Raw genomic sequence first — 56321 nt, forward strand, 5'->3', positions numbered from 1 at the left:
CGACCTTGCGCCACGTTCACGCCTTCCTGATCGCCACAAAATTCAACTAGGGCATGCCCGGAGGGAAGGCCCAATTACTACGCAGCGTAGACCAAAGCCGGGCGCTATCCATCCTCGGGTCCTCGCCCGTGTCGCGGCGGACGTCACACAGCTCTCTCAGGTGCTGCTCAGGAACGGCTCAGGTCGTTTCGGCGACGCACATCACGTCGATTGGTTCCGCCGCGATCGGCAGGGACGTCGATCTGCGGCATACTTTCGTCAAGAGTTCGTTGACCTCTCCCCGACACTCGTGTCCGGGAGCCTTCTGTACAAAAATTCTGAATCGAGGAACCGGACGCTGTGTGTGGACTGCTCGGGCTACTGACATCTGGCGGAACCAGCGAGGACGCCGTCTCGCGGGTCGACCAGGCGATGCATTGCCTTCGTCACCGCGGGCCGGACGAACACGGGACGTGGAACGACGATCACCTCGTCTTCGGGTTCAACCGCCTGGCGATCATCGACATCGCTCATTCCCACCAGCCGCTGCGTTGGGGCCCACCGGAGAACCCGGAGCGTTATGCGCTCACGTTCAACGGCGAGATCTACAACTACTTGGAGATCCGCGCCGAACTGGTCAAGGACCACGACGCCAAGTTCTTCACCGAGGGCGACTCCGAGGCCATCGTCGCTGCATTCCACTACTGGGGTGAGGACGCGGTCCGGCGCCTGCGCGGAATGTTCGCGTTCGCGATCTGGGACACCGACACACGCGAGCTGTTCATCGCGCGCGATCCATTCGGGATCAAGCCGCTGTTCATCGCGACCGGCGCCGGCGGCACCGCGTTCGGCAGCGAGAAGAAGAGCCTGCTCGAACTCACCGATCTGATCGGCATCGGTACCGAGCTGGATCCGCGTGCCATCGAGCACTACACCGTTCTGCAGTACGTACCGGAGCCGGAAACACTGCACAAGCAGATCCGACGCCTGGAGTCGGGCAGCTTCGCTCGGGTGCGTCCGGGCGAGGAGCCCACGTTCACGCGGTATTTCACGCCGAAGTTCCCGGCCAAGCCTTTTGCACCTGGCACCGAGAAGGCGCGCTACCAGGAAATCGCCAAGGCACTCGAGGATTCGGTCGCCAAGCACATGCGCGCCGACGTCACCGTCGGTTCGTTCTTGTCCGGTGGTATCGACTCCACGGCGATCGCGGCGCTGGCGATGCGCCACAACCCCAACCTGATCACGTTCACGACCGGTTTCGAACGTGAGGGCTATTCCGAGGTCGACGTCGCTGCAGAATCTGCCGCAGCGATCGGCGCGAAGCACGTCGTCAAGGTGGTCTCCCCCGCCGAGTTCGCCGCTGCCATTCCCGAGATCGTCTGGTACCTCGACGACCCGGTAGCCGATCCGGCATTGATTCCGCTGTGGTTCATCGCGAAGGAAGCGCGCAAGCACGTCAAGGTCGTGCTGTCCGGCGAGGGTGCTGACGAGCTGTTCGGCGGCTACACGATCTACCGTGAGCCGTTGTCGCTCAAGCCTTTCGAGTACCTCCCCAAGGGACTGCGTCGGGCTGCCGGCAAGTTGTCCGAACGCATCCCGGACGGCACTCGCGGCAAGAGTCTGCTCAACCGCGGTTCCTTGACGCTCGAGGAGCGCTACTACGGAAATGCTCGTAGCTTCAACGACGCTCAGCTCCGCGCCGTCCTGCGCGATTTCCGCCCCGAGTGGACTCACCAGGACGTCACTGCGCCGATCTACGCGCAGTCACGGGACTGGGATCCGGTTGCGCGGATGCAGCATCTCGACCTGTTCACCTGGCTGCGCGGCGACATCCTCGTCAAGGCAGACAAGATGACGATGGCCAACTCGCTGGAACTGCGTGTGCCGTTCCTCGATCCCGAGGTCTTCGACGTCGCGTCACGCGTACCGCTCGATCAGAAGATCACGAAGGACACAACCAAGTACGCACTGCGCCAGGCCCTGGAAGGCATTGTGCCGCACCATGTTCTGCACCGTGCGAAGCTCGGATTCCCGGTTCCCCTACGCCACTGGCTGCGCGGCACCGAACTCTTCGACTGGGCACATCTGCAGATCGAGGAGTCGGGTACCGACCACATCTTCGACAAGCAGGCCGTCGTGAAGATGCTCAACGATCACCGCGAGGGCGTGTCCGACCACAGCCGACGCCTGTGGACCGTCCTGACCTTCATGGTCTGGCACGGAATCTTCGTGGAGAAGCGCATCGTGCCGCAGATCCAGGAACCGGTGTACCCGGTCAATATCTAGGCCTTCGGCCCCGTGAGCGGTTAGGGAGTCTCCGGACTCCTCAACCACTCACGGGGCGGAGCCCTACTTCGGCAGGATCGTCGCGATCTCGTCCGCTGCCGCGCTGCCGTATGCGTCGGTAAGGCGCTTGAGTGCCTCGTCGCGATTGAACACCCACTCCTGCGTTCCCACGGTCTCGAGAATCAACACAGCGACCAAAGATCCCAACTGTGCAGCACGCTCGAAGCTCAGACCGGCGCCGTGTGCGAGCAGGAACCCGGCGCGGAAGCCGTCACCAACGCCCGTCGGATCCACCTTGCCGGTCTCGGGCACTACGTCGACGCGCACCCAATTACCTTCGGCGTCAACAATTTCCACACCCTTGGAGCCGAGGGTGGTGACACGGATGCCGACCTGCGCGCGGATCTCTTCCTCGCTCAGACCAGTCTTCTGCTGAAGCAGACCCCACTCGTACTCGTTGGTGAACAAGTACTTCGCGCCGTGAATGAGCGCCTTGGCCTTGTCACCGGACAGGCGGGCAAGCTGCTGCGACGGATCCGCTGCGAACGGAATCCCGAGCAGACGGCATTCGTCGGTATGGCGAACCATGGCCTCGGGGTCGTTGGCGCCGATCAGCACCAACTCGACTGCGCCTGCAGTCTTGGCCACTGCCGCGAGTTCGATCTCGCGAGCCTCGCTCATCGCACCGGGGTAGAACGACGCGATCTGCGCCATGTCCTCGTCGGTGGTGCACACGAAACGCGCCGTATGTGCCTTGTCCGAGATACGGACCGCGCTGCAGTCGACGCCGTTGTCCTCGAGCCACGTGCGGTACTCGGCGAAGTCGGCACCGACTGCGCCGACGAGTAGCGGGGACCCACCGAGCACGCCCATGGCGTAAGCGATGTTGCCGCCGACACCACCGCGGCGAATCACGAGATCGTCGACCAGGAAACTCAGCGAAACGTGGGCGAGCTGATCGGCGAGGAGCTGATCGGCGAAGCGGCCGGGGAAGCGCATCAAGTGGTCGGTGGCGATGGAACCGGTTACCGCAATAGTCACGGATCGTGGCCTTTCAGCGAAGTGAGTATATGAATGAAAGAGGAGCAAAAGTTCACGTTACCGCCCGTAGCGCCGTCATCGGCGCCCGAGCTGTCGGATCGGAACGGTCTACGTACGAGTCACCACAAACAACTGACGCGAAACCGAATGTCGGTTCCGCGTCAGTTGTTCGTGAATTGAGTTGTGATCGACAGACTCAGTTGAACGAGTCACCGCAGGCGCAGGAGCCTGTTGCATTGGGGTTGTCGATCGAGAAGCCCTGCTGCTCGATGGTGTCGAGGAAGTCGATGGACGCACCTTCGACGTACGGCGCGCTCATCCGGTCGACAACCAGGTTGACGCCGTTGAAGTCGACAGTGAGGTCACCGTCGAGCGTGCGGTCGTCGAAGAACAGCTGGTACTTCAGTCCGGCACAGCCGCCGGGCTGCACTGCAATACGCAGCGCGAGGTCGTCGCGACCCTCCTGATCGAAGAGTGCCTTCGCCTTGGCGGACGCGGCCTCGGTCATCTTGACGCCGTGGGTGGCGGTCTCGTTCTGCACAGTCATGGGCTCTCCCTAATGTTCGTACCAACCCGTGAACGCCTCAACGGTACGCCGCTGCCGACTTATTCCCGCCAGTCCTTTACCGGGTGCGATTCGTCTTCATCCTATCCGGTCTTCCAGACACGGCAACGGCGCGTCGGCGCTTGTGGATCCTCACCTCCGGACGCCGCGCCAGAAGTTCCACTCGCGCGCCGTGTGTTCGGCGAGTCCCTCGAGACACGCCGACGCCTCCTCCATCGCACGTTCCACCGACCCGGCGAAATCCGTCACCGACTTCGCCGCGACTATCGAGGTCGACGCATAGTCCGCCTCGTCGAGCGTCACCTGGCCGGCAAAGACGAGCGTCGGAACGCCGTGCGCTGCCCCCGCCGAAGCGAGCGTTGTGACGAGTTTGCCGCGCAGAGATTGGTGGTCGAACTTGCCTTCGCCTGTAATCACCAGGTCAGCGGAAGCCAGTAGCGCGGCCTGTCCGGTGCGATCCGCGACGACGTCGGCCCCGGATCGCCGCTGTGCACCGAGCGCAAAGAGCGCGGCACCGATACCACCCGCGGCGCCGGCACCCGGAAAATTCGACACTCGTTTTCCGGTGACGGACTCCAACTGTTCGGCCCATCTCGCGTTGCTCGCTTCGAGGACTGCGACGGCTTCGGCGTCGGCGCCCTTTTGCGGGCCGAACACCGCTGCCGCACCGTGCTCGCCGAGAAGTACGTGTTCGACGTCGGTGGCGGCGACCAACTGAATGCCAGCCGTAGCCGCCGTTGCAGCCTCCAGGCCGCCCAGCGCCTCCACCAGTCCACGTCCCCCGTCGGTGCAGCAACTCCCACCGAGTCCGACGACAACCGTCTTCACGCCTGCCTCGAGCGCGACAGCGATCAGCTCTCCCACACCGAGACTGTGCGCGGCGAGTGCAGTGTCCCGCGTCGGCGGACCTCCGAGCAGGCCGAGCCCGACGGCCTCGGCGGACTCGATGTATGCCGTGTCCGAATCGAACAGCCACGTGGCGTCGACGGCGGCGGTCAAAGGCCCGGACACCCGTGCAGTCCGGATGTCGCCCCCGGCCGTGGCCAAGACGTCGACGAATCCCGGACCACCGTCGGATTGTGGCGCGGTGACGACGTCGTCTTCGGGTCGGCCACGTCGCCAACCGGCAGAAATGGATTCGGCCACTTCGACGGCCGTCAACGTCTCACCGAACGAATCTGGAGCAACTATTACCCGCATAGCCGAAGTCTAAGAGTCCCGAATGACCCCGATGTTTCACGATCTCGCGCGTTTCAGTGCCTCGGGCGATCGGGTTTTTCAGAAAGACCGAGGTCGGTTTCCCAGACCGTGCACTTATCCAATAGCCTGGAGGTGTGAAATTGCTACGCCGCGGTGACTCAGACAACTCCGACAAACGTGACGTCGAGGGCACTGAGGCATCCTCGGCCTCCGAAGAGGCGCCCATCGAGCAGGTGGGCAAGGGCCGCCCCACACCCAAGCGTCGTGACGCCGAGGCGAAGAGGCGTGGCCCCGTTGCCCCTGCCCCGCTGACCGCGAAGGAAGCCCGCGCCCGCCGTAAGGCGACCCGCGGCTCCAAGGAGGACCGCAAGGCCGAAGCCGCCGAGCGTCGCGCATCGTCGGCAGACCGCCGCGCCCGCATGCTCGCCGGCGAGGACAAGTACCTGCTCCCCCGCGACAAGGGACCGGTTCGCGCCTACGTCCGTGATTTCATCGACGCTCGCCGCAACCTCGTCGGGCTGTTCATGCCGCTCGCATTGATCCTCATCATGACGATGTTCGTCACGCCCGCGCTCCAGCAGATCGTCACGCTGGCAATGCTCGTGATGATGCTCTTCATGGTCGGTGAAGGCATCTGGCTCGGTCGCATGATCAACAACCGCGTCGCCGAGCGCTTCCCCGACAGCACCGACGGCGGATTCAAGCTCGGCTGGTACGCGTTCGTTCGCGCGTCGCAGATCCGTAAGCTGCGCGCACCGAAGCCTCGTGTGGGGCCGGGCGACGCAATCTGAGCGTGACGAACACGTATAGAACTTTAGTCCTCGGCGGCGCGCGGTCTGGTAAGTCCGCGCACGCCGAGGATTTGGTTTGTGCAGGCCACCTACCCGAAAGTTCGGCACCGATCCGGTACCTGGCGACAGCCAGACGTGATGTCTCCGACGCAGACTGGGAAAGCCGGATCGACCAGCACCGCAACAGACGGCCTTCTCATTGGTCGACTGTCGAAACCGCAGCTGCCGGTGACCTCGCGGCGCAGCTCGAAAGCGATTCACACACAGCGACGTTGGTCGACGATCTGGGAACGTGGCTGACCGCGGAACTCGATCGGCAAGGCGCCTGGGACGCACCGCGCGGCACCGTCACGCCCGCGGCGGACAGCCTGGTCGCCAGTGTCGAGAACTACCGCGGACACCTGGTGCTGGTCAGCCCCGAAGTGGGTTTGGCCGTCATCCCCGAGACGCGGTCCGGACGATTGTTCCGCGACGAGATCGGCACTCTCAACGCTCGTATCGCCGCGGTGTGCGATCGTGTCGTACTAGTGGTTGCAGGGTTACCGCTCATCTTGAAAGATACTGCTGCACAACCGGAAGGCACGATGTGAGTACCGAGGCCAATCCAGGGGCCATTTCAGGGGCGAATCCAGATGCCAACCCTGACGTCGCGCCAGTCAGTAGCGCCGACTTCGAACCCGTCACCCCGCCCGACCGCGAGGTGCGAGCGCAGGCCGATGCGCGTCAGCGTGATCTGACCAAGCCGGCCGGTTCGCTGGGCCGACTGGAGGCTCTCGCCGGCTGGGCATCAGGCTGCCAAGGAGTTTGTCCCCCACACGCTTTCGCTCGGCCTCGCGTCGTCGTGTTCGCGGGTGATCACGGAATCGCCCGCAACGGCGTCTCCGCCTATCCGCCGGAAGTGACCGCACAGATGGTCGCCAACTTCCTCGGGGGCGGCGCGGCGGTCAACGTCCTCGCCGAGGTTGCCGGCGCCACGGTACGCGTCGTCGACATCGCAGTGGACGGCGATACCGATCCGTCCGTCTCGAACCACAAGGTACGCAGGTCTTCCGGGTCCATCGACCGCGAAGACGCCATGTCGAACGAGGAAACCCTTCAGGCCATCGCCGCCGGCCGAGCGATCGCGGACGAGGAAATCGACGGGGGCGCAGATCTTCTCATCGCCGGCGACATGGGCATCGGCAATACGACGCCCGCAACCGTACTCATCGCCGCACTCACGGACAGTGAACCCGTCGCGGTCGTGGGTCGAGGTACCGGTATCGACGACGCCGGATGGATCCGCAAGACCGCAGCGATTCGCGACGCTCTCCGGCGTGCCCGTCCGCACGTTCGCGACACAGTCGCGCTGCTGCGCACGTCTTCGGGTGCCGACCTCGCCGCGATGGCCGGCTTTCTGGCCCAGGCAGCTTCGCGTCGCACGCCGGTGATCCTCGACGGCGTAGTGGTCACCGCAGCCGCCATGGTTGCCGACGAACTGGCTTTCGGCGCACGTGAATGGTGGGTCGCCGGACACCGCTCCACCGAACCCGCCCACACCATCGCATTGACCCGCATGGGTCTCGACCCGATCGTCGAGTTCGACATGCGTCTCGGTGAAGGTTCAGGCGCAGTCACAGCGCTCCCGATTCTTCAGGGCGCAGTGGCAATCCTGGGCAAGATGGCGACATTCTCCGAAGCCGGTGTCAGCACTCAGGGCAGCGCACCTGTCGACGAACCCGAGTCGATCGACCTGACCAAGACCGATACGGCGGAGTGAGCGTGGCGGGCCCGCTGTCCGGAGTGCCACTGGCCTTCTCGTGGCTGACGGTCCTTCCGGTTCGTGGTCCCTCCGACATCGACCGAACTGCCGGCCGTCGCGCCATCGCGGCAGCTCCGCTCACCGGGATCGCTCTCGGCATTGCCGCGACGTTTCTGCTCTGGGGCACAACCAGTATCGGCCTGAATCCCTATCTCGCAGGCTTGCTGACGGTAGGTGCGCTCGCTCTCGGGACACGCGGGATGCACGTGGACGGACTGGCAGACTCCGTCGACGGACTGGGTTGTTACGGTCCACCGGAGCGCGCCCGCGAGGTCATGCACAGCGGCGGTGCCGGACCGTTCGGGGTCGCGGCGCTGTTCATCTTCCTTGGGCTGCAATCGGTCTCCTTCGGCGTCCTCGCTGTTGCCGACTCCCCCACGCAGTGGATCGCCGTTCTCGTATCTGTCGCTGCGGGTCGTGTGGCCGTCGTTTTTGCCTGCCGCCGAGGTATTCTCGCTTCTGGCCCGAGCGGATTCGGTGCGCTCGTCGCCGATTCACAACCGTTGTGGGCCGCAATCGTGTGGTCGGTTCCGCTGATCGCCGCTTCCGGCTTTGCCACCGGCCGGTGGTGGCTCGGCCCTCTCGTGACCGCGTCGGCGCTGGTGATCAGTGTGCTGTGCGTGCGTCACTGCGTCCGTAGATTCGGCGGACTCAACGGAGACGTTCTCGGATTCGCACTCGAACTCACTGTGACGCTTACGGCCGTCGGCCTCACTCTCGGACTGTGATCCGACGTCGTGCGAGTAGGTGTCCTTGCGTACGAAGGTTGCCTCGCGGCCGAGATCTTCGTTTTCACCGACCTTCTCCTGATCGCCAATCGCGTCGCTGATGGAGCGCCCGCCGACCCCTTCGAGGTATCGGTCATCGCAGCGTCCGGCACGCCCGTCGTTGCGGCAGGTGGATTTTCGCTCGGCGTGCAGGAGGGGCATCACGACATCGATCACCTGGTTGTGCCGGGGTTCGAACTCGTGCCGTCCGAAGACCCTGCGACGCGTTTGTCGCTGTGGGACAGAGAAATCGAGTTCATCCGTGCGTGCGAGGCGCGCGGCGTTCGGGTATCGTCGGTCTGCGTCGGCGCGTATCTGCTGGGCGAGGCGGGACTGCTCGACGGACGCCGATGTACGACGTCGTGGCTGTACGGTGCGGACCTCGCGAGTCGTTACCCCGGTGCGACGGTTCGAACCGACTCGTTGATCGTCCAGGACGACGGCGTCACCACCACTGCTGCGTTCACCGCCGCGCTCGACCTCGCAACAGCACTCGTGCGCGAGCATCTCGGCGACAAGATTGCGCGTACGACCGCAAGAATTACGCTGGCGCCCGAAAACCGAACCAGTCAAGCTCCGTACATCCTCGACTCGATGCTGCCCGCCAAACACACACAGTTTGCCGACGACGTCGGAAGGTGGCTGGTCGAACGGATGGCGGAACCTTACGACTTGGATCTGCTGTCGAGTGCTTTTCACCTCAGCACCCGAACCATGCTTCGGAAGTTCAAGGACGAGACCGGGGAATCGCCGCGCAGTTATCTGCAGCGTGCACGGATCCGAAAAGCGAAACGGTTGTTGGAATCGACCGACTGGCCTCTCGGAAAGATCCTGGGGCACATCGGCTATCAGGATCCTGGAACCTTTCGTGGCCTGTTCACCGACCGCGTCGGCATCAGCCCGGCCGACTACCGAAAGCGATTCCGCAACGGCGGCGCCGGATAGGTGCGAGGCGAGCCCGCCCGAAAACATGGCGAACCGCCCTCTTCTGTAGTCGATCCCGCGCCGAAAGACTGTGCAGAGGAATTGTTTCGACTACTGAGAGGGCTCACCGTGCCGAACCGGAGCATGACCGAAGACGATCCGCTCGAAGACTTCGACCGTCGAACGATCACCATCGACGCAGTGGCGAAGTCCGTGTACGTGGCCGGCACCGGTCCCGCAGTAATCGTCATGCCGGAGATGCCGGGCATCAGCCCGCATGTAGCGCGATTCGCCCGCTGGGTGCGCGACGCCGGTTTCACTGTCTTCGTTCCGTCACTGTTCGGGCACGACGGCGCGGTCCCCACAGTGAACGAGGGGCTGACGGTGTTCAAGAGAGCCTGCGTCAGTGCAGAATTCCGCGCCCTCGCTGCCAACGAACCGAGTCCGGCGGTCCGTTGGCTGCGTTCACTCGCCGCTTCCGCCCATGAGGAGAGCGGCGGACCTGGCGTCGGCGTGATCGGAATGTGCTTCACCGGTAACTTCGCGTTGTCGATGATGCTCGAACCCTCGGTCATCGCGCCGGTTCTCGCCCAACCGTCGTTACCGCTCGATCGACCGGACGAAACCGACAGCGGGCCCGAAGAACTCGAAGCCGTGCGCTCGAGACTCGAGGCCGAAGACCTCACGGTGCTTGCATACCGCTTTCGAGGTGACTCGTTCTGCCGCGCACAACGATTCGCCGCCTACTCGAAAGCATTGGGCGAGCGCTTCGTCGGGAAGGTACTACCCGACGAAGCGGCCAACGCGACAACGTCGCCGTTCTTCGAACACGTCATTGCCAATCCACACAGCGTGGTGACGGCTCATCTCGTCGACGAGGCGGGATCGCCCACCACCGTCGCACGAGACGAGATTCTGCAGTTCTTCCGGGAGCGATTGCTCGCGGAACGAACCAGCGATCAGTGAAGTTTCGTCATCCAGCCGTGGGTGTCGGCGAAGGTTCCGCGCTGGATACCCGTGAGGGTGTCGCGCAGTGCCATCGTCACCTCACCCGGCTCGCCGTCGGCGATGGTGAACTCGCCCTCGGCGGACTTGACGCGTCCGACGGGGGTGATGACTGCTGCTGTGCCGCAAGCGAAGACCTCGGTGATTTCACCGCTCTTGCACTTGGTGCGCCATTCGTCGGTGCTGATCTTGCGCTCCTCGACGGCGAAACCGGAATCGGCGGCAAGGGCGAGCAACGAGTTGCGCGTGATGCCTGGCAACAACGAACCGGACAGCGACGGCGTCACGAGGCGAGCGTCGGGGCCCGAGCCGAAGACGAAGAACAGGTTCATTCCACCCATTTCCTCGACGTACGTGCGCTCGATGGCGTCGAGCCAGACCACCTGGTCGCAACCCTCGTCGGCGGCTTGCGCCTGGGCGAGGAGTGAAGCGGCGTAGTTGCCGGCGAACTTGGCCGCGCCGGTACCACCGGGGGCCGCGCGAACGTATTCGGTGGACAGCCACACACTGACCGGCTTGACGCCGCGCGGGAAGTACGCACCGGCAGGCGAGGCGATCAGCAGGTAGCGGTACTCGTCGGCGGGACGGACACCGAGTCCGGCTTCGGTGGAGAACATGAACGGACGGAGGTAGAGCGCGTCCTCGCCACCGGCTGCGGGAACCCAGTCGAGATCGACGTCGATCAGTTCGGTGATGGAATCGATGAACATCTGCGACGGGAGCTCCGGCATGGCCAGACGGCGCGCAGATGCCGCGAAACGCTCGGCGTTGGCCTCGACGCGGAACGAGCTGATCTCGCCACCCGGCTGACGGTATGCCTTGAGGCCCTCGAAGATGGCCTGTCCGTAGTGCAAAACCATTGCGGCCGGATCGAGCTCGATGTTTCCGTACGGCAACACCTGGGCGTCGTGCCAGCCCTTGCCCGCGGTGTAGTCGATCGAGACCATGTGGTCGGTGAAGTGCCGCCCGAAGCCGGGCGCCGCCAAAATGTCACGGCGCTCGGCGTCGGACTTCGGGGACGAGCTCTGAACACGAACGAAATCGGCGGCACCTGTCATGGGCGCAATCCTATCGAACGTGAAAAAGCTCTCTACTTGGTGTTGGTCTCCACGAACGGAGGAGACACCACGACGCACCGAAGAGCACGACCACGGACGTCGACTTCGATCTCGTCGCCGGCCGAGACATTGGCACCGGAATCGAGGAGCGCCAACGCAATTCCCACTTTGAGCGAGGGCGAAAACGTCCCCGAGGTGGTCTCGCCGATTGCCTCGCCGTCACGCAGAACACCGAGGCCGGCACGAAGCACGCCGCGATCGAGAGCCTTGATCCCCCAGAGTTTGCGAGCCGGGCCGGCAGCCTTCTCGTCGGTCAAGGTCTCTTTGCCCCAGAATGTCGGCTTCTTCCAACCGATCGCCCATCCGCAGCGCGCTTCGAGCGGAGAAATCTCGAGCGAAAGCTCATGCCCGTGCAGCGGATACCCCATCTCGGTACGAAGAGTGTCACGGGCGCCGAGTCCGGCGGCCTGCCCACCCTCGGCGCGCACTGCCTCGAGAAGCGCGCGGAACAACGGCTCGCTGTCGTCCCACCGCGGCAGGAGTTCGTAGCCGACCTCACCGGTGTAACCGCTGCGGCACACACGAACAGGCACGCCGTTCCATTCCGCATCTTCGTACGCCATGTACTCGATCTCGGTGGGAAGTCCCAGAGCGGTCAGAACCGCCACCGATTTCGGACCCTGCACAGCCAGCACACCGTAGGCACGATGCTGATCCTCGACGGTGATTCCGTCCGGTGCCACAGCGACCAGAGCCGCAACGACGTCCGCGGTATTGGCTGCGTTCGGGACGAGGAAGATCTCGTCGTCGCTGACGTAGTACGCAATGAGGTCGTCGATGACACCACCGGACTCGTTGCAGCACAACGTGTACTGAGCCTTACCCGGCCCGATCTTGTTCAGGTCGTTGGTCAGTGCGGAGTTCACGAATTCCGCGGCGCCCGCGCCACGCACGACGGCCTTGCCGAGGTGACTGACGTCGAAGAGTCCGACATTCTCACGCACAGAGGTGTGTTCGGCCACGACGCCGGCGTACGAAACCGGCATCTGCCACCCCCCGAACGGCGCGAACGTCGCGCCGAGTTCGACGTGGACGGGGTGGATCGGGCCCTGCAACAGTTGTTCGTCGGTCATGGCCCACAACCTATCGGACTTCGCCGATCGAAACATGTCCGCAGCGAGAGCTCACCCGGCCGTGACGATCGCCCGTCCGCAAACTGCAAAGGGCCTAACATCGACTCAGGCATCCGCCAGAACCGGACGCATCGCACACTCACCTCACAGGAGACACCTTGAGCACTCGCACAGCCCGATCGTTGGGACCGGACCTCGTTCTCGCCGGCACAGTCGCCAAGCGCGCAGAGATACTGGTCGTCGGTCTGACGTCGGGCCCGGACGGCCCCGAAATCGCACTCAGCGAAGGCATCGTCGCCGAAGACGTACTCGCCGAGATCCTCGACAGCCTCATCGCCGTCGGCGCCACGGGCAAGCCCGAGCAGCTCACTCGTGTCCCGGCACCGAGCGAACTGTCGGTCACCAGCGTTCTCGCCGTCGGACTCGGCTCTGCCGACAAGCTCGGCAGCGAGCAGATCCGTAAGTCCGCCGGCGCCGCAGCTCGCTCGTTGTCCGGCATCGACACCGTCGCAACCACGCTCTCGATCCTCGACCTCGGTGCAGCCGCCGAGGGATTTGCGTTGGGCGCGTACAGCTTCACCGAATTCAAGTCGTCCATGACGGCTCCCGGTCCCGATTCGCAGCCACTGGCCCGCGTCGAACTTCTGGTGCCGTCGCCGCGCACGAAGGAGACCAAAGCGACGCTGGCACGGTCGGCTGCCATCGCCGAGGCCGTCGCCACCGCACGCGAGTTCGTCAACACTCCCCCGAGCCACCTCTACCCCGCCGAGTTCGCCGCGCGCGCGAAAGCACTGGGCGTCGAGGCCGGGCTCACCGTCCAGGTTCTCGACGAGAAGGCACTCGAGAAGGGTGGCTACGGCGGAATCATCGGCGTCGGCAAGGGCTCGTCACGCCAGCCGCGTCTCGTCCGCCTCGAATACGCGTCGAAGAAGCGTGGTGCCCGCAAGGTCGCACTGGTGGGTAAGGGCATCACCTTCGACACCGGCGGAATCTCCATCAAGCCCGCCGCCGGTATGGAGAACATGACCTCGGACATGGGCGGCGCCGCAGCCGTCATCTCCACCGTCGTGCTTGCCGCCAAGCTCGGCCTGCCCGTCAACGTCGTCGCATACGTACCGATGGCCGAGAACATGCCGTCCGCGACCGCCCAGCGTCCCGGCGACGTGCTGACCCAGTACGGCGGAATCACCATCGAGGTCGTCAACACCGACGCCGAGGGCCGTTTGATTCTTGCCGACGCGATGGTTCGCGCGGGTGAGGACAATCCCGACTACATGATCGACACCGCCACCCTGACCGGTGCGCAGATGGTCGCGCTCGGCAACCGCACCCCCGGAGTCATGGGCACCGACGAGTTCCGTGACCGCGTCGCCTCCATCTCGCAGAGCGTCGGCGAGAACGGCTGGGCCATGCCGCTGCCGGAGGAATTGCGCGGAGATCTCGACTCCAAGGTCGCCGACATGGCCAATGTCACCCCACACCGCTGGGGCGGCATGCTGGTCGCAGCCCACTACCTCAAGGAATTCGTTCCCGAGGGTGTCCAGTGGGCGCACATCGACGTCGCGGGGCCGGCCTACAACACGTCAGGGCCGTGGGGTTACACCGGCAAGGGCGGTACCGGCGTTCCCGTTCGCACGATGATCTCGGTCCTGGAGGACATCGCGGTCAACGGCTGACCCCTTGCTGTGCGCCTTTGTTAACCCCCCGCGGTTAATAAAGGCGCACAGCAGTTCAGGCGCCGTCGCGCAATTCCTGCTCTCGGGCCCGCTTGCGTTCGATTCGCTTACGTTCGTCGTGATCGCGCATACGCTGCGGATATCCCGTCTTGCGGACGTCGTAGACCGGGATCTTCAAGTCCTGTCCCAATTTGCGGGCACCACGTTCGCCGCCGACACGACGACGAGTCCACTCCCCGTCCTTCGCAACCAGGACGACGGTCACCTCGGTCACCGTCGTCTGCGGTTCCACATAGGCCTCGACGCCTTCGTGCGAGTGCGCCCAATTCGCCAGATGATCCGCATCACTTTGCGCTGCGGCCTGAGCCGCACTTGGCGGACGCTTGAAACGATCGAACAGTCCCACGGTCGTACCCTCCTCGGTACCGACGCCGCGGATGCACCCCGGCGATATGTCAAGTTTGCCAGGCGATGTCCGTTGTGCCTGCGCACGACATACCGTTTGGTCCGCTTACGACGTTACAGCCGGACCCCCGACGCATACCTACTCGCCAGTAGCCGACACACCCGAAACGGACGGCATCCCCCTCATCGGACACGCCCGGCGTATCAATGGAAAGATGAACGACGGTGACGCCGCGCCCGCGCGTCGACATCGGCAAAATAGCTACAAGTAGCCGCACGTCGCGCGCCACTCGAGCACAATGCATTACGACCACAAGTCGACAAAATTCAACAACCCGAACACAACTGTCGAGGAGTCAAAAGACATGGCCTTCTCCGTCCAGATGCCAGCCCTAGGTGAGAGCGTCACCGAGGGAACTGTCACACGGTGGCTCAAGCAGGAAGGAGACACGGTCGAAGTCGACGAACCCTTGCTCGAAGTCTCCACGGACAAGGTCGACACCGAGATTCCGTCTCCCGTCGCCGGCGTCCTGACCAAGATCGTCGCGCAGGAAGACGACACCGTGGAAATCGGTGGCGAGCTCGCCCAGATCGGTGAAGCCGGCGAAGCCGCAGCACCCGCGGCAGAGGCACCCGCCCCCGCCGCAGAGGAAGCTCCCGCCGAGGAAGCGCCGGCTGCCGAAGCTCCCGCTGAAGAAGCTCCCGCTGCCGAGGCACCCGCCGCTTCGAGCGGTTCCGCTGAAGGTACCGCCGTGACGATGCCCGCCCTCGGCGAGTCCGTCACCGAAGGCACCGTCACCCGTTGGCTCAAGGCTGTCGGCGACGAGGTTGCCGTCGACGAGGCGCTGCTCGAAGTCTCGACCGACAAGGTCGACACAGAGATCCCGTCCCCCGTCGCCGGAATCCTGCTCGAGATCAATGCGCAGGAAGACGACACCGTCGAGATCGGTGGCCAGCTGGCCGTCGTCGGATCCGGCGCACCCGCCGCGGCTCCGGCACCCAAGGCCGCTCCCGCAGCACCGGCCGCACCCCCTGCCCCCAAGGCTGAAGCACCGAAGGCTGAGGCACCCAAGGCCGAGGCACCCAAGCCTGCTGCCGCACCGGCCGCCCCCGCTCCGAAGCCTGCTGCGGCTCCCGCACCGGCGGCTGCCCCCGCAGCTTCCGGCGACAGCAGCCCGTACGTCACCCCGCTCGTGCGCAAGCTCGCAACGGACAACGGCGTCGACCTCGCGACCGTCACCGGCACCGGCGTCGGCGGCCGCATCCGCAAACAGGATGTGCTCGCCGCTGCGGAGGCCAAGAAGGCTCCCGCCGCCGCTCCCGCTGCTGCAGCACCCGCGGCCGCACCGGCCGCCACCGCAGCCGCAGGCGTCCGACCCGAACTGGCACACCTGCGTGGAACCACGCAGAAGGCCAACCGTATTCGGCAGATCACGGCCACCAAGACGCGCGAGTCGCTGCAGAACACCGCTCAGCTCACGCAGACCTTCGAGGTGGACGTCACCAAGATCGTCGCCCTGCGGGCCCGTGCCAAGGCCGGCTTCATCGAGCGCGAAGGCGTCAACCTGACGTTCCTTCCGTTCTTCGCCAAGGCAGTCGTCGAGGCGCTGAAGTCGCACCCGAACATCAACGCCAGCTACGACGAGGCTGCCAAGCAGATCACCTACTACGACGCTGAGCACCTCGGCATCGCAGTGGACACCGATCAGGGCTTGCTCTCCCCCGTCATCCACAACGCCGGCGATCTCGGCCTGGCCGGCTTGGCCCGCGCCATCGCCGACATCGCCAAGCGTGCACGCTCGGGTGGCCTGAAGCCGGACGAGCTCTCGGGTGGCACCTTCACCATCACCAACATCGGCAGCCAGGGCGCGCTGTTCGACACCCCGATCCTGGTACCGCCGCAGGCGGCCATGCTCGGAACCGGCGCGATCGTCAAGCGCCCGATGGTGGTCACCGACGAGAACGGCAACGAGTCCATCGGCGTTCGCTCGATGATCTACTTGCCGCTGACCTACGATCACCGGCTGGTCGACGGCGCCGACGCCGGCCGATTCCTCACCACTGTGAAGCAGCGGTTGGAAGAAGCCTCGTTCGAAGCTGATCTGGGCCTGTAAGCAACTGCTCGGCCGGCCGGGGCGTCATCTCCATCAGGAGGTGGCGCCCCGGCTTTTTCAGTACGGTCGGAGATATACGTTCGGATATCGAAGCACGCTGAATCGAAGGAGGCTTTCCGAATGCGAGTAGTCATCGCCGGCTCGTCCGGTTTGATCGGAACGGCCTTGGTGTCATCGTTGCGCTCCGACAACCACGACGTGGTGCGTCTGGTGCGACGCTCGACTGCCGGCCCCGACGAATCGCGTTGGGACCCGGACCACGACCGTCTGGACCTCTCCGTCCTGCAGGGCGCCGACGCCGTCGTGAACCTCTGCGGCGTCGGCATCGGCGACAAACGGTGGTCGGGTTCCTACAAGCAAGCGATCCGTGACAGCCGCATCGTCGCGACCGACGTCTTGGCCGAAGCGGTCGCGAGTGAGAAGGTTCCCGTCCTCGCCAACGCGAGCGCCGTCGGCTATTACGGCGACACCGGCGACAAGATCGTCGACGAGGATTCGCCGGCAGGCACAGACTTTCTCGCCACGACGTGTCGCGATTGGGAACTTGCCACCGAACCGGCGCGTGCGGCGGGTGCCCGCGTCGTCAATCTGCGGTCCGGCGTCGTGATTTCACCTCATGGGGGCATGCTCGGTCGGCTTCGGCGCCTTTATTCGTTCGGCCTCGGCGGGCGACTGGGCAACGGTCGCCAGTACTTTCCGTGGATCTCACTCGAGGACGAGTGCGACGCGATCAAGTTCGCGCTCACGAATTCCGAACTCTCCGGTCCCGTCAACCTGACCGGTCCGGCCCCTGTCACCAATGCCCAGTTCAATGACGCCATGTCCCGTGCGGTCCACCGCCCGGCTCCCTGGATCGTTCCCGGGTTCGCACTCGAAGCGTTGATCGGAGAATTCGCCAAGAGCGGCATCCTCGGTGGCCAGCGCGCCATTCCCGCAGCTTTGGAAAAGGCGGGATTCTCTTTCCGCCACAACACGATCGGCGAAGCGCTGGCGGCCGCACTCGGTTGATTCCGAAGTCGGGCGTAATCTCTACGTCCATGAGCAGCGCTGCCGTTTCCGCCCGGTTCTCGAAACTGCCGATCGCCGTCGAGCAACTCGGTTCGATCGACTACAACGCCGCGTGGGACCGCCAGCGTGAGCTCGCGGCAGCGCGGGCGGACGACATCGGACCGGACACGCTACTGCTCCTCGAACACCCGCCGGTGTACACGGCAGGACGACGCACGGAACCCGAAGATCGTCCCGTCGACGGCACGCCTGTCATCGACGTCGACCGCGGCGGGAAGATCACCTGGCACGGCCCCGGCCAGCTGGTGGGATATCCGATCGTGAAACTGGCCGAGCCCATCGACGTGGTGCGGTATGTCCGACGCATCGAGGAAGCACTGATCACGGTGTGCACGGACCTCGGCCTGAACTGCGGGCGCATCGACGGCCGCTCCGGCGTCTGGCTGCCTGCCGAACTCGCAAACGGGCAATGGAAGCCCGAGCGCAAGGTTTCTGCCATCGGCGTGCGCGTCCAACGGGGCGTGGCACTGCACGGCTTCTCCCTGAACTGCAATTCGGTCCTGACCGGATTCGACAACATCATTCCCTGCGGCATCCGTGACGCCGGGGTCACGACGCTGTCGCATGAACTCGGTCGCGACGTCACCGTGGACGAAGTCACTCCCGCTGTGACCGAGGCAGTGATCGCTGCTCTCGACGGAACCATGCCCGTCACCGAACGGAACGTCGAGCGCGTCACCTTCGAAAGCGCCTCGCCTATTCCGACTTTTACTACCGTTCAGTACAGCTGACGGGCTCGCCCGAACCCCGTTGCAGTAATCACCGGGCGTAGGATCACTGTCGTGACTATCGCCCCAGAAGGACGTAAGCTGCTCCGTCTCGAGATCCGAAACGCGGAGACGCCCATCGAACGCAAACCCAACTGGATCAAGACCCGAGCAAAGATGGGCCCCGAGTACACGGAGCTCAAGGGCCTGGTCAAGCGTGAAGGTTTGCACACCGTCTGCGAGGAAGCGGGCTGCCCCAACATCTACGAGTGCTGGGAAGACCGCGAAGCCACGTTCCTGATCGGCGGTGAGCAGTGCACACGCCGCTGCGACTTCTGCCAGATCGACACCGGCAAGCCCGAAGCCCTCGACCGCGACGAGCCCCGTCGCGTCGCGGAAAGCGTTCAGGCCATGGGCCTTCGATACTCCACGATCACCGGCGTCGCCCGCGACGACCTCCCCGACGGCGGCGCCTGGCTCTACGCCGAGACCGTCCGCAAGATCCACGAACTCAACCCGGGCACCGGCGTCGAGAACCTGGTTCCGGACTTCAACGGCAAGCCCGAACTGCTCGACGAGGTCTTCGCCTCACGCCCCGAGGTACTCGCACACAACCTCGAGACCGTCCCCCGCATCTTCAAGCGGATCCGTCCGGCATTCCGGTACCAGCGCAGCCTCGACGTCATCACCGCAGCACGCGACTACGGACTGGTCACCAAGTCCAACCTGATCCTCGGCATGGGCGAAACCCCTGAAGAGGTCACCGAGGCGATGGCAGATCTCCACGCCGCCGGTTGCGACATCCTCACCATCACCCAGTACCTGCGACCCTCGCCCCGGCACCACCCCGTCGAGCGGTGGGTCAAGCCCGAGGAGTTCGTCGCACACTCGAAGGCTGCAGAAGAGATGGGCTTCGCCGGCGTCATGGCCGGTCCGTTGGTTCGCTCGTCGTACCGCGCCGGCCGCCTGTATGCGCAGGCCATGGCACATCACGGCCGCGAACTTCCCGAGGCGCAGCGTCATCTGACCGAGGGCGGCGACGCTTCCCAGGAAGCCAGCTCACTCATGGCGCGCCTGAATCGCTGATCCACTTTTTGCTGTGCGCCTTTATTAACCGCGGGCGGTTAGTAAAGGCGCACAGCAATGGACGTATCCTGGGTACATGGCGAACGGCAGCAAATCCGGTAAGGGCAAACCCACCAAAGAGGCAAAGGCTGCAGCGAAGGCTGCCCGCAAGCAGGCTTCCAAGGAACGTAGAACTCAGCTCTGGCAGGCATTCCAGATGCAGCGCAAGGACGACAAGCTCCTCCTGCCGCTGATGATCGGCACCCTCGTCGGTGCGGCTCTGGTCTTCTTCCTGGTCGGCCTCATCTGGGGCCTTCAGTGGTTCCTACTGCCGATCGGCATCGTTCTCGGTCTCCTCGGCGCCTTCATCATCTTCGGTCGTCGCGTCCAGAAATCGGTGTACAAGAAGGCTGAAGGTCAGGCCGGTGCCGCTGCGTGGGCGCTCGACAACATGCAGGGTGCGTGGCGCGTTACGAATGCCGTCGCCGGCACTACCCAACTCGATGCCGTTCACCGCGTCGTCGGACGGCCGGGTGTCATCCTCGTCGCCGAAGGTTCGCCGCAACGCGTCAAGGGCCTCCTCGCGCAGGAGAAGAAGAAGACCGCCCGCCTCATCGGCGACACCCCGATCTACGACATCATCATCGGCAACGACGAGGGCCAGGTTCCGCTCTCGCAGCTCCAGCGCTACTTGAACAAGTTGCCCCGCAACATCGACACCAAGCGCATGGACAACATCGAAGGTCGCCTCGCTGCACTGAGCGCACGCGGCGGCGGAGCAGCGCTTCCCAAGGGCCCGATGCCCGGAGGCGCGAAGATGAAGGGAATGCAGCGAACCATTCGTCGTCGCTGACACTCCCCCACAGCAAAACGAAAGACCCGGGCCCACACGGACCCGGGTCTTTCTTTACTTCGAGAAATTTGTGTCAGCGCGATTTCACGAGCAAAGTGCCGGTCGCGCGGTCCTGCATACCGCGACCGTCGATGTCGGTGATGGTCGCGGGAATCACGAACACAAGCAGTGCCTGACGTCCGAGCGCGCGCACGAAGCCCACTCGAATCGGGCCTTCGATTCGTGCAACCTGAAGTCCGAGGACGAACTGCCCCGGTGTGAAGTTGAACAGCGCCACCGTGACGACGCCGACTGCGAACCACACCATCAGCGTGACAGTCGAGGTCATACCGTCGAAGAAGTCGCCGGTGATGAGCGAGGCCACTCCCACAGCCATCACCCAATCCACCAACAGTGCCGCGATACGACGGCCCGAACCGACCAGCGAACCCGGACCCTCCTGAGGGAAACCGAGGAGCTCGCCACGGTACGACTGCTCACGGCCGTCCGCGCTCTTCGGCAAAGCTGCTTGCGGCCCAGAGAGCCAAGTTCCGGTGATACGTGCCATGCTGTCCAGGATAGGCGTCGCAGCACCGTAGTCCAGATTTGCCGGGTTTTAACTGTGTGGCCGGTCACATGGACTTCGGAAATCCCCAGGATGCTGCGACGCGTAACACTGCCGAAACAAAGGGTTGACGAGCGGGCAACACCAGCTCCCTACCGTCTGCCTCGACGGATTCAACCGACATCACTTGGCTGAAGCGACTTAAGGAGCACAAGCGTGGCGTTCACCACGGCCGAAGAGGTCATCAAGTACATCGCGGACGAGAACATCGAGTACGTCGACATTCGGTTCAGCGACCTGCCCGGCGTCCAGCAGCACTTCTCGATCCCGGCGTCTGCTTTCAACCAGGACGTGTTCGAGGACGGCCTCGCATTCGACGGATCTTCGGTCCGCGGATTCCAGTCGATCCACGAGTCCGACATGATGTTGCTTCCCGACGTCACCACGGCGCAGATCGACCCCTTCCGCAAGGCGAAGACCCTCAACATCAACTTCTTCGTGCACGACCCGTTCACCCGTGAGTCCTACAGCCGCGACCCGCGCAACGTTGCCCGCAAGGCCGAGGAGTACTTGGTCAGCACCGGCATCGCGGACACCGCATTCTTCGGCGCCGAGGCCGAGTTCTACATCTTCGACTCGGTTCGCTACGACTCCGGCATGAACTCCGCGTTCTACGAGCTGGATTCCATCTCCGGTTCCTGGAACACCGGCGCAGAGACCAACGCCGACGGCTCCCCGAACCTCGGCTACAAGGTTCGCGCCAAGGGCGGCTACTTCCCCGTCGCTCCGTACGACCACTACGTGGACCTGCGCGACGAAATCTCCACCAACCTGACCAACGCGGGCTTCGAGCTCGAGCGCGGCCACCACGAGGTCGGTACCGGCGGACAGCAGGAGATCAACTACAAGTTCAACACGCTGCTCGCAGCTGCTGACGACCTGCAGCTGTTCAAGTACATCGTCAAGAACACCTGCTGGCAGCACGGCAAGTCCGCGACCTTCATGCCGAAGCCGCTCTTCGGTGACAACGGCTCGGGCATGCACGTCCACCAGTCCCTGTGGAAGGACGGCAAGCCCCTCTTCCACGACGAGTCCGGCTACGCGGGCCTCTCGGACATGGCTCGCCACTACATCGGCGGCATCCTGCACCACGCTCCGTCGCTGTTGGCCTTCACCAACCCGACGATCAACTCGTACCACCGTCTGGTGCCGGGCTACGAAGCCCCCATCAACCTCGTGTACAGCCAGCGCAACCGCTCGGCAGCTGTCCGTATCCCGATCACGGGCAACAACCCGAAGGCAAAGCGTCTCGAGTTCCGCGCACCCGACTCCTCGGGTAACCCGTACCTCAACTTCGCTGCACAGATGATGGCCGGCCTGGACGGCATCAAGAACAAGATCGAGCCGATGGCTCCGGTCGACAAGGACCTCTACGAGCTTCCCCCGGAGGAGGCTCGCAACATCCCGCAGGCTCCGACCAGCCTCGAGACGGTCATCAACCGCCTCGAAGCCGATCACGAGTACCTGACCGAGGGTGGCGTCTTCACCACCGACCTGATCGAGACCTGGATCTCGCTCAAGCGCGAGCAGGAAATCGCTCCGGTCAACCTGCGTCCGCACCCGTACGAGTTCGAGCTCTACTACGACGTGTGATCCGCATCCTGACGTAAGTCAGACCTGCGAGTACCGAGTCCGCCCGTCCCGCTTCTGCGGGGCGGGTGGACTTGTTTCGTCCGAGGGAAACCCCTCGGACAGATGATGACCGGCCTTCATACCGGACGCGGTCGAATCGCGGATCAGCCGCGGGCACGTTGACCGATGGCCGCATTGTTGACGATATGGGCGATTCGACCTGCCCGTGTTGCGTCTCGAGCGGCACTGACGATCCACCACAGCATCTGTTTGCGGGCGCTGGGCGGAAAACTGTCCCAGTTGCTTCGCGCTTGCGTGTCCAGGTCCAGCGCCGCCTGCAAGTCAGATGGTTCCTCGAGGTCTTCGACTTGGTCGAGAATCGTCCACCAACCAGTGGATTTCGCGGCAGCAATGGCACCACGACCAGCAGCGGTCATGAGGCCACGCGCCTCCATATCAGCTGCGCGTTCGCGGTTGAGTCGGGTCCAGGAACTCTTGCGTCTCCGCGGTGTGAACAGTTGCAAATTGCGCTCTTCGTCGAAGACGGTGTTGGTGGAATCGATCCACCCAAAGCAGATCGCTTCCTCAACGGCCTGAGGGTAGGGGCAGCGTGGTCGGCTGGTGGTGGTGCGCCAGGAGCACAACCACACTCCGCGGCCTGACGTGTGATTGTCCGTCAACCAAGTTCGCCACTGTTCGCGAGTCTCGGCGTGGATGATCGGGTAGTCGAACTTCCACGTCTGAGGGTGGACGGAAGCCGGCGGCGATGATTTCGAATCGGTCACTTACTCTCCAGCCTAGAGGGAATCGGATACGTGTCTCGATAGACGAGGGGCCTGCGCAGGGAACACGTCCCCGCGGCAACTTGGACGTGAATGGTCTTGTCGCGCAATCCTCTTCTGACTGTCATGGTGGCGAGACCCTGAGGTGAAGGGCGAGCCGACTGACGGTGTCGGCAAGCTCGGTTGGTTCGATGACGACCACTGGGGCGGTGAGCGCAATGCGCGCAACCGTCATGGCGAGCCTGCCGAGATCTTCGCTGCGGATCTCGACAAGGCAGCGGTCCGCTGCCACCTCGATCGGTGTGTGGTCAATCCATCTGAGTACGCCCTCGAGGTCGGCGAACGTAGCTTCGATGGCGAGTTTTGCATCGTGGTGACGGGGTGGCGAGCCAACTGATCTCGCGACGAAGCCTGCCGCGTCACCGCCCGGGATCTCGCGTGGCGTGAAATGACTGCCTGCCAGCCAGGGCTCCGAGAGCCGGTCCAGTCGAAATGTTCGCCAATCCGAACGATGGTGGTCCCATGCTACGAGATACCAACGACGCCCCGCCGTGACAAGGCGGTGCGACTCGACGAGTCGTCTGCTGCTCTCGCCATCACCTCGCCGATAGTCGAAACGAACGTGCTCGTGGTCGCGACATGCCGCAGCGAGCACACTGAGTGCTTCGGGATCGACGATGTCGTCATTTGCCCGCCGCATGGAACTGACGCTCGAATGCAGTGCCGACACACGTCGGCGTAGTCGATGGGGCAGGAGTGTTTCGATCTTCGTCAGCGCGCGCAGCGCCGTTTCTTCGATGCCTCCGATGGCGGCCTCGGCGGCGTAGCGCAGTCCGACGGCTACCGCCACGGACTCGTCATCGTCGAGGATCAGGGGCGGCACGTGCGCCCCCGTTGCAAGTCGGTAGCCCCCGTATTTTCCGGACGTGGAATCGACCGGATAGCCGAGGTCGCGTAGGCGATCGATGTCGCGGCGCACCGTCCGCTGCGTGACATCGAGTCGTGCGGCAAGTTCGGCACAGTGCCAGAAGCGATGAGTCTGAAGGAGCGAGAGCAGTTGCAGTGCTCGGCCTGTGGGATCGTTCCGCATTTCTTCAGATTGCCAGCGATCTAGGACTTTATGTGTCCACGATGCTCCCTATCGTCGGAGCAACCGGTCGATCCAGACACGAGATCGGTACTCGACTCAAAGGAGCATCCGTGAATCCATCCGACTTCCCCAGGCCCGTCCTCATCCCAGTGAACGGCGTGGAACTCGAAGTCTTCGAGGCAGGGCGACACAATGCCGGGAAACCCATCGTGTTGTGTCACGGATGGCCAGAGCACGCCTATTCCTGGCGATACCAGGTGCCCGCCCTTGTCGAGGCGGGCTACCACGTCATCGTCCCGAACCAACGCGGCTACGGCAATTCGTCACGTCCGACCGAAGTGACGGACTATGACATCGAACATTTGGCGGGTGATCTCATCGCACTTCTCGATCACTACGGCTACGACGATGCCACCTTTGTCGGTCACGATTGGGGTGCCTTTGTCGTGTGGGGCCTTACCCTGTTGCACCCGGACCGGGTAAACAAAGTGATCAACCTGAGCCTGCCCTACCAGGATCGCGGAGAGCAGCCGTGGATTGAGTTCATGGAAGCCGTGCTTGGCGGTGATTTCTACTTCGTCCATTTCAATCGACAGCCGGGCGTCGCGGACGCGGTGTTCGAAGACAACACCTTCCGGTTCCTCCGCAACCTGTACCGGAAGAACGAACCCCTCAGGGAACCTCAGCCGGGTATGGCGCTGATCGATCTCGCCAAAGCAGAGACACCACTCGGTGAGCCCCTGATGAGCGATAGAGAATTGGCCGTTTTCGTCTCCGCCTTCGAATCGACAGGATTCACGGGCAGTGTGAACTGGTACAGGAACCTTGACCGCAACTGGCATCTGCTGGCGGAGGTGGACCCGATCATCCAACAGCCCACACTCATGATCTACGGCGACCGTGACGCGATCGCGAGAGCTGAGAACCTGACAGAGTTCGTGCCCAATGTGGAAGTAGTCAATCTCGATTGCGGTCACTGGATCCAACAAGAAAGACCCGAAGAGACCAACCAAGCGATCTTGAACTGGCTGGAACGGCAGGATGCCACATAGTTTCAAGGCTAGGTGCGGTCTCAGTGAAAATGTCAGTCTCATTCAAGTCCAGTAGGGGGCTTGATCCGGACCGACCGTCTTCGAGATTTGGCGAGAGCGGCGGTAAACAAACCATGCACTCAACCCGACGATGGGCACAAGCCAAATCCCGACAGAGAAGGCGACAGCGCGCCACACACCGACTCGCCCGGACACAGAAACCACATCGGCCGTTCCGACAAGACACAGGGAAAGCCAAATCAAGGCGAGAATGAATCCGCCGCCGTACAGAAGAAAGAATGCTTCGAATCCGTCCATGCAGTCCATTCCACTGTCGGCGCAGTCCTGAAGCCCAGCCGCACCGAGTAGGGAAATGTTCACGGTGGCGATGCTACGGGCCAGGGCGTCCCGAACTGCCGAACAAGCGGGCGGATTCGGCGATGCGAACGCCGCTCAGCCCGAACAGAGTAGAAGCCCCACCCCGTGGGGAGGGTGGGGCTTCCTTCGGTCCGGCGCTCACGCACAGTGGGAGGGTGGTGGACATGCCGGACCGACGACACGGCAGGGAGTCAAGCTGCCGCGCCCAAGCGCTGACCTGAAGGAATGCGCCTGAGATCGTGGTTACGAGAACCATCAAACCAGACAAACTGGACGCATGTTCAGTAATCAAGAGATTCGACCCCCGCACGTCAGAAAGATCTCACTGCACCCGATAGGTTTCACTGCGGACAGGATCCACCAACCGCCGCATGACCTCGTACGCGCGGTCCGGATCCGTGTACGGCGGAATCATCATCAAAACGAGTTGACGACCATAGATGTCGTCGAGATACATCAAATCGTGGGGCTGGCCAGGGTACGGACCCCGCACTTCCAGTCCGTCGACCTCGTCGATACGACGCTGCGCGCTGCTGATCGTGTTCCAGTCGAACGCAACCCGCGCGATCGGCCCCAACCTCAGCGAAAGTGCGGATATCAGATCGTGAAGCTCCGCCGTGACGTTCGTGGCCCACGGGAACCACGCGCCGTCAACCGATGCCTGACGGCACCTTGCCCACGAAGCAGGAATCGCGGAGTCCGCGTCGGCGACGGGAAAGGTTGCCCGACATGGCGCTGCGGCGCTTCCATTGCATAGTCGAGAGTGCTGATGTGCGCCATGACGAGACTCCTTGACGGAGGATTCGTGGAACCGTCAGGCAAAGGTGCCCGGTCGTGGGTTCCATACCTTCAGACTACTCCGCTACGCAATCCCGACTACGCATCGACGGAAATGATCACGCCGGTGTCGCCGTACGGGAACGGACCATTACCGATGTGACCGAGGGTGTTGAAGAATTTCGAAATAGGCACCATCACACCGTATTTCGCTTTGACTTTGCTGCGGATCTCGTCGAATTCAGCTCCACCGCTCACCAACTGAGCGGTCCCGGTGACCGGCGACGCACCGTCGGCAACCTTTCCGCGGTTGTTGCACGGCACCACGGTGACGCGTGGGTTGTTGCGCAGCCGCTTGGCCTTACCCGATTTCGAGGAAGTCCAGAAGCCGATACGTCCGTCAGGCAGAGGCACGACCCACGTCGGCGTGGCTACGCCGTCACCACTCTTACGAAATGTGGTGACCGAGATCGTCTTCTCTTCGCCCAGGGACATGAGACGAGCGTATGCCTCCACGAACTCCACGACCATGCACGCGAATGAATTTTCTCTACCCCAGGAGTTTCAAAACGGACAATTATCCGGACGAAGGTGAACAACAGGTGCCGAGTGGTGGAAATGTCGCGGAACGACCACGTCTGAGGTCGATTTGAGGCCCGGAGGTGTTGGAACATGACTTCTCGTGAATGCGGAACTCATCGTTCTCCTCGTCGTCGTCGTAACCGCTCTGGGGTTCGACTTCACCAACGGTTTTCATGACACTGGCAACGCTATGGCCACGTCGATTGCAACCGGCGCCCTCAAGCCCAAGGTGGCAGTCGCTCTGTCTGCTTCCTTGAACCTGGTCGGAGCTTTCCTCTCGGTAGAGGTTGCTGCCACTGTGGCCAAGGGTGTGGTGAACCTCGGAAATGTGGGTGGCCAAGCGCTGCTCACCATCGTCTTCGCCGGCCTTGTCGGCGGCATCATCTGGAACCTGGCAACGTGGTTGCTCGGCATCCCCTCGAGTTCCTCACACGCGCTGTTCGGCGGACTGATCGGCGCCGCAATCGCGTCCCTCGGAATGAGCGGTGTCGCCTGGAGCGGCGTCCTCAGCAAGGTTGTCATCCCCGCAGTTCTCGCGCCCGTCGTGGCCGGCTTGGTTGCCGCGGCCGGCACCTGGCTCATCTACCGCATCACCTCCAACGTCGGAGAAGAAACCAAGGACAAAGGTTTCCGACTCGGCCAGATCGGTTCGGCTTCACTCGTTTCCCTCGCACACGGCACCAACGACGCTCAGAAGACCATGGGCGTCATCTTCCTCGCCCTGGTCGCCCACGGAACCATTTCCGCCGACGCGGACATGCCGTTCTGGGTCAAGCTCACCTGTGCGCTCGCGATCGCTGCCGGAACCTACCTCGGCGGTTGGCGAGTCATCCGCACTCTCGGCAAGGGACTTGTCGAGATTGCCGCACCACAAGGCATGGCAGCCGAAGCATCCTCTGCTGCAATCATTCTCACCTCCAGCCACCTCGGCCTTCCGCTCTCCACCACCCATGTGGCGACGGGTTCCATCATGGGAACCGGTCTGGGACGCAAGGGCGCCGAAGTTCGTTGGGGCGTAGCCGGACGTATGGCGGTCGCCTGGTTGATCACTCTTCCGTCCGCTGCAATCGTCGGCGCTCTGTGCTGGGGACTGGCCGACATCGTCGGCGGCCTGCCCGGTGTCCTGGTCGTCTTCGCCGTGCTCATCGCGTTGGCCGGCTGGATGTACCTGCGCTCCCGCAAGGAGCCCATCGATCCGAGCAACGTCAACGCCGAGTGGGACGGCGGCCTGGTGCCTGCAGAGGTCCCCGGTCCGGACGCCCGCGTCACCACCGACGCCAAAGCCTGAAAGAGGGAATCGACATGGATATCTTGAAAAACACCGTCGACTCGCTCTGGCAGGTCGTACTGGTCGGCCTCCTGCTGGGCGCCGGACTACCGGCGATCTTCGCAATCGGCCTGAAGTCGCTCGACGCCGGACAACGTGGCAGTGGCGGCGGGAGCACTGCCGTCGCGGCTCGCAGTCCGTTGGCCGTGGCAGGCGCAGTGGTGTGCTTCGCGGTCGTGCTCATCGCGATCGTCACCGGAATCCTCTTCATCATGCAGGGCTTCCTCAGCCACACATTCGGCATCGAGATCTTCTGATCCCGTGCGCCCTCACGAGCGGAAAGACATCACCGTGACTGCACCGACTCCATCCCTTCCTCAATCCATTCTTGACTGGCTTCGCGCCGGCTACCCCGAAGGCATACCGCCCAAGGACCGCATTCCGCTGGTCGCATTGCTACGACGCAAACTCTCGGACGCGCAAATTCGAGACATTGCCATCGGCGCTGCACTCGCAGAACTGAGCGACGTCAACAGCGACCAGGTGATCTCGAGCGACGAGATCAGCGCTCAGATCGCCGATCTGACGAGCCAGACTCCCTCGGACGAGGACATCGCGCGCGTTGCCTCCGTCCTTGCTGCCGCCGGGTGGCCCCTCGCTGATCTCGACAACCACTGAAGCTCGATTCGTTGAGTCTTCCACCACTTCTGGCTTCGATACTCGGCTGGCTGCGTGCCGGGTATCCGAACGGTGTGCCGGAGCAGGACTACGTCCCTTTGATGGCCCTGCTCCGGCGACAACTGTCCGACGACGAGATCGCCGTTCTTGCTGACGATCTCGTCGCCGGCTTTCCGCTTCCGGTCGATCCGATCGACTTTCCCGGTTCGGTCGATCCGATCGACATCGGCGTCCTCATCACCAAGGTCACCGACGATATTCCGCACGAATCGGACGTCGCTCGGGTACGTGAACACCTGATTCGTGGAGGTTGGCAAATCGTGGCACAACCTCCGGTCGACGACGCCTGACGGCATTACGGTAAATCGGACCAGTTTGATAACGAACCGGTAACGGTGCCGTCGAGGTCAATACAGACCACTTAGTGTCATAAGGAATTCCGCGCCTCGGGGGGCTCGGTCGGATTTCGGTGTGCAAGCACCTTTGGGGCGGGAGTGATACATGCACGAGGCTCACACAGATTTGGCGAAGAACCCAGATATTTCGAACCCGGATCTTTCGAGAAACCGTATTTCGAAACGAATCAAGCGTCGGATCCTGGGCCTCGCAGCGACAGCACTCGCACTCCCCCTGACCGCAGGCCTGATCAGCGGATCGGTAGCGACCGCAGCGCCCGCGCGTACCGCCCCGGCCGGTGGCTACGAGGAAGTGTTCGTAGACTCGTCGATGGGACCGATCAAGGTTCAGATCCAGTGGGCTTCGCGCGGCGGCAACGCGGCGCTCTATCTTCTCGATGGCCTACGAGCACGCGACGACCGAAACGCATGGAGTTTCGAGACCAACGCTCTCGAGCAGTATCGCGGCGACAACGTCACGCTGGTCATGCCGGTCGGCGGGCAGTCCAGCTTTTACTCCGACTGGTATGCGAACAGCAATTTGAATCGCCAGCCGGTCACGTACAAATGGGAAACCTTCCTCACCCAGGAACTTCCCGCCTATCTGGAATCGCGCGGCGTCTCCCGAACCAACAACGGCGTGCTCGGACTGTCCATGGGTGGCAGCGCGGCACTGACGCTAGCCGCCTACCACCGCGATCAGTTCAAGTTCGCCGGTTCGCTCTCGGGATACCTCAACATCTCAGCTCCAGGCATGCGTGAGGCGATCCGGGTGGCCATGGTCAGCGCCGGGTCCTTCAATGTCGATGCAATGTGGGGACCGCCGTGGAACCCCGCTTGGCTCCGCAACGATCCCTTCGTGTTTGCACCCGAACTGGCTGGGCTCTCGCTGTACATATCCGCTGCGAGCGGCCTACCCGGGCAGTTCGATCAACCGCGTCGTCCCGTCGACTTCGTAAACACCGGTAGTGCAATCGGCCTCGAAGCACTGGCCTTGATGAACTCACGCGCATTCCAGTTGCGCATGAACTCGCTGGGAATTCCGGCAACGTACAGCTTCCCGGCCAACGGCACGCATTCGTGGCCGTACTGGGGTGCGGAATTGTGGAAGGCCCGAGGCCAGATCCTCGACACCCTCGACGCTTGGTGAACTGACAACTGGATCAACGACAATCGCAGGCCCCGACCGATGTTCGTTCGGGGCCTGCGCCGTTCGAAAATCAGAGCGTGGCAAAGAGATCCACGGTGTTGCCGTCCGGATCGAGAAGAACGGCGTAACGCTGGCCCCACACGGCGTCGAAGGGCGCCTTGTGCCCGGGGAACTCTGCTGTTATGCGCTGATACGCCTCGTCGACTGCGGCGGGAGTCCCGAAATCGAAGGCCAAGGCGACGGGGTGTCGACCTTCCCCGACGGCGAAGTCAGGATCGAAGCTCGCGATGGTGGACAGCGCGTCCCAGGCCAGCCGAAGCCCACCGTCGAAAGTGAACTCCACATGCGGAGCGTCAGCGGGTGTTTCCGGAATGCCGAGCCCGAGGGTTCGGTAGAACGCGAGGGAACGAGCGAGATCGTTGGTGACGATTCCGACGAGATCGAGTCTCGGAGAGACGGACACGGTATTTCTCCTGTTTCAGGTCGAGAAGTGATCGGCGAGTGTGTGACGATGATCTGATGACCGGCGCTGACACCCTCGCTCTCGACGGTAGTCGGACGGTAGCGTCGAGTCTTGAACAAAACGGCCACACCTATATCGAGACTCAGATCACCGATTCGGCCGGCGTCTTCAGTTGCACGTGGAAAAGCACCAGCGAAGCCCATACGCCCACGGAAGCAAAGCGGATTCTTCCCGATCTCTGCGCCGACTTCATCGTCGACAGCACCGGAAAGTCGTGGCTCGTCGGACCTGCCACCGGTGCCGATCTGGTTTCGGTCGCCGCCGGTACAACCATGTGGGGCATCCGGATCAATCCACCGGCTCTGCGGAGCCTGCTCGGCACAGCTGCCGACGCGGTGCAGGATTCGAAGATCGCCTTCGACGACATCCTCACTTCCAGACAAGCGCGGGTACTTGCCGACGCCCTTAGCCACGAGGCAGTCGACGCTCACCTACTGGGCCAGTTGTGGCGCGGACTGGAACCCGACCACGGAATCGAGCGTGGTTACTCCGCGCTCATCTCCTCCCCTTCGACGCCGATACGAGAGATTGCTGCAGACCTCGGTGTTTCCGAACGTCATTTCAGACGATCGATCACGTCGGCAGTCGGGCTGTCCCCCAAACTGATTCAGAAGGTGCAACGAATGCAGGACGTGTTGACTCTCAGCCGCGGCGCAAAACTCACGCTGTCGTCGCTGGCCGGTCGCGCCGGCTACGCCGACCAAGCCCACCTCGCGCGCGATACGCGAGCGCTGTCAGGCCTGACACCGACTCAGCTACTGCGCGAGCACCGGTAACGATGAGCGAAGACCTGTTCGCCGCCCTCGATCACCTGGCTGCCACGTCAGCTGTCGTGATCGATCGCCCCCGAGGGTCGGCACACCCGCGGTACCCCGATGCGATCTATCCGCTCGACTACGGCTATCTCGACGGCACGGTCAGCGCGGACGGCGACGGGATCGATCTGTTCCGAGGCTCGGCTGTCGGCAACGGTGTTGTCGCCGCGGCCGTTATTGCCGACATCGTCAAGAAGGACGTGGAAGTCAAGATCCTTCTCGAATGTACTGCGCCTGAAATCGACACTGCCACACTATTTCTCCGCGACGTTCTAGGTCTCGGTGCCACTGTCTTGCGGCGCGCCGTCAGCTGAGTTCGTCGAATCGCGGAACAAGATGCTCCGCAACCCACTTCGCTTCCTCGATCAGAGGCCAACCTGCCAGGATCAGTGCAGTCAAACCGGTTCGGCTGCGAAGCGTGCGTACCGAGCCCGTGATCGAATCCGGATCACCGACGTAGTACACCGCCGATGACCCGGTGCCGAAGATATCGAGGGGTGACCACGCCGTGATACCCGCGTACAGCCCGTCACCGACGTACAACTCCTCCGGTTCCGGAAGTCGGCCGGAAGCAATCTTGTCCGCCCAACCCTGCCGCTGAGCGTCGCGAGCGGTGAAAGTCTTGAGGTCTTGCTTCCCCAGAGTGCGACGACGTACTGCGTTGTCCAAGACATGAGCGATCTGCTCGACGCCCGTCTTCTCGAACAACGAACGGAACCGGTCGTGCGCCTGCGCCTTGGTGGGGCGAACGATCACACCGGTGAGCGCACCGAAGTCGGTGAACTCGCGCCCGGCTGCCTCCGCCGCCGCCCGTGCGGCAGAGAATTTGTCTTCGATGAACGAAGTCTCGCGCAGCATCGCCAAGTAGGTGTCGAGCACCTTGCCTGAATTCGCCAGGCCTGCAGGCGAATCACCGGTACCCCACAGCGGAACCTGATGCCCAGCGGGCGCATCGATACGCAGTGGTGTGTTGGGAAAGTTCGACTCCGTGCCTTCGGCGTAGATGCGGCGGAAGTCCGCCCAGTACTGCTCCCCCAACTCGTAACGCTCGTCGTGGGGCACGTTCATGTCGTACTTGGTCAGGATGTTCTCGCGTCCGTTGACCGAGTTGATCAACAGTCGGCCGCCGCTGAAGGCGTCGAAAGTCAATGCCTTCTCCGCCAGCAGTCGCGCCGGCGTCATGTTCGCGTAGACGGCGACGAGGAACTTCATGCGCGTGGTGTGCGCTGCCGCCCACGTCGCCGAGATGAACGGATCGTTCGGCCAGGTGGCAACAAGCGCACCTTCGAATCCGCCGTCGTCGATGGTCTTCGCGAGCTCGATCTGCCTGGCCCCGTCCACGGGGAACAACCCACCGGGGCTCCACGGGTAGTCCCCGTCGGCCTGGGTGAGATACCAGAATGTCTTGATGCCCATCAGTTCTGCACTCCAGCCGGCAGGTCGAACGATTCGATTCGGGCACGTGAGCGGATGGTGTCCGCATTCACGTTGTAGAGCGCGTCGAGGTACGCGACCGCGAAAGAACCGGGGCCCGAGGCATTTTCCTCGGCGATCTCCGATGCCACGGCAACATGCGTGTGCGCGGCAACCAATCCGTCCAGCGCGGTCGACGTGACGGCGAGGTAGGCGGCGACAAGACCGCCCAGAGAGCAACCGGTACTGGTCACGCGCGGCAACAGTGCGCTGCCACCGGAGACTCGGATGCCCCGAACGTCACCGCCCGCATCGCGGCCGACGATGTAGTCGACCGGTCCGGATGCCGACACGGCATCTGCATGCTTCAAGAGTGACAGAGCGGCGGGCACTGCGTCGGCGGAATCGGAGGCACTGTCGACGCCGCGGGTGTCACCGCCGAGTCCGGCCAGAGCGATGATCTCCGACGCGTTCCCCCGGATTGCGCTGGGGTGAAAGCGCAACAAGTCCACAGCGATACCGCTCCGCCAGGGTAGTCCGCCGACACCGACGGGATCCAAAACCCATGGCGTACCGGCAGTTCGGGCCGCTTCTGCTGCTATCAGGAAAGCTTCGGCTGTCCCGTCGTCCGGCGTTCCGAGGTTGACGAGCACTCCCCCGGCGATGGCAGCGAACCCACCCGCTTCGTGGACGTTGTCGATGTGAGCGTTGCTTGCGCCGGCGGCGAGCAGAACATTGGTCAAGAAGTTCGCAGAAACGATGTTGGTCAGCGACTGGACGAGCGGTACCTGATCGCGGAGTGCGTCGATCGCCGACGCGACGGTTTCGACAGAGACAGTGTCAGACATGAGAATTCCTTCAGGACGGGAGGTAATTGAGGACTGCGGCGATTCAGGACCGCGGACATCGAACATCCGCAAGTGCGCCGCCGGGCTCACCGCCGACAACCATCGGCAAAACCGGATCTGCAGTCCATTCCTCCAACGAGCCGTCGTAGACCTTGACGTCCTCATAACCGCCGCGGATCAGCGCAAGTGCTGTCAGGCACGCCGAAACTCCACCGCCGCAATAGATCACGACAGGGTCGGCGGCGGTTGGTAGAACGTCGGCCGATTTCGACAACACTTCCTCGACTGGAAGCATCCGGGCATCGGCGTCGAGGAGACTCTTCGCGGACAGATTCACGCTTGACGGAATATGTCCGCGTCGCGAATATCGCGTCTTCTCCGTTCCCTCGTACTGCTCAGGCGCCAGCGCGCACACCAGCGTTCCGGCTTCTCCTCCTGAGGACAGTGAGGCAACGCGAGGTAGATCGACCCACAGGCCAAGGTCCGTCACACCCCAACGCTTCGACGCCGACGCGTGGGTGACGTCGTCGCCGCTCGCGAGGGCGAAGCCGCATCGAGTCCATTCGGCGAGGCCACCGTCGAGGACCCTTGCTTCGATGCCGGCGTTGCGAAACACCCACCAGAGCCGTGATGCCCAAGTGGTCGAACCCTGGTCGTAGATCACGATTGTCGCACCCGGTTCGATACCACTGGATTGGAGATCGGAAATCAACTGCTCCGTTGACGGGCGTGTGAAATGCAGCGCCGCTTCCCTTTCGGAAAAGACGTCCATGAGGTCGACGTGTCGGGAACCCGGGATGTGCGAGGAAACCCAGCCGTCGTACCCGGACTCCGGGCGATAGTCGCCGTCAAATCGCGCGGGAGGAAAATGAACTGTCGCGTCGAGCACAGCGACGCCTCCCTCGCGCAGCATCGCGTCGAGTTCAGCAGCACTCACCAGCGGCGACGCGGTCTCTCCAGCCACTTCAGACCCTCTCCCTCGGAAACGAACAAGCACGAACCTAAATGAGTACTAGCGTATACGCAAGTACTCACTCGTCGCCGATGGCATAATCGAACGCGCTCTACTTGCATGCACAGGAATGAGGACACATGGATCTCGACGCCGATACGAGCACCACCGATCTGCTGGTGCCGGAGGCTGCGCTGGGCCGGTCCGATCAGACCTCGCGGCAGTACCTGCGCCTGCGAGCCGACATCCTGGCCGGCAAGTTCCCCCAGGGCTCTCCGCTGCACGAGACTCAATTGTGCGAATCGTACGGCGCATCGCGTACCCCGATCCGCGAGGCACTCAACTGGCTCGCGCACGACGGTCTACTCGAACGAGCCGCCCGCGGTTTTCGTGTCCGTTCCGGCACACCCGAGGACGTCATCGAAATCTACGCAGCGCGGGTTGCCCTCGAATCGGAAGCCGCCGGCGCCGCCGCACTCCGCCACAGCGATCTCGACCTTGCCCGCCTGGACGGATTGCACGAGTTCTGCTGCACTGCAACAGAAGGTACCGAGGTTCGTGCCGGAAACTTCAAGTTTCACGAGGCCCTCTGGCAGGCCGCCCACAATTCCACGATCACCTCATTGCTGATCCGCCTCACCACCCAACTGCGAATCTACGACAGCGGCCCGCCGTCGAACTACGGCGAACCTGACCTGCTCAATTCGGAGCATCAAGAGATCCTGAACGCCATCCGCGCCCGGGACGAATCGTCCGCACGTGGTCACATGCGCAACCATCTCGAGCGCAGCCGCGACCAACGAATAAGGATGTTCGCCAGCCGCTGACTTCAGACAGCCCAGATTTCTGCACGCCGACGCCTGCGCCGCCGTCGCTCAGACGGGGAGCGTGCCGGTGTCGACGTCGTACACGCTCTCGGCCGGGCTCGACATCACTCGATCCGCCATCTCCTGCTTGAGCTCTGTCAGCCGTGACTCGTCTTCGGCCGTCCGGTCGGACTTACGGGACAGAGTGATGAACTCGTCGACGACGAACCCCTCCCGAACAGTCAGCGTGACGCCCGCGCCGCGATAGGTGATCCGAAATACATACAGCGCGAGCGTGTTTCCACGTTCACGCCTGGCCAAGGATCTGTCAACGGTGTACCGCCCTTCGGTCACCGCGCGCGTGACCAACTCGAACGCATCGCGCACTCCTGGTCCGCCGTGTGCGGTGGCCACGACCAGGTCACGACGCTCGACGGAGCCCTCCGCGCCGAACACACCGAGAGCACGCTCGAGAACCTTGTAGGCATGGGCCACGCCGCCCGGGGCCTGCGGACCGTGATAGCGGAGGGCGTCCTCGTACGTGAAGTCGAGCGTCGTCCCGTGATCGGTCACGGTGAGCGTGGTGGTCATGATGGGCGTCCTTGCCGGTCAGTGCTGGCGGTCGATCGGATTGATCCGCGAGACGATGAGCGGATCGATCGGGGTGAAAGGGAAGTGCGGCAGCTCCCGCTCCGGAACGCCGAACGAGGCCGAGAGAACGCTGCGCGAGAACGCGGAAGCCGTTGCACGGTAGCCTATGTCGCCCGGTGTCGGCTGGTCGAAGAAGATGAGGAAATTGATGTCCTCGTCGCCTAGAACCTCGATATGATGGGGATAGGCACGCGGAACGAAATACACCTGACCGGGCTCCAGTAGGTAGGTGTCGAGTGATCCGTCGGGATCGAGAACCGTCATCCGCCCATGACCACGATGCACGTATCCCATTTCGGCAGTGACGGGATGCCAGTGTGGCTCACGCATTCCACTCTCGCGAATAGTCAACGAGTACATCGAAAGATCTTCCAGCGCCGCCCAATACTGCTTTCGCGCCACTTTCGCCTGTCCGTACGGATATGCGAGAGGCGCGATCTGGCCTTCGAGATCGAAGAGATGCGCGTTGGGAAAGCCGGCGGTATCGGGAACGACGGCGGCGCCGTCCCGCCGAACTATCTGGGACGCATCGGCCCTACCGAAGACGTCGAAGGCTGACGCGGCGAGGTCGTAGGTATTGCCGAGCACCGCGTTCGACATTGCGCTGACGCTACTCTGCAACGAAAAGTGCTGCGGGAGTGAAGTACGCAGGGCAGCGATGATCTCCGCCTCCTCCTCTCCGACATTCTCGATGTGATAAATCGCGCCGGATTCGACGTGATAGATCTGCCCCGCTCGCACCACGAAGCTGGCGAACTCGTCAGCATTGCCCAGCATCGAGACGAGCACGGTTCCGCTGGTGACGTAGGCGATCTGGTTCGCGTTGACGTTCCATTGTGGTTCACGGATCGCGCCGGGACCGAGAACAATTCGTTTGATCGACAGACCGGACAGGATCGGCAACGAACTCGTGTCGAGTTGCGAGATCGACCCAAGTTCGTTCTCGAAGACACTGGGGCCATTGCATAGTGAGGCAACGTGTGTAGACATGGCAATTTTATCCTTCCCACTCTGGTCCTTTCGACTCCGGTCCTTCCGCCTCGCTGACGTCAGTCCTCGATGAACGCGAGAATGTCCTGGTCCAGTGTCTTCTGATATGAGCCGTAGATGCCGTGAGGTGCGCCCGGATACACCTTCAGCGTGCCCTTCTTCACCAGCTTGATCGCCTTCTCGGCCGCTGCGCCGATCGGCACGATCTGATCGTCGTCGCCCTGAGCGATGAGGAACGGAACGTCGATGGCTTCGAGATCGGAGGTCTGGTCAGTCTCCGAGAATGCCTTGACGCAGTCGTAGGCCGCGGCGAGGTTGACCAACATACCTTGCCGCCAGAAGTCGTCCTTCGCCCCTTGCGAGACGTCGGCACCTTCGCGGTTCGCGCCGTAAAAGCTCTCGCTGAGATCCTTGTAGAACTGCGATCGGTCTCGCAGAACTCCCTCACGGATGCCGTCGAAGACCTCGATCGGTGTGCCTTCGGGGTTGCCGTCCGACTTGACCATGATCGGCGGTACGGCGCCGGCGGTGATCACCTTGGCCACGCGCCCTTTGCCGTGCTGCGCCGCGTACCGGACCACTTCCCCGCCGCCGGTCGAATGGCCAACCAGGACCAGGTCTTTCAGGTCGAGTGTGTCGATCAGCTCAGCGAGGTCCTTGGCATATGTATCCATGTCGTTGCCGGTGTACGTCTTCGACGAGCGACCGTGTCCTCGACGATCGTGCGCGATGGTCCGGTATCCGGCGTCGGCGAACAACTTCATCTCGACCTGCCACGCGTCAGAACTCAGCGGCCACCCGTGGCTGAGGACGATCGGCCGACCGACGCCGTGCTCGGTGTAGTAGATCTCGGTTCCGTCGGAGGTGGTGATGTAGGGCATGCTCTGCTCTTCTCTGTCGAGTCGTGGACTGAGATCCGGACACGGTGCCCGGTTTCCTCACTCTGCGAGTGCCCACTACGGGGGCAGTCGACTCATCGATCGACAGAAATGTGCGTGGGGGCAGAAGACTCCGGCCCGACACCACGAAGCGTGGTGCCGGGCCGGAGCCTTCAGTCAAAGGGAAACGATCAGTAATCGTCCTCCGTGTAGACGATCATCCCGCGCAGATTCTTTCCTTCGAGCATGTCGGCGTACCCCTCGTTGATCTCCTCGAGCTTGTAAGTCTTGGTCACCAACTCGTCGAGTTTGAGTGCGCCGCTTCGGTAGTGATCGAGCAACTTGGGAATCTGGGACCGTGGCCCTACCCCGCCGAAGATGGCTCCCTGCAAACGCTTCTGCAGAAGGGTCAGCTCGAAGAGGCTGAGCGTCACCTGCGAATCTGCGTAATGCCCCATTCCGACGACCACGACCTGGCCACCCTTGCCCGTCGCGCTGAGCGCGGGCTGAATGATGTCGCCGTGAATCTCGCCCACGGTGATCACGGTGACGTCGGCCATCTTGCCCCAGGTGATCTCGCCGATCACCGGTAGCGCTTCCTCGAGGGAGGCAAAAGTGTGTGTGGCGCCGAATTCCTTTGCCTTGTCGCGCTTGAACTCGACGGGATCGATCGCGATCACAAATCGTGCTCCGGCGGACGCCGCACCCTGCACCGAGTTGATTCCGACGCCGCCGACGCCGACGACCACCACCGTGTCGCCGACCTTGGCTCCACCGATCGCGGTGGCCGATCCCCAACCGGTGGCAACACCGCAGCCGAGCAAGGCCGCCTTGTCGAGCGGGATGTCCTTCTCGATTTTGATCACCGACGCCTCGTTGACGGTCACGTACGGCGAGAATGTTCCGAGCAGACACATCTGGATGACCGGCTCGTCGTCGAGGGTGACGCGGTACGTCTTGTCGGAGATCGCCTGCCCGGTCAACAGGCCGGCGCCCTCGTCGCAGATGTTCTGCAGACCCTTCGCACAGGACGGACAACGTCCGCACGCCGGGATGAAGGCGAGAACCACGTGGTCGCCTTCTTCGACGCTCGCGACACCCGGTCCGACCTTCGTCACCACTCCGGCTCCTTCGTGCCCGCCCAGGGCCGGGTAGAAGGGCAGCGGGCTGGCGCCCGTACGCAAATGTTCGTCCGAATGGCACAGCCCCGATGCGGCGAGTCGGACCTGCACCTCACCCGAGACCGGGTCCCCCAGCTCGACCTCTTCGATCTCCCACGCCTGACCTGGCGCCTTGACTACCGCTGCCTTGACCTTCACCTGCACTCCTCGAAATTCTTCGTGATGCACGGACGACGAAAGAACGCGCCGGCATTTGTGTCGCCGATCACACTCCATGTACGAGTGTGCCTGAAGTAGCCCGAGAATACCGTCGGTCCGTGTGCCTTTTTGGTAGCCGCCTCTACCAGAAAGGCGCACGACTAACATGGACACAGTGGCCAAGGGAACTCGCAAGACCAGAACTCGCAGCAGTACTCCCGAGCGAGGCGAGTCCGGTCCCGTCGCCGGCACTTTTCCGATCGATACCGGGACGTGCGAACTAGTCCGCGATCAGTACTCCGATGACAGTTGGATCATCCAGATCAACGGAGTGCCCAGTTCCCACGTGAACGTCGCGGATCCCACGGTGCTCGATTTCGAGTACATGCGGTGGATCGCGCATCTGGTCGATTCCGAACGTGACAAGGCCGAGCGCCTGCGGGTGCTTCATCTCGGCGGTGGCGCCTGCTCCATGGCCAGATACTTCGCCGCCACCTACCCTGACGCGCGTCAAGTGGTGGTCGAAATCGACGGTGCTCTGGCGGAACTTGTACGCGATTGGTTCGACCTCCCGCGCGCGCCTCTTCTGCGCATCCGCGTCGGAGAAGCCCGCGCCGTCACCGAAACTCTCACCGAGTCCACCCGGGACATCGTGATTCGAGATGTCTTCGCCGGCAGCACAACTCCGACACCACTGACGACGGCGCAATTCACCACCCACGTACGACGCGTGCTCGCACCGGGCGGCATCTACATCGTCAACTGCGGCGACACCCCGGATCTCCAGGGCGCGCGCAGCGAGGCCGCAACCATCGGCGCACAGTTCGAACACATGGCGATCATCGCCGATCCCGCGATGCTCAAGGGCCGCCGCTACGGCAACATGATCATCGCGGGCAGCGACGTACCGATCGGCGGGCAACCCGCGCTCGCGCGCGAGCTACTCGGCGGCGGAGTTCCCGCCCACGTGTGGCAGGACGCCGAAGTCCGCAAGTTCGCCGCGAATGCGCCGGTTCGCCAAGACTGAGCAAAAACGCTACTCCCCGCCGAAGACCCTCTCCACCACTGCTTTTGCCCGACGCGTGATGCGCAGGTAATTGTCGAGGAATTCCCCTGCGTCGTCGCCGTATCCAGCGACCTGCGCCACCGCCGCGAGAACACGGCCCGGGCCGGGAAGCTGATCGGTCGGCTTCCCCCGCACCAGAACGAGGCAGTTGCGTGCCTTCGTCGCGGTGATCCAGGCGTCACGCAGCAGTTCGACGTCACCTTCGCTGAGCAGTTCCGCGGCGCCGATGGCGTCGAGAGTCTCGAGGGTCGACGTGTTGTGCAGCGACTCGATCTTGTCGGCGTGGCGCAGCTGCAGCAATTGCACAGTCCACTCGATGTCGGCCAAGCCGCCGCGACCCAGTTTCGTGTGCGTCGCCGGATCGGCTCCGCGCGGGAGCCTTTCGGAATCGACTCGCGCCTTGATGCGCCGGATCTCGCGCACCGCCGCATCACTGACGCCGCCTTCGGGGTAGCGGGTCTTGTCGATCATGTGCAGGAACCGCAGTCCCAATTCAGGATCACCGGCAACCGGGTGCGCACGAAGCAGCGCTTGAATCTCCCACGCCTGAGCCCACTTCGCGTAGTACGCGTCGTAAGACTCGAGAGTGCGCACCATCGGACCGTTACGGCCTTCCGGACGTAGTCCGGTATCGACTTCGAGCGGCGGATCGGTACTCGGTGCCCCGAGGAGCTTGCGGACCTTGTCGGCAATGCTGTTGGCCCACTTGACCGCAACGGTCTCATCGGCGCCCTCACGAGGTTCGCACACGAACAGCACGTCAGCATCGGATCCATAGCCCAGTTCGCCGCCGCCGAGTCGACCCATGCCGATGACGGAGAAACTGGCCGGCGCCTCGGTCCCGAGTTCGGTGACGCTGGCCTTGATCACCGCGGAGAGCGATGCATTGAGCACCGCGGCCCACACCGAGGACAGCGCCTTGCAGACTGCAGGAACATCGAGCATGCCGAGGATGTCGGCCGAAGCGATGCGCGCAAGCTCGTGTCGCCGCAGCGAGCGGGCCGCAGCAACAGCACGATTGGGATCACTGTGTCGGCCGGAGGCGGTGAGGATTCCGCGAGCGACATCCTCGGGCTTCGGCTCGACCAGGCGCGGCCCGCTCGGTGAATCCGCGAACAAACGGATCACGTCGGGAGCCTTGATGAGCAGGTCGGGTAGGTACGCGGACGAGCCCAGCACGGTCATCAGACGCTCGGCGACCGCAGCCTCGTCACGGAGCAGGCGCAGGAACCACGTCTGGTCGACGAGCGCGTCCGAGAGCCTGCGGTAAGCGAGCAGCCCGGCATCGGGATCCGGTGTGTCCGCGAGTGATTCGAGCAGAGTCGGCAACAGGAGCGCTTGAATGCGACCCTTGCGTGAAGCGCCACTCGTCAGTGCAGTCAGATGCCCGAGAGCATGCTCGGGTGCCGTGTAACCGAGAGCGGCCAACTGGCGAACCGCGGCTTCTGGCCCCAGGACCAGTGCTTCCTTGTCCATCCGAGCCACCGATTCGAGAAGCGGGCGGTAGAACAACTTGGCGTGCAGGCGGCGAATCCGATGCGAATTCCGCTTGATCTCGGCGCGCAGGACTCCCAGGGAATCCAGACGACCGTCGGGTCGCATGTGCGCGGCGCGGGCCAGCCAACGCAGCGCTTCCTCGTCGTCCGGCGGCGGCAGGGTGTGTGTGCGCTTGAGCTTCTGCAACTGCAGACGGTGCTCGAGCAGACGCAGGAATTCGTACGACGCGGTCAGGTTGGCGGCGTCGTCGCGGCCGACGTATCCACCCGCCGCCAATGCAGTCAGTGCATCGACGGTGCTCTGGACATGCAACGAACTGTCGGCGCGCCCGTGCACCAATTGCAGGAGTTGGACGGCGAATTCGACGTCGCGCAAACTTCCGCGGCCGAGTTTGAGTTCACGCTCACGCAGTTCGGGGGGAACCATTTCCTCGACGCGTCGACGCATGGCCTGGACTTCGGGGACGAAGTCCTCGCGCTCGGAGGCGATCCACACCATCGGGCTCATCGCCTCGGAGTACTGGCGACCGAGCTCCATGTCGCCGGTCATCGGACGAGCCTTGAGCAGTGCCTGGAACTCCCAGGTCTTGGCCCAGCGCTTGTAGTACGTGATGTGGGATTCGAGGGAGCGAACCAGTTCTCCGCGCTTGCCTTCGGGCCGCAGCGCAGCATCGACCTCGAAGAATGCGGAGGTACCGATACGCATCATCTCACCGGCAACGCGACTGGCCGTCGCATCGGCCGGTTCGGCGACGAACACCACGTCGACGTCGGAGACGTAGTTCAGCTCGCGCGCACCACATTTGCCCATGGCGATCACGGCGAGCCGGATCGGACAGCTGCCCTCGGGACACACCGTTGCGATGGCCACCGCAAGTGCAGCGGTCAGCGCGGCGTCGGCCAGATCGGAAAGCTGGTGCCCCACAGTCTGATACGGAACTACGGGTTCGTTCTCGACGGTCGCCGCAAGATCAGCCGCAGCCAGCAGCATCAGCTGGTCCTTGTAGCTCTTACGCAGAGCAACAACAGCTTCCGGCCCGGTCACCGTGGCGCGGTAGGTCAGGGAACCTTCGGTGGCACCCTCGTCGACAGTTGCACCCACGACCTCCAGCAAGGCTGCAGTCGCCTCGTCCTTGGTCGGCAGAGCGGTGCCGTCGAGCAGTTTCCAGCCGATCGGATCCGCGGCCAGGTGGTCGCCGAAGGCCGACGACGCACCCACCAGTGCGAACAAACGGCCGCGCAGGCTCTTGTCCTTGCGCAGGACCTGATCGAGTTCGCGCCACCCGTCGCCGAGCCCGTCCTTGATCCGCACAAGGGTGCGCAGAGCGAGGTCGGCGTTCGCGGCACGCGACAGCGACCACAAGAGTTCGATGCTCTCGGCGTCGACCCAACCGAGCTGACGCAACTCGTCGGCAGCGGTGGGCTCGACCAGCCCGAGTCGACCCGGTCCTGGAACTGCTGATCTCGCAGCGGGCGGTTTCACCGTCACAGACCGAGGTAGGTCTTGAGCTCGAACGGCGTCACGTGGCTGCGGTATTCCTCCCACTCACGACGCTTGTTGCGCAGGAAGAAATCGAAGACGTGCTCGCCGAGTGCTTCGGCCACGAGCTCCGACTTCTCCATCTCGCGCAGAGCGCTGTCCAAGTTGCTCGGCAGTTCCTTGTAACCCATGGCGCGGCGCTCGGCGGAGGTCAACGACCACACGTCGTCTTCTGCCTCGGGCGGCAAGGTGTAGCCCTTCTCGATGCCGCGAAGACCGGCAGCAAGCAGGACCGCGAAAGTCAGGTACGGGTTGCAAGCCGAGTCTGGGCTACGGATCTCGACGCGGCGCGAGGACGCCTTGTTGGGCGTGTACATCGGGACGCGAATGAGAGCCGATCGGTTGGACGGGCCCCACGACGCAGCAGTGGGTGCCTCTCCCCCGTGGACGAGTCGCTTGTACGAGTTGACCCACTGGTTCGTGACCGCACTGATCTCGTTGGCGTGCTCGAGGATGCCGGCGATGAACGCCTTGCCGGTCTCGGAGAGCTGCATCGGATCGTCCGGATTGTGGAAGGCGTTGGTGTCGCCCTCGAACAGGCTCATGTGGGTGTGCATCGCGGAGCCGGCCTGATCGCTGAACGGCTTGGGCATGAAGCTCGCCCGGACGCCTTCACCGATCGCGACCTCCTTGACGACGTACCGGAACGTCATCACGTTGTCGGCCATCGAGAGTGCGTCGGCGTAGCGCAGATCGATCTCCTGCTGACCCGGCGCGGCCTCGTGGTGGCTGAACTCGACCGAGATGCCCATCGACTCGAGTGCGTCGATGGCGTGGCGGCGGAAATTCGGAGCCGAATCGTGCACGGCCTGGTCGAAGTATCCGCCCGAGTCGGCCGGGATCGGCGGAGTGCCGTCGATCGGGCCGTTCTCCAGAAGGAAGAACTCGATCTCCGGGTGGACGTAGCAGCTGAAGCCCAAGTCGCTGGCCTTGCTCAGCTGGCGACGCAGTACGTGGCGCGGATCGGCCCACGACGGCGAACCGTCGGGCATCGTGATGTCGCAGAACATGCGAGCGGAATGCTGCGCACCGTCCTTGTGGGCCCACGGCAGGATCTGGAATGTCGAGGCGTCGGGCCGAGCGACGGTGTCGGCTTCGGAGACTCGAGAGAATCCCTCGATGGCGGAACCGTCGAATCCGATTCCCTCCTCGAAGGCGCCTTCGAGTTCGGCGGGGGCGATCGCCACCGATTTGAGGTACCCGAGAACATCGGTGAACCACAAGCGGACAAACCGAATGTCGCGCTCTTCCAGGGTACGAAGCACGAATTCTTTTTGGCGATCCATGCACGCGAGACTAAGCAAGCCACGTTAAATCTGTGTTACATCAGTGGTCCCGGTTAACAGAGTGATTGGTCACCATCGAATAGGCGCAGCGTACGGCGTCGCGCCGGCTAACATGTCAGACCCTCTTCCGGAGCCTTCAAGTAAACGAAGTAGTCGACGACGGCATCGTCGACGCAGGAGTTTCCGTCCAGAACCACCGTGTGTTGGGTTCCGTCGAACGTGATCAGAGCAGCGCCCAACTGCTTCGCGAGATCCACTCCGGCCTGATACGGGGTCGCCGGATCCTGCGTCGTGGACACGACGACCAGCTGCGGCAGACCGGCGTCAGCGAGTGCCTGGGGGTCGAGCGCGTGAGGGCTGCCGGTAGCCGGAACGGGCCAGAACGCGCACAGGTCGAGCGGCGCTTGACCCGTCCCGCGGCCGTCGTCGAGGAACGGCGCCGCCTCGCGGTACCGAGTGTCGGATTCGCCGGCCTCGGCGCGGTCGGTGGTTGCCGGATCGTCCACGCAGCGAATGGCGTTGAACGCGTCGTTGATGTTGGAGTAGCTGCCGTCATCCTCACGGCCTTCGTACATGTCGGCGAGATTGAGCAGCGAGTCGCCGCGTCCGTCGGCCAGACTCGACAGACCCCCACGCAGCGGCGTCCACAACTGTGGCGAGTACAGAGCTTGCTGCACGCCCGTGATCGCGTCGGAATAACTCAGCCCGCGCGGATCGGTGGTCTGTGCCGGCTTCTCGATCAACGGATCGACGAGTGCCTGGAAGCGTGCCTGCGCCTGCGCCGGATCATCACCCAGCGGGCAATCCGTTCGCGAGACACAGTCGGCGACAAAGGCGTCGAACGCGCCTTGGAAGCCCTGCCCCTGCAAGACCACTTCGTCGACCGGATCCTGCTCGGGGTCGAGCGCGCCGTCGAGGACCATCGCTCGGACGTTCTGCGGAAAGGTTTCCGCGTACGTGGATCCGAGCCGGGTCCCGTACGAGAACCCGAGGTAGTTCATCTTCGGATCGCCGAGAACGCCCCGAATGACGTCCATATCTCGCACCACCTCGTAGGTACCGACATGAGCGAGGAACTCCGTACCGGTCCGCTCAGCGCACTTGGCGGCGTAGTCCTTGCTGTCCGCCTCGGCGAGAGCGATGCCCTCCGGCGTCATGTCGACGTTGACCTCCGCACGCTCCGCGTCGGTCTCCTCCGGCGTCAAACACCGAACCTGCGGGGTCGACGCCCCGATCCCCCGCGGATCGAAGCCGATCATGTCGAAACGTTCCTGCAATTCGGTGCCCGAACCCGAGGTCGCCATCGACAGCCCGGACCCACCCGGCCCGCCGGGGTTCAGCAACAGTGAGCCGATGCGGTCGCCGGTTGCCTTCGAACGCGAGATCACCACCTTCGCGGTGTCGCCGTTCGGATTCGCGTAGTCGACGGGAACGCTCACCTCGGCGCAGTCGATCCCACGCCCCAGCGGCGCAGTTCCTTCTTCGACAAATTGGTCGCACGAACCCCAGTCGAGCGTCTGCTCGTAGAATTTCTCGAGGCCGGACGGCACCGCGGACGCGGCAGAACCAGCAGGTTCCACTGATTCGGGCGTGCCTTCCGAACTGGTGCAACCGACAACCAACACGAGCACTGCTGCGCTTCCGGCGAGGGCACCGGAGAGGCGAACGAACTTCGACATGCCATCGATGGTGCCAGGAAACCGCGATAGCCAGCGGTTCGCCTCGTCTCGGCACCTACCTGATACGCGCGCGGTGATGTGACCCATTGCACCCCGTCAACTATTCGTGTCGGCGATGTCCGGTGGCAGACTGAACACGTCATCACCCACACCCGGGGACCCGAAGGCGATCAACGCTCAGGGCCTCGAGGCCAGAAAGGGACAACGATGTCCGAAACACCTCTCTACGGTTCTGTACCCAGTGCAGTTTCTGTACCCACTGCAAGCTCTACCGATGCACCGAAGCGTAAGACGCGCATTCACCACCTCGCCGAGATGAAGCAGAACGGCGAACGCTGGTCGATGCTCACCGCTTACGACTACTCCACGGCACGCATCTTCGAAGACGCAGGCATCCCGGTGCTGCTCGTCGGCGACTCTGCCGCCAACGTCGTCTACGGCTACGACACCACCGTGCCGATCACCGTCGACGAACTGCTCCCGCTCGTGCGTGGCGTGGTTCGCGGCGCGCCGCACGCACTCGTCGTCGCCGACCTCCCCTTCGGCACCTACGAGGGTTCCGCCGAGCAGGCCCTTGCGACTGCGACACGGTTCATGAAGGAAGGCCTCGCGCACGCCGTCAAACTCGAGGGCGGTGAGCGGATGAGTAAGCAGATCGCGGCTATCACCTCGGCCGGCATCCCCGTCATGGCTCACGTCGGATTCACCCCGCAGAGCGTGAACTCGCTCGGCGGATTCCGCGTCCAGGGTCGTGGCGACGCGGCCGAGCAACTTGTGGCGGACGCCATTGCAGTCCAGGAAGCCGGGGCGTTCTCCGTCGTCATGGAAATGGTTCCGGCCGAGATTGCGGGCCAGGTCAGCCGCAAACTCACCATCCCCACCGTCGGCATCGGGGCCGGTTCCGAATGCGACGCTCAGGTACTCGTCTGGCAGGACATGGCGGGTTACACGAGTGGTAAGACAGCCAAGTTCGTCAAGCGTTTCGGTAACGTCGGTGACGAACTGCGTTCCGCAGCCGCAGCCTATGCATCAGAAGTTCGCACTGGCGCTTTCCCGGCCGCAGAACACAGTTTCTGATCCGAGACCGGCGAACGCCGCCTGTCTCTCAACCAGCCAGGGGTGCGTTCAATGATCGGTAACCGTCGAAGTTCTACTGCCGCAGCTGTAGTCGGCGCGGCAGCTCTCGTCACGGTGCTGAGCGGATGCGCGGGAGGGTCCACCAACTCTCCCGCGCCCAGCAGCACTACGCCCGCGAGTTCCACCACGACGGCGCCGGCAACAACCGCGTCCGGTTCGACGTTCACCGACGCTCAAGTCCAGCAGTTGTGCTCGGATATGGAAGGGCAGCTGCAGAACTGGCGGACCGTCACCCCGACGCTCGGCAAGGGCGGACTGAACACGATCGTCATCACGTGGGCGACGCAGAACGGCATCAACCTGCTCGATCTCGCTCAGAACCGCGAAAGCATCGACGCGGCAACCTCAGCCGCGTGCCCCGACGTCCGGAGCGGCGCGATTTCCGCACTCGAGATCCCCGATCTCGCCTCCGGCCTGGTGGGCTTCTGATGACCGACACGTCAGCCACTTCAGGGCAGCCGTCGACTCTCCGGAGTCTGTATCCCCCGATCGAGCCTTTCGTCACCGGCTTCCTCGATGTCGGTGACGGCCAGAGCATGTACTGGGAAGTCAGCGGAAATCCGGACGGCAAGCCGGTGGTGTTCCTGCACGGTGGCCCCGGCGGTGGTGCGCAACCGGCGGTACGCCAGTTCTTCGATCCGGCCGCATACCGCATCGTTCTACTCGACCAGCGCGGCTGCGGGCGGTCCACCCCTCACGTTGCCGACGGCGCCGACCTGTCGGTGAACACGACGGACAAGCTGCTGGCCGACATCGAAGCCCTGCGCGAACATCTTTCGATCGACAAGTGGATGGTTTTCGGCGGGTCCTGGGGTTCCACGCTGTCCATCGCCTACGCCGAAACGTTTCCTACGCGCGTCACTGAGCTGGTCCTGCGCGGGATCTTCCTCCTGCGTCGTAGCGAGATCGACTGGTACTACAACGGCGGCGCGGGAAACATCTTCCCGGAGCGCTGGGACAAATTCCTCGAACCGGTACCCGAGGCGCAGCGCGGCGAAGACCTCGTCGCGGTCTATCACCAACTGCTCCATTCCGAAGACCCCGACGTCGCAGCCCGGGCAGCGATCGCCTGGTCGGCCTGGGAAGGATCGACGAGCTACCTGTACCCACAGGCGGACAAGATCGAACAGAACTCCGAGACCCGATTCGCCTTGGCTTTCGCCCGTATCGAGAACCACTACTTCGTCAACGGCGGATTCTTCGACGAGGGTCAGCTCCTACGCAAAAGCTCCGCACTGCACGGCATTCCGGGGACGATCGTCCAGGGCCGCTACGACGTCGTCTGCCCCGCCACCAGCGCCTGGGCGCTGCACAAGGCGTGGCCCGAATCCAAGCTCGTGATCGTCGACGACGCCGGACACTCCGCGATGGAGCCCGGCATCGCACATCACTTGGTGGAAGCCACCGATTCTTACCGGTAGCTCGCTACGCCGGGAACGTGAACTCCACCGTCCGTTTGACGGTGTCGACGGCGGTGAGTCGCACCTTTGCGCGCTCACCGTCGTCGGGCGTTCCGACGCATTTCGCAATCACGGCGACCGACGGGACAAACACTTCCGCCGAGCGCTTTCCGTCCTTGACGCGCATCACCACTGCGTCGAAGACCTCGCCGACCCGGCCGTCGAGCAGCGTGGACTCGGTCAGATCGATGCACGCACGGTCGACCTTGTTCGCCAGCGAGTCGGACCCACTCATGATGTCGGGCAGCTCGGGAAGTGCAGTGCGCGCCCATTCCGGTACCGGCGTACCAGCTGTGATCGCCAGACACACCTCGGTGCTGAAACGATCGGACAGCCGGCGCAGCGGAGCAGTCACGTGAGCGTAGGGCGCTCCGATCCCCGCATGCACCGTCAACTCCGGTAGTCGGCCGTCGAAGGCCGCGTAGTCTGCCCCGCGCAGCAACGACGGCGCAACCGACATCAGCGCCATAGTCGACGGCTCGTTGGAATCGAGTCCGGCAAGAATCTGCCCAACGCTTTGCCCCTCCGGCCACGTGATACCCAGCGCCACTGCAGTTCTCCGCAAGGTCCGAACCGCGGACTCCTCGGCCGGCGGCAGCGTGCGAAGCAACCCGATACCTGCGTCGATCATCATGCGGCCGGCACACATCCCGGTCAGCAGCGACACTTCTGCGTTCCAGTCGTCCGCTTCGGTACGTGGCTCCAGTTCGATCCGCCAGCGAGCCGAGGACTCGTCCTCCGGCTGATCCCGAACCACTGACTGCTCCGGCAGTTTCAGCTCGATGGCACCCCTGGCAACCGCCGAGACACTGCGCAATCGTCCGAACTCCGGTAGTGCGGCGATGGACGGATGCAAGGTTCCCGCGTCGGCATCGCGCTGCACGGTCGAATAGTCCAGACGTGCCACCGATTTCACTAGAGCGCGTCTCACCTGCCACGACGTCGGCTCGGCCTGCGCGTCGAGTTCGATCCGCCACAGCGCGGCGGGACGAACCACGTCCGGCAGCAGACTCGCCGATCCCTCCGACAACGCTCGGGGATGCAGCGGGACGGAACCGTCCGGGAGATAGAAGGTTTGGCCCCGCTTGCGGGTTTCGATGTCGAGAGCGCCACCCGGCGTCACCACCGCCGCGACGTCGGCGATCGCGTAGTGCACGACGTACCCGGTCGAGATCTTCTCGATGTGCACTGCCTGGTCGAGGTCCATCGATCCGGGAGGGTCGATGGTCACGAAGGCGATACCCGTTTCGTCGACACGCCCGGCACCGAAACGATCCACGGCATTCTCGGCCTCGGCCTGCGCCGCAGCCGAGAATGCTCCTGGCAAGTCGAACTCCGCCCGAACCACTCCGAAGTCGATTCCCTGCACCATCATTCGACTTGCGGGCACGCATCCTCCATGATCGGTTCGGGCCGGTGTAGCAGCAGTACCGGTCCCAGTTGTTCGAGTCCCGGCCGTTCCAAGGCTCAGTTATTCCAAGGCTCAGTTGTTCCAGTCTTCGTCTGCCCGATCGGCGGCTTTGTTGCGTTCGGCAGCGATCTTCAATGCATGCTCGGCAGAGTCCCGATCAGGGTACGGCCCCATCCTCGTCAGCGAGGACGCACCCTTTCCCTGCGTGACGGAACCGTCGGACACGTCGAAGTACCAGAGTCGATCTTCATCAGTCATATCCACAGTGTGACATCAGAGTGAGATAGAAGCTTGTAGATCGCTGTGAGACTGATATTCTTTCTACTTGGCCTGGCAGGTGAGAACCGGACATTCGAACGGTGAGTTCTGCTTGAATGCCCAACACAAGCTACGAACAGAAAATGGAGTGCGCATGTCCGCAATTCTTTACGATTACCTCCTCCCGCTCATGGGCCATGACGCGGCAACGTACTGGGCTACGCTGCTGGTCATCAAGCCTGTCTGACAGCTTTCGACCATAGAGAAGACCCCCACCGATCCGGTGGGGGTCTTCTTTGTGCTCTCTTGCAGATCGCGGGCGGACGAGTCGGCGTGTAAGCCGGATCCTGTCCTGCGGCACCGAAGTGCCGAGTGGCGACCATCCATCTGGGCACACCGTCGCCGGGTGCCTCGAGCGGTTCACCCGCAGGCTCGGGCGAGCAGCCCTCGAACACCTGCGCAGCCGCACCGCGAGCGATGCGACCTTCAACCTTGCTCCGGGCGGGGTTTACCTAGCCACCCCGGTCACCCGAGGTGCTGGTGCGCTCTTACCGCACCGTTTCACCCTTACCTGCCTCGAAAGGCAGGCGGTCTGTTTTCTGTGGCACTGTCCCGCGAGTTGCCTCGGGTTGCCGTTAACAACCGCCCTGCTCTGTGGAGTCCGGACTTTCCTCGGCCCCAGGCCTGTGCGCGATACGCGCTGGTTCCAGAAGCCGCGGCCGCCCGGCCAACTCGTCCGCCCCCGTATGCTACCGGGCGCCTGTCGGTGGCCGGCACTATGGTCACCGTATGACTCGGTACGTGGCCCTGCTACGCGGTATCAACGTGGGCGGCATCAACATCAAGATGGCGGACCTGGCGAGAGTCTTCGGTGACCTCGGATTCCAAGGGGTGAAAACCGTGTTGGCCTCAGGCAACGTTCTGTTCGACAGTCCGAGCACCGACATCCCGACGCTGAAGAAACAGATCGAATCCGCCCTTGCCCGCGAGTTCGGCTACGAGGCTTGGGTGTTCGTCCTCGACCTTCCGACACTGCAGGCGATCGTGGACAACTACCCGTTCGAGCGCGAACGCGAGGGTTGGCATGCTTATGCGATGGTTGCCTCCGAGCCGGAAATCCTGGAGGAATTGAGCACTGCGGCAGCGCAACTCGATGCCTCGGTCGAGCGTGTGGCGGCAGGCGACGGAGTCCTGTACTGGGAGGTCGAGAAGGGGCAGACCGTCAAGAGCGCGTTCGGCAGGAACACCGGAAAACCGAAGTTCAAGGCGTTCACCACAACCCGAAACCTGAACACGCTCTACAAACTGCTCAAATGACGCTCGCCCCGACACGGAGCACCAACGCGTGACTCTTCTTCCCATCCTGCTCGTCGCCGCCGTACTCGTCTTTGCGATAGTGCGTCCACGCGGGCTTCCCGAGATCGTCATCGCCGGGCCGGCAGCCGTCATCGTTCTCCTGACCGGCGTCGTAACTCTCGACGAAGCCCGCGAAGAACTGACGAGCATGGCACCCACCGTCGTCTTCCTGGTTGCCGTGCTGGTTCTCGCTCATGCCGCGGACGCTCTCGGCGTCTTTCGCTGGGTCAGCCAGATCCTGCAGCAAAAATCCCTCGCCGATCCACACCGGTTGCTGATTTACGTTTTCGGCGCCGCTGCCCTGACCACGGCGGTCCTGAGCCTCGACGCCACCGTCGTGCTGTTGACACCCGCGGTGATCGCGGCCGCACGATCCATCGGAGCAAGTACGCGGCCCCATTCCTATGCCAGTGCGCACCTGTCGAACTCGGCGTCGACGCTCCTGCCGGTATCGAATCTGACCAACCTCATCGCGTTTGCTGCAACAGGTTTGACGTTCTTGCACTTCACCGCATTGATGGCGTTGCCGTGGGTTGTGACGATCGCTGTCGAGTACCTGATTTTTCGACTGTTCTTCCGTTCGGAACTCGCGCGGGGCGACAGCGCCGAACCGCCGGTGGCAGCCAGATCTGCGCCTGCGCCGATTCTGCCGCTGACGGTGATCGGAATGACGCTGCTCGGTTTCGCGGTTTCGGGTTTCTTCGGGATCGAGCCCGCCTGGATCGCGGTGGTGGGTGCGAGTGTCCTGGGAGCGATCGCTCTGTCTCGGCACCGTACGACCGCCGCCAAGATGCTCTACGCTGCCGACCTCTGGTTCTGCGCGTTCGTCCTGGTTCTCGGAATCATCGTCGCCGGAGTCGCGAACGGGCCGGTGGGTGAATGGATTGCGCAGATCCTGCCAGGCGACACCAGCTACGGCTCGCTGCTCTTTGTCGCCGCGGTAGCGGCGGTTGCGTCCAATCTCGTCAACAACCTGCCGGCAACCTTGCTGATGATCGCAGCGCTCGGAACGGCGGCACCTCCAGCTCTGGTGCTTGCAATGTTGATCGGCGTCAACCTCGGCCCCAACCTCACCTACGTGGGCTCACTGGCAACGATGCTCTGGCGACGAGTCGCCACCAGCGCGGGCGCACCGCCCACGCTGGCGACATTCACTCTGCTCGGGGTCATCACGACGCCACTGACATTGCTCGCCGCCGTGAGTGCCCTGTGGTTGGTGATCTGATCAGAGGCTGATCAGCCGTCGGGGCTCTTTCAGCGAAGGTGTGACGTGTCGTTGACCAACCGGACCGAGGCTCCCCCGTCGGGATAGAACTCGGTGATACTCAGCGACGCCAGATCCAGATGCAACCGATACAGCAACGACGGCCCGGCATCGAGGGCCAGCTGCACCAAAGTCTTGATCGGGGTGACGTGAGAGACGACCAACAGCGTCGCGCCGCCGTAGGTCGAGATCAGGTCGTCACGCGCGGCGACGACTCGTTCGCGTACCTCGTCGAAACTCTCGCCGCCCGGTGGACGCACCGAAGTGTCCGAGAGCCATTCGCGATGCAGGTCCGGGTCACGCTCGGCTGCCTCGCGGAACGTGAGTCCGTCCCAGTCGCCGAAATCAGTTTCGATCAAACCCTTGTGCTCGACGACGGGTAAACCGAGCACGCGGGCCGATGCCTCTGCCGTCTCACGGGTTCTGCCAAGGGGTGAGCAGACGATGGCGTCGATACCGCCTCGGTTCCCGAAGCGTCCGGCTGCGCCGGCAGCCTGCGCGCGGCCCAGTTCCGTGAGCTCCGGATTCCCGCGTCCGGAGTACCGGCGATCGACCGACATCGCTGTCTGTCCGTGACGTAGCAACAACATTCGTGTCGGCTTGCCGGTGGTGGCGATCCATCCCGGAGAGCCGGCGATCTGCGGCTCCGACGTCTCTTCGGACGGCGCGGCGGGTGCGGGGGCTGCGGTTTCGATGCCGGCAGCCGCGTCCATCGCCTCGTTGGCAAGACGATCGGCATGAGAGTTCTCGCCGCGAGGAATCCACGTGTAGGTCACTCGCGAGAACTGCGTCGCCAGCTCGGCAGCGCGCCGCTGCAGCGGAATCATGTCCGGGTGCTTGACCTTCCAGCGCCCGGACATCTGCTCGACGACCAACTTGGAATCCATGCGGACGTCGACCGTCGACGCGCCGAGTTCACCGGCAGCGGTCAACCCGGCGATCAGTCCGCGGTACTCGGCGACGTTGTTGGTCGCGATACCGATGCTTTCCTTGCGTTCGGCCAACACCGAGCGCGAGGCGTCGAACACCACCGCTCCGTAGCCGGCCGGACCGGGATTGCCCCGCGATCCACCGTCGGCCTCGACGATGACCTGCGTGGGATTCACAGACCGGACTCCTTGGTACGCACCATGATTGCATTGCACTCTGGGCAACGAACGACGACGTCGGCCGGTGTCGCGGCAATTCGCGAGATCTCGCCGCGGTCGATCTCGATCCGGCAAGCGCCGCATCGGCGTGCCTGCAGAAGCGCCGCGCCCGGTCCGCCCAGGCTGCGCTGCTTCTCGTAGACAGCAAGGAAATCGGCGGGGAATTCACCGACGAGTCGTTCACGATCGGCGGCGCAACGCTCCTGCGCCTTGTCCAGATCAGCGACGGCATCGTCGCGGCGACGCTTGGCGTCGATCAGCTCTTCTTCGGCCTGGGACAGCTGGGCACCGGCGTGATCGTGATCGGCCTGCAACGCCTCACGCTGCTCCATCACTTCGAGCAACTCGTCTTCGAGGAGCCCCTGACGCCGGACCAGGCTGCCGAGTTCGTGTTCGAGTTCGGTGAGCTGCTTCGCCCCGACCGACCCGCTCTGCAAGAGTGTGCGGTCACGATCCTCGCGCTGACGAACCGCGTCGACCTCGCCTTCGAGCTTGCGAATGTCGCGATCGATGTCGTCGATCTGGATTTCGACGGCTACGGACGCGTCTTTACGGCTGATTCGCTCGGCCTCGAGACGTTCGACTTCCTGCTGCTCGGGAAGCGCTCCGCGTCGGTGGGTGATCCGAGTGAGCTCAGCATCCACCCCGGCGAGGTCGAGAAGCTTGGATTGCACCTGTGGTTCGACGTTCACGCTGTATAACTCCTGCTGTAAGTCCGATGTCGGCAGTGCTCGCGAAGGACGGCTCTCGAAGAACTGCTCTTGAATTGTTCGTGCAACCGTACCTTGCAGTGCGCTGCACTAATGCGCACTCAAACACCACGGATCGGTGCGAATTGTCGAAACCCGGCTTTCCCACTCCGGATTGTGGGCAAACGCGGCGTCGAGCACCGATTTCGCCTGTGCGCACCACGGGTATTCACTCGCCCAGTGCGCGACGTCGACCAGAGCCGGGCCACCGGCGCGTAGATGCTCGTCCGCGGGATGATGCCGCAGGTCCGCAGTGACGTAGACGTCGGCGCCCAGTGCCGCCACCACGTCGAGATACGAGTCGCCGGAACCGCCGCACACCGCCACGGTACGAACGGTCGCGTCTGGATCTCCGGCCGCGCGAACACCCCACTCGGTCGAGGGCAGTGAGCGCGCCACTCGCGCGGTGAATTCCCGCAAGGTTTCGGGGTGGTCGAGCTCACCCAACCGCCCCAGTCCGAGTGAACTGGGGAACGCTGCGAGTTCGAAGACATCGAAGGCCGGTTCCTCGTACGGATGGGAGGCACGCAAT

At 63.4% G+C, this 56321-nt stretch carries 57 protein-coding genes and 1 other RNA gene (2 of these 58 running past the window's edge); 29 read left to right on the forward strand and 29 right to left on the reverse strand.

Annotation, left to right across the window (positions count from 1 at the left end; translation table 11 throughout):
* Positions 1-20: the 5' end (the start) of a cytochrome c oxidase subunit II gene (locus tag KTR60_RS17005; RefSeq protein WP_030537048.1), read on the reverse strand. The gene continues 1045 nt to the left of window position 1, outside the view; the window shows 20 of its 1065 coding nt (coding positions 1-20); its start codon is at positions 18-20; its stop codon lies beyond the left edge, outside the window.
* A 319-nt stretch (positions 21-339) separates the two neighbouring features.
* Here KTR60_RS17005 and asnB point away from each other — a divergent pair, with 319 nt between their 5' ends.
* A complete protein-coding gene (gene asnB / locus KTR60_RS17010) occupies positions 340-2265 on the forward strand; it encodes an asparagine synthase (glutamine-hydrolyzing) (RefSeq protein ID WP_228401069.1) in 1926 nt (641 codons plus the stop codon).
* Positions 2266-2328: 63 nt separating this feature from the next.
* Here the strand turns inward: asnB and KTR60_RS17015 are convergent, their stop codons facing one another.
* The 3 genes from KTR60_RS17015 to KTR60_RS17025 form a co-directional block, all read right to left on the reverse strand.
* Positions 2329-3306, reverse strand: a complete 978-nt coding sequence (locus KTR60_RS17015) for a carbohydrate kinase family protein (RefSeq protein WP_228401070.1) — start codon at positions 3304-3306, stop codon at positions 2329-2331.
* Between the two features lie 196 nt (positions 3307-3502).
* Positions 3503-3853 carry a HesB/IscA family protein gene (locus KTR60_RS17020; RefSeq protein ID WP_007730053.1) on the reverse strand — a complete coding sequence of 117 codons (351 nt, stop codon included), beginning with the start codon at positions 3851-3853 and terminating at the stop codon, positions 3503-3505.
* A 150-nt stretch (positions 3854-4003) separates the two neighbouring features.
* Positions 4004-5071 carry a glycerate kinase gene (locus KTR60_RS17025; protein WP_047270093.1) on the reverse strand — a complete coding sequence of 356 codons (1068 nt, stop codon included), beginning with the start codon at positions 5069-5071 and terminating at the stop codon, positions 4004-4006.
* 134 nt (positions 5072-5205) lie between these two features.
* Here KTR60_RS17025 and KTR60_RS17030 point away from each other — a divergent pair, with 134 nt between their 5' ends.
* The 6 genes from KTR60_RS17030 (at position 5206) to KTR60_RS17055 (ending at position 10320) form a co-directional block, all read left to right on the forward strand.
* Positions 5206-5862: a DUF3043 domain-containing protein gene (locus KTR60_RS17030; protein ID WP_007730051.1), complete on the forward strand. Its 657-nt coding sequence runs from the start codon at positions 5206-5208 to the stop codon at positions 5860-5862.
* Positions 5863-5864: 2 nt separating this feature from the next.
* Positions 5865-6452, forward strand: coding sequence for a bifunctional adenosylcobinamide kinase/adenosylcobinamide-phosphate guanylyltransferase (gene cobU / locus KTR60_RS17035; RefSeq protein WP_019748913.1), 588 nt, complete (start codon positions 5865-5867; stop codon positions 6450-6452).
* Positions 6453-6475: 23 nt separating this feature from the next.
* A complete protein-coding gene (gene cobT, locus KTR60_RS17040) occupies positions 6476-7621 on the forward strand; it encodes a nicotinate-nucleotide--dimethylbenzimidazole phosphoribosyltransferase (protein ID WP_228402287.1) in 1146 nt (381 codons plus the stop codon).
* A 2-nt stretch (positions 7622-7623) separates the two neighbouring features.
* A complete protein-coding gene (locus KTR60_RS17045; RefSeq protein WP_228401071.1) occupies positions 7624-8391 on the forward strand; it encodes an adenosylcobinamide-GDP ribazoletransferase in 768 nt (255 codons plus the stop codon).
* A 9-nt stretch (positions 8392-8400) separates the two neighbouring features.
* Positions 8401-9375 carry a GlxA family transcriptional regulator gene (locus tag KTR60_RS17050; protein ID WP_058226930.1) on the forward strand — a complete coding sequence of 325 codons (975 nt, stop codon included), beginning with the start codon at positions 8401-8403 and terminating at the stop codon, positions 9373-9375.
* 123 nt (positions 9376-9498) lie between these two features.
* A complete protein-coding gene (locus KTR60_RS17055; protein WP_082654849.1) occupies positions 9499-10320 on the forward strand; it encodes a dienelactone hydrolase family protein in 822 nt (273 codons plus the stop codon).
* On the opposite strand, the gene KTR60_RS17060 is transcribed toward KTR60_RS17055, so the two are convergent.
* Both KTR60_RS17060 and gcvT read right to left on the reverse strand, forming a co-directional pair.
* Positions 10314-11417: a branched-chain amino acid aminotransferase gene (locus KTR60_RS17060; RefSeq protein WP_003941766.1), complete on the reverse strand. Its 1104-nt coding sequence runs from the start codon at positions 11415-11417 to the stop codon at positions 10314-10316. The two genes, KTR60_RS17055 and KTR60_RS17060, sit on opposite strands and share 7 nt — an antisense overlap.
* Positions 11418-11449: 32 nt before the next feature.
* Positions 11450-12550 (reverse strand): glycine cleavage system aminomethyltransferase GcvT, encoded by a 1101-nt coding sequence (gene gcvT / locus KTR60_RS17065; protein WP_042921858.1) that lies wholly within the window; start codon positions 12548-12550, stop codon positions 11450-11452.
* A gap of 158 nt (positions 12551-12708) precedes the next feature.
* On the opposite strand from gcvT, the gene KTR60_RS17070 reads away from it, so the two are divergent.
* Positions 12709-14226, forward strand: coding sequence for a leucyl aminopeptidase (locus KTR60_RS17070; protein WP_007730044.1), 1518 nt, complete (start codon positions 12709-12711; stop codon positions 14224-14226).
* Between the two features lie 55 nt (positions 14227-14281).
* Here KTR60_RS17070 and KTR60_RS17075 read toward each other — a convergent pair whose 3' ends face one another.
* Positions 14282-14632 (reverse strand): hypothetical protein, encoded by a 351-nt coding sequence (locus tag KTR60_RS17075; protein ID WP_003941713.1) that lies wholly within the window; start codon positions 14630-14632, stop codon positions 14282-14284.
* Between the two features lie 364 nt (positions 14633-14996).
* Here KTR60_RS17075 and sucB point away from each other — a divergent pair, with 364 nt between their 5' ends.
* From sucB to KTR60_RS17100, 5 genes are all read left to right on the forward strand, one after another.
* Entirely contained in the window at positions 14997-16745 is a 1749-nt protein-coding gene (gene sucB, locus KTR60_RS17080) for a 2-oxoglutarate dehydrogenase, E2 component, dihydrolipoamide succinyltransferase (RefSeq protein WP_075835335.1), read from the forward strand.
* 120 nt (positions 16746-16865) lie between these two features.
* Positions 16866-17753, forward strand: coding sequence for a TIGR01777 family oxidoreductase (locus tag KTR60_RS17085; protein WP_007730042.1), 888 nt, complete (start codon positions 16866-16868; stop codon positions 17751-17753).
* 29 nt (positions 17754-17782) lie between these two features.
* Positions 17783-18544 (forward strand): lipoyl(octanoyl) transferase LipB, encoded by a 762-nt coding sequence (gene lipB / locus KTR60_RS17090; RefSeq protein ID WP_228401072.1) that lies wholly within the window; start codon positions 17783-17785, stop codon positions 18542-18544.
* A 51-nt stretch (positions 18545-18595) separates the two neighbouring features.
* On the forward strand, positions 18596-19606 hold the full coding sequence (lipA, locus tag KTR60_RS17095; protein WP_003941610.1) for a lipoyl synthase: 1011 nt from the start codon (positions 18596-18598) through the stop codon (positions 19604-19606).
* A 76-nt stretch (positions 19607-19682) separates the two neighbouring features.
* Positions 19683-20438, forward strand: coding sequence for a DUF4191 domain-containing protein (locus KTR60_RS17100; protein WP_003941625.1), 756 nt, complete (start codon positions 19683-19685; stop codon positions 20436-20438).
* A 73-nt stretch (positions 20439-20511) separates the two neighbouring features.
* On the opposite strand, the gene KTR60_RS17105 is transcribed toward KTR60_RS17100, so the two are convergent.
* Entirely contained in the window at positions 20512-20985 is a 474-nt protein-coding gene (locus KTR60_RS17105) for an RDD family protein (protein ID WP_003941579.1), read from the reverse strand.
* A 213-nt stretch (positions 20986-21198) separates the two neighbouring features.
* Here KTR60_RS17105 and glnA point away from each other — a divergent pair, with 213 nt between their 5' ends.
* Complete coding sequence (glnA, locus tag KTR60_RS17110; RefSeq protein WP_003941609.1) at positions 21199-22635, forward strand: type I glutamate--ammonia ligase; 1437 nt, start codon at positions 21199-21201, stop codon at positions 22633-22635.
* Positions 22636-22778: 143 nt separating this feature from the next.
* Here glnA and KTR60_RS17115 read toward each other — a convergent pair whose 3' ends face one another.
* Both KTR60_RS17115 and KTR60_RS17120 read right to left on the reverse strand, forming a co-directional pair.
* Complete coding sequence (locus tag KTR60_RS17115) at positions 22779-23399, reverse strand: YdeI/OmpD-associated family protein (protein WP_042445829.1); 621 nt, start codon at positions 23397-23399, stop codon at positions 22779-22781.
* A 121-nt stretch (positions 23400-23520) separates the two neighbouring features.
* Positions 23521-24486 (reverse strand): helix-turn-helix transcriptional regulator, encoded by a 966-nt coding sequence (locus KTR60_RS17120; RefSeq protein WP_007735427.1) that lies wholly within the window; start codon positions 24484-24486, stop codon positions 23521-23523.
* Between the two features lie 110 nt (positions 24487-24596).
* On the opposite strand from KTR60_RS17120, the gene KTR60_RS17125 reads away from it, so the two are divergent.
* Complete coding sequence (locus KTR60_RS17125; RefSeq protein WP_042445952.1) at positions 24597-25538, forward strand: alpha/beta fold hydrolase; 942 nt, start codon at positions 24597-24599, stop codon at positions 25536-25538.
* A 679-nt stretch (positions 25539-26217) separates the two neighbouring features.
* Here KTR60_RS17125 and KTR60_RS17130 read toward each other — a convergent pair.
* Both KTR60_RS17130 and KTR60_RS17135 read right to left on the reverse strand, forming a co-directional pair.
* Complete coding sequence (locus KTR60_RS17130) at positions 26218-26586, reverse strand: DUF5994 family protein (protein ID WP_228402288.1); 369 nt, start codon at positions 26584-26586, stop codon at positions 26218-26220.
* A gap of 185 nt (positions 26587-26771) precedes the next feature.
* Positions 26772-27167: a PPOX class F420-dependent oxidoreductase gene (locus tag KTR60_RS17135; protein WP_042445944.1), complete on the reverse strand. Its 396-nt coding sequence runs from the start codon at positions 27165-27167 to the stop codon at positions 26772-26774.
* 187 nt (positions 27168-27354) lie between these two features.
* On the opposite strand from KTR60_RS17135, the gene KTR60_RS17140 reads away from it, so the two are divergent.
* The 5 genes from KTR60_RS17140 to KTR60_RS17160 all read left to right on the forward strand — a co-directional run bounded on the left by KTR60_RS17140 (position 27355) and on the right by KTR60_RS17160 (position 30744).
* Positions 27355-28542, forward strand: coding sequence for an inorganic phosphate transporter (locus tag KTR60_RS17140; protein WP_007735433.1), 1188 nt, complete (start codon positions 27355-27357; stop codon positions 28540-28542).
* Between the two features lie 14 nt (positions 28543-28556).
* On the forward strand, positions 28557-28838 hold the full coding sequence (locus tag KTR60_RS17145; protein WP_003941641.1) for a hypothetical protein: 282 nt from the start codon (positions 28557-28559) through the stop codon (positions 28836-28838).
* Positions 28839-28872: 34 nt separating this feature from the next.
* Positions 28873-29199, forward strand: a complete 327-nt coding sequence (locus KTR60_RS17150; protein WP_003941653.1) for a DUF3349 domain-containing protein — start codon at positions 28873-28875, stop codon at positions 29197-29199.
* A gap of 11 nt (positions 29200-29210) precedes the next feature.
* Positions 29211-29549, forward strand: coding sequence for a DUF3349 domain-containing protein (locus KTR60_RS17155; protein ID WP_007735437.1), 339 nt, complete (start codon positions 29211-29213; stop codon positions 29547-29549).
* A gap of 151 nt (positions 29550-29700) precedes the next feature.
* Positions 29701-30744 (forward strand): alpha/beta hydrolase, encoded by a 1044-nt coding sequence (locus KTR60_RS17160; RefSeq protein WP_178377298.1) that lies wholly within the window; start codon positions 29701-29703, stop codon positions 30742-30744.
* Between the two features lie 70 nt (positions 30745-30814).
* Here the strand turns inward: KTR60_RS17160 and KTR60_RS17165 are convergent, their stop codons facing one another.
* Complete coding sequence (locus KTR60_RS17165; RefSeq protein WP_030537550.1) at positions 30815-31207, reverse strand: VOC family protein; 393 nt, start codon at positions 31205-31207, stop codon at positions 30815-30817.
* A 56-nt stretch (positions 31208-31263) separates the two neighbouring features.
* Between KTR60_RS17165 and KTR60_RS17170 the strand changes: the two genes are divergently transcribed.
* Both KTR60_RS17170 and KTR60_RS17175 read left to right on the forward strand, forming a co-directional pair.
* On the forward strand, positions 31264-32043 hold the full coding sequence (locus tag KTR60_RS17170) for a helix-turn-helix domain-containing protein (protein WP_228401073.1): 780 nt from the start codon (positions 31264-31266) through the stop codon (positions 32041-32043).
* A gap of 2 nt (positions 32044-32045) precedes the next feature.
* Complete coding sequence (locus tag KTR60_RS17175) at positions 32046-32396, forward strand: hypothetical protein (RefSeq protein ID WP_003941603.1); 351 nt, start codon at positions 32046-32048, stop codon at positions 32394-32396.
* Here the strand turns inward: KTR60_RS17175 and KTR60_RS17180 are convergent.
* Genes KTR60_RS17180 through KTR60_RS17190 form a run of 3 tightly spaced genes read right to left on the reverse strand, consistent with a single transcriptional unit; the run spans position 32389 to position 35307 of the window.
* Complete coding sequence (locus KTR60_RS17180) at positions 32389-33498, reverse strand: LLM class flavin-dependent oxidoreductase (RefSeq protein ID WP_228401074.1); 1110 nt, start codon at positions 33496-33498, stop codon at positions 32389-32391. The genes KTR60_RS17175 and KTR60_RS17180 overlap by 8 nt on opposite strands.
* A complete protein-coding gene (thiM, locus tag KTR60_RS17185; protein ID WP_214514269.1) occupies positions 33498-34343 on the reverse strand; it encodes a hydroxyethylthiazole kinase in 846 nt (281 codons plus the stop codon). Before thiM ends, KTR60_RS17180 begins: the two co-directional genes overlap by 1 nt.
* A 43-nt stretch (positions 34344-34386) precedes the next feature.
* Positions 34387-35307 (reverse strand): sulfurtransferase, encoded by a 921-nt coding sequence (locus KTR60_RS17190; RefSeq protein WP_228401075.1) that lies wholly within the window; start codon positions 35305-35307, stop codon positions 34387-34389.
* Between the two features lie 128 nt (positions 35308-35435).
* Here KTR60_RS17190 and KTR60_RS17195 point away from each other — a divergent pair, with 128 nt between their 5' ends.
* Positions 35436-36122 carry a GntR family transcriptional regulator gene (locus tag KTR60_RS17195; RefSeq protein ID WP_003941581.1) on the forward strand — a complete coding sequence of 229 codons (687 nt, stop codon included), beginning with the start codon at positions 35436-35438 and terminating at the stop codon, positions 36120-36122.
* Positions 36123-36170: 48 nt separating this feature from the next.
* Here the strand turns inward: KTR60_RS17195 and KTR60_RS17200 are convergent, their stop codons facing one another.
* The 4 genes from KTR60_RS17200 to KTR60_RS17215 all read right to left on the reverse strand — a co-directional run bounded on the left by KTR60_RS17200 (position 36171) and on the right by KTR60_RS17215 (position 39939).
* Entirely contained in the window at positions 36171-36692 is a 522-nt protein-coding gene (locus KTR60_RS17200; RefSeq protein ID WP_158170110.1) for an FmdE family protein, read from the reverse strand.
* 18 nt (positions 36693-36710) lie between these two features.
* The gene (locus tag KTR60_RS17205; protein WP_228401076.1) at positions 36711-37742 is read right to left on the reverse strand and encodes a cupin domain-containing protein; all 1032 of its coding nucleotides are present in this window, start codon (positions 37740-37742) and stop codon (positions 36711-36713) included.
* A 59-nt stretch (positions 37743-37801) separates the two neighbouring features.
* Entirely contained in the window at positions 37802-38623 is an 822-nt protein-coding gene (locus KTR60_RS17210) for an alpha/beta fold hydrolase (RefSeq protein WP_003941629.1), read from the reverse strand.
* A 188-nt stretch (positions 38624-38811) separates the two neighbouring features.
* Positions 38812-39939 carry an NDMA-dependent alcohol dehydrogenase gene (locus KTR60_RS17215; protein WP_003941634.1) on the reverse strand — a complete coding sequence of 376 codons (1128 nt, stop codon included), beginning with the start codon at positions 39937-39939 and terminating at the stop codon, positions 38812-38814.
* A 166-nt stretch (positions 39940-40105) separates the two neighbouring features.
* On the opposite strand from KTR60_RS17215, the gene KTR60_RS17220 reads away from it, so the two are divergent.
* Positions 40106-40966 (forward strand): spermidine synthase, encoded by an 861-nt coding sequence (locus KTR60_RS17220; RefSeq protein ID WP_007735449.1) that lies wholly within the window; start codon positions 40106-40108, stop codon positions 40964-40966.
* 9 nt (positions 40967-40975) lie between these two features.
* Here KTR60_RS17220 and KTR60_RS17225 read toward each other — a convergent pair whose 3' ends face one another.
* From KTR60_RS17225 to KTR60_RS17235, 3 genes are all read right to left on the reverse strand, one after another.
* A complete protein-coding gene (locus KTR60_RS17225) occupies positions 40976-43990 on the reverse strand; it encodes a bifunctional [glutamine synthetase] adenylyltransferase/[glutamine synthetase]-adenylyl-L-tyrosine phosphorylase (protein ID WP_007735451.1) in 3015 nt (1004 codons plus the stop codon).
* Entirely contained in the window at positions 43987-45327 is a 1341-nt protein-coding gene (locus KTR60_RS17230) for a glutamine synthetase family protein (RefSeq protein WP_003941637.1), read from the reverse strand. The genes KTR60_RS17225 and KTR60_RS17230 overlap by 4 nt, the downstream gene beginning before the upstream one ends.
* Positions 45328-45434: 107 nt before the next feature.
* Positions 45435-47006 (reverse strand): alpha/beta hydrolase, encoded by a 1572-nt coding sequence (locus tag KTR60_RS17235; protein ID WP_007735453.1) that lies wholly within the window; start codon positions 47004-47006, stop codon positions 45435-45437.
* 207 nt (positions 47007-47213) lie between these two features.
* On the opposite strand from KTR60_RS17235, the gene panB reads away from it, so the two are divergent.
* From panB to pip, 3 genes are read left to right on the forward strand one after another with little or no spacing between them, the layout of a single operon-like run.
* Entirely contained in the window at positions 47214-48083 is an 870-nt protein-coding gene (gene panB, locus KTR60_RS17240; protein WP_007735454.1) for a 3-methyl-2-oxobutanoate hydroxymethyltransferase, read from the forward strand.
* Between the two features lie 51 nt (positions 48084-48134).
* Positions 48135-48572 carry a hypothetical protein gene (locus KTR60_RS17245; RefSeq protein ID WP_007735455.1) on the forward strand — a complete coding sequence of 146 codons (438 nt, stop codon included), beginning with the start codon at positions 48135-48137 and terminating at the stop codon, positions 48570-48572.
* Positions 48572-49564: a prolyl aminopeptidase gene (gene pip, locus KTR60_RS17250; protein ID WP_208690509.1), complete on the forward strand. Its 993-nt coding sequence runs from the start codon at positions 48572-48574 to the stop codon at positions 49562-49564. The genes KTR60_RS17245 and pip overlap by 1 nt, the downstream gene beginning before the upstream one ends.
* 4 nt (positions 49565-49568) lie before the next feature.
* Here the strand turns inward: pip and KTR60_RS17255 are convergent, their stop codons facing one another.
* From KTR60_RS17255 to rnpB, 3 genes are all read right to left on the reverse strand, one after another.
* Positions 49569-50978 carry an RNB domain-containing ribonuclease gene (locus KTR60_RS17255; RefSeq protein ID WP_208690642.1) on the reverse strand — a complete coding sequence of 470 codons (1410 nt, stop codon included), beginning with the start codon at positions 50976-50978 and terminating at the stop codon, positions 49569-49571.
* 108 nt (positions 50979-51086) lie between these two features.
* Positions 51087-51272: a hypothetical protein gene (locus KTR60_RS17260; protein ID WP_007735457.1), complete on the reverse strand. Its 186-nt coding sequence runs from the start codon at positions 51270-51272 to the stop codon at positions 51087-51089.
* 320 nt (positions 51273-51592) lie between these two features.
* Positions 51593-52007: RNase P RNA component class A (gene rnpB, locus KTR60_RS17265), an RNA gene on the reverse strand.
* A gap of 54 nt (positions 52008-52061) precedes the next feature.
* Between rnpB and KTR60_RS17270 the strand changes: the two genes are divergently transcribed.
* On the forward strand, positions 52062-52589 hold the full coding sequence (locus tag KTR60_RS17270) for a DUF1697 domain-containing protein (RefSeq protein ID WP_007735458.1): 528 nt from the start codon (positions 52062-52064) through the stop codon (positions 52587-52589).
* Positions 52590-52617: 28 nt separating this feature from the next.
* Positions 52618-53853 (forward strand): SLC13 family permease, encoded by a 1236-nt coding sequence (locus tag KTR60_RS17275; protein WP_042445760.1) that lies wholly within the window; start codon positions 52618-52620, stop codon positions 53851-53853.
* Between the two features lie 29 nt (positions 53854-53882).
* Here KTR60_RS17275 and KTR60_RS17280 read toward each other — a convergent pair whose 3' ends face one another.
* The 3 genes from KTR60_RS17280 to KTR60_RS17290 all read right to left on the reverse strand — a co-directional run.
* Positions 53883-54998, reverse strand: a complete 1116-nt coding sequence (locus tag KTR60_RS17280; protein ID WP_228401077.1) for a bifunctional RNase H/acid phosphatase — start codon at positions 54996-54998, stop codon at positions 53883-53885.
* Entirely contained in the window at positions 54995-55732 is a 738-nt protein-coding gene (locus KTR60_RS17285; RefSeq protein WP_003941604.1) for a zinc ribbon domain-containing protein, read from the reverse strand. Before KTR60_RS17285 ends, KTR60_RS17280 begins: the two co-directional genes overlap by 4 nt.
* A 108-nt stretch (positions 55733-55840) precedes the next feature.
* Positions 55841-56321, reverse strand: partial view of a Nif3-like dinuclear metal center hexameric protein gene (locus KTR60_RS17290; protein WP_221742527.1) — the 3' end only. The gene runs 653 nt beyond the window's last position; 481 of the gene's 1134 nt are visible here — the last part of the coding sequence; the start codon falls outside the window, past its right edge; it ends in the stop codon at positions 55841-55843.

Source organism: Rhodococcus sp. C1 (assembly GCF_020809065.1).
In the GTDB taxonomy this organism is placed as follows: domain Bacteria; phylum Actinomycetota; class Actinomycetes; order Mycobacteriales; family Mycobacteriaceae; genus Rhodococcus_F; species Rhodococcus_F qingshengii.

What these genes read in the sequence shown, in the direction of transcription:
- KTR60_RS17020 (WP_007730053.1), bottom strand. Translation starts at nt 3,853, where the DNA reads ATGACTGTGCAGAACGAGACCGCCACCCACGGCGTCAAGATGACCGAG.
- KTR60_RS17025 (WP_047270093.1), bottom strand. Translation starts at nt 5,071, where the DNA reads ATGCGGGTAATAGTTGCTCCAGATTCGTTCGGTGAGACGTTGACGGCC.
- KTR60_RS17055 (WP_082654849.1), top strand. Translation starts at nt 9,499, where the DNA reads ATGACCGAAGACGATCCGCTCGAAGACTTCGACCGTCGAACGATCACC.
- KTR60_RS17060 (WP_003941766.1), bottom strand. Translation starts at nt 11,417, where the DNA reads ATGACAGGTGCCGCCGATTTCGTTCGTGTTCAGAGCTCGTCCCCGAAG.
- gcvT (WP_042921858.1), bottom strand. Translation starts at nt 12,550, where the DNA reads ATGACCGACGAACAACTGTTGCAGGGCCCGATCCACCCCGTCCACGTC.
- sucB (WP_075835335.1), top strand. Translation starts at nt 14,997, where the DNA reads ATGGCCTTCTCCGTCCAGATGCCAGCCCTAGGTGAGAGCGTCACCGAG.
- KTR60_RS17085 (WP_007730042.1), top strand. Translation starts at nt 16,866, where the DNA reads ATGCGAGTAGTCATCGCCGGCTCGTCCGGTTTGATCGGAACGGCCTTG.
- lipB (WP_228401072.1), top strand. Translation starts at nt 17,783, where the DNA reads ATGAGCAGCGCTGCCGTTTCCGCCCGGTTCTCGAAACTGCCGATCGCC.
- KTR60_RS17100 (WP_003941625.1), top strand. Translation starts at nt 19,683, where the DNA reads ATGGCGAACGGCAGCAAATCCGGTAAGGGCAAACCCACCAAAGAGGCA.
- KTR60_RS17105 (WP_003941579.1), bottom strand. Translation starts at nt 20,985, where the DNA reads ATGGCACGTATCACCGGAACTTGGCTCTCTGGGCCGCAAGCAGCTTTG.
- KTR60_RS17120 (WP_007735427.1), bottom strand. Translation starts at nt 24,486, where the DNA reads ATGCGGAACGATCCCACAGGCCGAGCACTGCAACTGCTCTCGCTCCTT.
- KTR60_RS17135 (WP_042445944.1), bottom strand. Translation starts at nt 27,167, where the DNA reads ATGTCCCTGGGCGAAGAGAAGACGATCTCGGTCACCACATTTCGTAAG.
- KTR60_RS17145 (WP_003941641.1), top strand. Translation starts at nt 28,557, where the DNA reads ATGGATATCTTGAAAAACACCGTCGACTCGCTCTGGCAGGTCGTACTG.
- KTR60_RS17160 (WP_178377298.1), top strand. Translation starts at nt 29,701, where the DNA reads ATGCACGAGGCTCACACAGATTTGGCGAAGAACCCAGATATTTCGAAC.
- KTR60_RS17170 (WP_228401073.1), top strand. Translation starts at nt 31,264, where the DNA reads ATGACCGGCGCTGACACCCTCGCTCTCGACGGTAGTCGGACGGTAGCG.
- KTR60_RS17175 (WP_003941603.1), top strand. Translation starts at nt 32,046, where the DNA reads ATGAGCGAAGACCTGTTCGCCGCCCTCGATCACCTGGCTGCCACGTCA.
- KTR60_RS17180 (WP_228401074.1), bottom strand. Translation starts at nt 33,498, where the DNA reads ATGGGCATCAAGACATTCTGGTATCTCACCCAGGCCGACGGGGACTAC.
- thiM (WP_214514269.1), bottom strand. Translation starts at nt 34,343, where the DNA reads ATGTCTGACACTGTCTCTGTCGAAACCGTCGCGTCGGCGATCGACGCA.
- KTR60_RS17195 (WP_003941581.1), top strand. Translation starts at nt 35,436, where the DNA reads ATGGATCTCGACGCCGATACGAGCACCACCGATCTGCTGGTGCCGGAG.
- KTR60_RS17200 (WP_158170110.1), bottom strand. Translation starts at nt 36,692, where the DNA reads ATGACCACCACGCTCACCGTGACCGATCACGGGACGACGCTCGACTTC.
- KTR60_RS17205 (WP_228401076.1), bottom strand. Translation starts at nt 37,742, where the DNA reads ATGTCTACACACGTTGCCTCACTATGCAATGGCCCCAGTGTCTTCGAG.
- KTR60_RS17210 (WP_003941629.1), bottom strand. Translation starts at nt 38,623, where the DNA reads ATGCCCTACATCACCACCTCCGACGGAACCGAGATCTACTACACCGAG.
- KTR60_RS17220 (WP_007735449.1), top strand. Translation starts at nt 40,106, where the DNA reads ATGGACACAGTGGCCAAGGGAACTCGCAAGACCAGAACTCGCAGCAGT.
- KTR60_RS17230 (WP_003941637.1), bottom strand. Translation starts at nt 45,327, where the DNA reads ATGGATCGCCAAAAAGAATTCGTGCTTCGTACCCTGGAAGAGCGCGAC.
- KTR60_RS17235 (WP_007735453.1), bottom strand. Translation starts at nt 47,006, where the DNA reads ATGTCGAAGTTCGTTCGCCTCTCCGGTGCCCTCGCCGGAAGCGCAGCA.
- panB (WP_007735454.1), top strand. Translation starts at nt 47,214, where the DNA reads ATGTCCGAAACACCTCTCTACGGTTCTGTACCCAGTGCAGTTTCTGTA.
- KTR60_RS17245 (WP_007735455.1), top strand. Translation starts at nt 48,135, where the DNA reads ATGATCGGTAACCGTCGAAGTTCTACTGCCGCAGCTGTAGTCGGCGCG.
- pip (WP_208690509.1), top strand. Translation starts at nt 48,572, where the DNA reads ATGACCGACACGTCAGCCACTTCAGGGCAGCCGTCGACTCTCCGGAGT.
- KTR60_RS17255 (WP_208690642.1), bottom strand. Translation starts at nt 50,978, where the DNA reads ATGATGGTGCAGGGAATCGACTTCGGAGTGGTTCGGGCGGAGTTCGAC.
- KTR60_RS17260 (WP_007735457.1), bottom strand. Translation starts at nt 51,272, where the DNA reads ATGACTGATGAAGATCGACTCTGGTACTTCGACGTGTCCGACGGTTCC.
- KTR60_RS17270 (WP_007735458.1), top strand. Translation starts at nt 52,062, where the DNA reads ATGACTCGGTACGTGGCCCTGCTACGCGGTATCAACGTGGGCGGCATC.